Raw genomic sequence first — 54,659 nt, forward strand, 5'->3', positions numbered from 1 at the left:
ACCGGATCCTCGCCGAACTTAACGAGCGCGTCGAGCGCTACGAGACCGAGCGCCTGGAGAACGGCCGACTGATCCAGCGGCTCACGCGCGAACTCGCCGAGGCTCACGAGCGCTCCTCGCAGGTCAAGCCGAGCTTCGCCGAACTCGGCACCGCTTTCGAAGAGACGCTGCGCGTCGCTGAACGCCAGGCCGGGAAGATGCTGGCTGACGCAGCGGAGGAGGCTTCGGAGCGCCTGTCGAAGGCACGCGCCGAGAGCACCAGGCTGCGCACCCAGAGCACGCGCGAGAGCCAGACGATCCTCGCCGACGCGCACCAATCGGCCGAAGAGCTGCGGCTCGAGACCGAGCGTGAGGTCGCGCAGGCGCGACAGCAGGCGGCGGATGAGACGGCGAAGGCCCGCAACACCCGCACCCGCGCGGAGCGCAGCAGCGCCACCATGATCAGCCAGGCCGAGCGCCAGGTCGCGCAGATCCAGGCGGAGGCGAGCCACCAGGCGGAACTCATCAAGCGCGAGGCCGCCGAGCTGCTGCACGAAGCACAGCAGAAGCTCGTCACGACCGAGGCTCTCATTCGCGAGCAGCAGGACGAAGCCGAAACCGCTCGTGCCGCGATTCACGACGACGCCGAGCGCTACGCCCAGAAGGCGTACGCCCAGGCCGACGCGCACGTGACCGCGGCCGTGCAGCGTGCGGAAGATCTCAGCATCGAAGCCGAGTCGATCGTCGCGAATGCGTCACAACGCGCGGAGGAAGAGACCCAGAGCACGCACGCCTACTGCGAGCGGCTCGTCTCCGCCACAGTCACGCGCGCCACAGCGGTCACGCGAGACACCGACGAGTTGCTTGCCTCCATGATGATGGACGCCGAAACGCAGCTTTCCGACCTGCGCCGCCAGCAGAACGCCCTGCACCAGTACGTGCAGCGAATGCGCGCATTCTCGCTGAGCGATGAGACCGATCTGGCGCACCAGGGCCCCGAGTACACGCCGCCAGCACCGCGAGGGATCAGCGCCTAACGCCCGATCGACCTGGCGCTCAGTCGACGGGGTGACCCGCGATCGCGCCGCTGCGCTCGTACTCCGCGAGCTGGGCAATCCGCCGAACGTGGCGCTCCTCACCGGAGAACGGCGTGGCGATAAAGCAGTCGATGAACTCGATCGCCTCGGCCATGCTGTGCTGACGCGCGCCGATCGCGATGACGTTCGCGTCGTTGTGTTCCCTGGCGAGCTGCGCCGTGGCAATGCTCCAGACGAGCGCCGCGCGCGCGCCGAGCACCTTGTTGGCGGCGATCTGCTCGCCGTTGCCCGAGCCGCCGAAGACGATGCCGAGCGCCTCCGTGCCGCGCTCCTGGTCCGCGACCACGGCGCGAGCCGCCGCGATGCAGAACGAGGGGTAGTCGTCGAGCGGCTCGAAGCTCACCGGACCGTGATCGATGACCTCGTGCCCCGCATCCCTCAGGTGCTGCTGCAATTCGCGGCTGAACTCGAGACCGGCGTGATCGGTGGCGATGTGGATGCGCATGATCCCAGTCTAGAAGTGACCGAGGCACCCCTTCGCACGGCTCAGGGGCGCAGGAATCCGGTCTTCGCGAGCAGCTCGGTCTCGCGATCGGCGCCGGGCGGCGTCTCGAGTTCGGGACCGAACACGCCCATCGCGCGCCAGACATCCGCCTGTGGCACGATGTGCTCCCAGAGACCCTCGACGAGTTCGGCAGGCAGGGAGTATTCGAGCCCCAGAAGTTTCGCAATCGACCAGGCCTGGAAGGCTCGATAGGTCGCGGTGTGCTCGAAGAACTCCCCTACGGTGAAGTCGCCGTAGCTCAGGTGGGCGACACCCTGCGGGTCGTCATGCGCGAGCACAGCGCGGGTCGCCACATCGTTCAGTCGGTCATAGCTGGCAACGGCGTCGTCGCCGAGCAGGTCACCCGCGTAGCGATCACCGACCTCCTTGATCGTGCGACCGGCAAGAACGTCGGGCACCCACGCCTCATCGAAGGCGTGAGCGGCAAGGATGTCGCGGAGGGTGGGACTCTCGACCCTGCTCCAGTCCGCGGGCGCCGCGAGCGAGAGCTGGGCGGGCTGGATGCGATCGATGACGGAGCGCAACGCGGCATCCGCCTGAAGGAACAACTGTTTCTGCTTCATCGCCGCACGGTAGCACCGACAGGCGACAGCGGGTCAGGAATCGAAGCCGAGGCCGACCGCATCCAGTGTCTTGAGCAGCAGGTTGCGCCTGCCCTCGTTGTGATCGGCTCGATCGAGGGCCCAGCGCGAGGCCTGCACACCGGCGTAGGTGGCGGGCTCGGGTGGGAACGGAAGTGGCATCGAGCGCACCATCTCGAGGCTCGTGCGCTCGGTCTCCTCCCCCGCGAGATGGTCGAGCATGACACTGGCAGCGAACCGCGTCGCCGCGACGCCGAGCCCGGTGAACCCCGCGGCGTACGCGACCCGGCCCTGCCGCGCCCGGCCGAAGAAGGCGCAGAAGCGACTCGAGGTGTCGATGACGCCGGCCCAACGGTGCGTGAAACGGACGCCCTCGAGCTGCGGAAAGGTCGTGAAGAAGTGGCTCGCGAGCTTCTGGAACGTCTGTGGTCGGTCCTCATACCGGCGACGGATGCGACCGCCGTAGTGATAGATCGCATCGTAGCCGCCCCAGAGGATGCGATTGTCTGCGCTCAGCCGGTAGTAGTGGAACTGGTTACCGAGATCGGAGACGCCCTGCCGGTTCGTCCACCCGATGCTCGCGAGCTGTGCGTCGCTCAGCGGCTCCGTCATGAGCACGTAGTCGTAGACCGGAACGGTGTGCAGCCGGTAGCGCTTGAGCAGAGACGGGAAGGCATTCGTGGCGAGGGCCACTCGGTCTGCGGCCACGAAACCGGCCGCCGTGAGCACCGTGACCGGCCCGCCTCGAACCTCGCTATCGAGGGCGGTCACCGGCGAATGCTCAAGGATCTCGACGCCGGCATCGAGGCAGGCGCGAGCGAGTTCCATCGCGAGCTTTGCGGGGTGCACCATGGCCGTTGCCCGAGTACTCCAGAGCCCGCCGAGGTAGGTAGGCGAATCGACTTGCGTGCGCATCGCCTCGGCGTCGAAGAAGAGCTCGGTGGCGCCGTCGTGGGCCTCGCGCAGCTCCGCTATCTGGTAGTCCTCGGTGGCCACGGCGAGGGAGCCGGTGCGCTCGAAGTCGCAGTCGAGAGCGAGATCGCGCACCGTCGCCTCGATCTCGTCGAGGTTCTGCTGGCCCAGGCGATCGAGCTGTTCGAGTTCGCGCGGGAAGCGGCTTCGACCGTTCGGCTCGCCGTGCGTGAGCGTGGACTCGCAGAATCCGCCGTTGCGACCGGATGCCGCCCAGCCGATGGTCTTCGCCTCCAGGATGACGACCCGGGCATCCGGGTCACGCTGCTTCGCCTGCAGCGCCGTCCACAGTCCCGCATAGCCGCCGCCCACCACGACGAGCTCGGCACTCCTGCTGCCCGTGAGCCGCGGAAAGGACGACCGACTCGGCAGGTCATCGAGCCAGAACGGCGTGAGCCGAGCGCCACGCAACGAGGAACTGATGACGCGCGGGTCGGGACTCGAACGCTCGAAAACGGTGGTTGCCACGGCACCACACTAGCTAAATCAGTTGTGAAAAGCCCGCGTCAGCGCGGAATCCGTCGTCACTTGATCAGTCGAAGATCGGTTCCCTCGTGCGCGAACGCTTGAGTTCGAAGAAGCCGTCGTAGCCGGCGAGCGCGAGGGTGCCGTCCCACAGCGCAACGGCCTGCTCACCACGCGGCGTCGGGGACATGACCGGGCCGAAGAACGCCGCATCGCCGACCGCGATCACGGGAGTGCCGACATCCTGCCCCACCCTGCCGATGCCGTCGAAGTGCGAGGCTCGCATCTGCTCATCGAACTCCTCCGAGTCGGCGTAGCGGGCAAGCTCCTGCGGGAGACCGACTTCGGCGAGCGCCTCGTCGATGATGGCCTCGACATCCTTTCGGTGCCCCGGATGGATGCGCGTGCCCAGCGCATCGTAGAGCGGCTTCACATACTGCTGGCCGTGCAGCTCGCGAACGGCGGACACGAGACGCGTGTAGCGCAACGCCCTGGGGAAGAACGAGCGATACTCCTCGCTCACGTCGGTGTTCTCGTTGAGCACCGCGAGGCTCATCACGTGCCAGGTGACATCGAGCCGCCGGTGCTTCGCGACCTCGTCCACCCAGCGGCTCGTCATCCAGGCCCAGGGACAGGAGGGATCGAACCAGAAATCGACGGCGGTTGACGCGGGCTGAACGGATACATCACTCATATCCCCAGCAAACCACAGCGCTCTGACCGATATTCCGCTCTGGCCTAAGCCTGCAAGTCGGAGCAGACTGGAAGAAGAGACTCTCTGGAGGCCACAATGCCGAAAAGCGATTCAGCCGTTCTCATGCCGGTGCTCTCCGCGGGCAGACACCGAAGCCCGAGGCAGGGTGCCTGCTTCATGGAATTCGCCTCCTGGCTCGCTGGCGAGCGCTGGAGCGATCATCCCTCCTGCACGAACCCCGCCCTCGCGTCACTCGCGAGACTCGTGAATGACTGCACCTCCGATCGCGAGCGCGGACGGCTGGTCGAACTCATTCCCTCGGTGATCGGGCTCGTGGATGACGACCCGCTGACGACGGTGTTGGTCGCGGTTCGCGCCGCGAGCGCCGCCGTCGCGGTCGCCTGCGAGGACCGCCAGCGCGCGCTCGCGACCGGGCTCTTGTGCTTCGAGCGTTACCTCGGCACCAGTTCAGACCCCATCGCGAATCGTGCCCTTCGGCTCATCGAGACGGGACTCGCGAGCGCACCGGCCGCCGCCCTCTGGGCCCAGGAGTTCTCACGGGGCGAAGCCGTGCCGCGCACCCGCGACCTCCCGCGCATCTGCGAGGCGGCCCTCCGGGTCTCGGTCGTCGGCATCGCCGAGGCCTGCATCGAGGACGCGGACGGGACGCTGCGCGAGCTGCTCATCCGGGCGATCGCCGACCTCAGTACCTCTTCGCATCGCTCGCACCGCCCGATCGACCACGAGTTCGCACGCACCCTGTTGCAGCCCGCCTGAGCCGCCGCCCAACTTCGCGCTACTAGGCTGGATTCGGGACACAATCCAGTCAGCGAAGAAGGAGCAAAACCGTGCCAGGAGAGAACCTCACCAGGGTCGAAGCGCAGGAGCGTAAAGCACTCGTCTCGGTCTCAAGCTACGACGTGACGCTCGACCTCACCACGGGTGAGGAGACCTTCCTCAGCACGACGGTGGTGGCCTTCTCGGCCACGGCAGGCGCATCCACCTTCATCGACGCCTTCACCCGCACGGTTCGCTCCGTTAACCTCAACGGCGTCGAACTCGATGCCGCGTCCGTGAGCGACGGCGTGCGCATCCAGCTCGACGGACTGGCCGATGACAACGTGCTCACGGTGGTCGCGGATGTCGCATACACGAACACGGGCGAGGGCCTGCACCGCTTCGTCGACCCGGTCGACGGCGAGGTGTATCTCTACAGCCAGTTCGAGGTGCCGGATTCCCGCCGCGTCTTCGCCGTGTTCGAGCAGCCCGACCTCAAGGCGCGCTTCACCTTCACGGTGACCGCACCCAGCGAGTGGGCGGTCGTGAGCAACTCGCCAACCCCCCAGCCGGAGATAGTGGACGGGCGGCGCTCGACCTGGCGTTTCGCGCCCACTCCGGTGCTGTCGAGCTACGTGACCGCGCTCATCGCAGGACCGTACGCCGTCGTGCGCGACGAGCTGACGAGCCGCGACGGCCGCGTGATTCCACTCGCGATCTACGCGCGCAAGTCGCTCAGCCAGTACCTCGATGCCGACTACATCTTCGAGAAGACCCGTCAGGGCTTCGCCTACTACGAGGAGAAGTTCGACCACCCGTACCCCTTCGAGAAGTACGACCAGTTGTTCGTGCCCGAGTTCAACGCGGGCGCGATGGAGAACGCCGGCGCGGTCACCTTCACCGAAACCTACGTGTTCCGCTCCAAGGTGACCGACGCCATCAAGGAGCGCCGCGTCGTCACGATCCTGCACGAGCTCGCCCACATGTGGTTCGGCGACCTCGTCACCATGAAGTGGTGGAACGACCTGTGGCTGAACGAGTCGTTCGCCGAGTGGGCGTCCACGATCGCGACCGCAGAGGCCACGGAGTGGACCGAGGCCTGGACGACCTTCCAGGCGATGGAGAAGAGCTGGGCATACCGGCAGGACCAGCTCCCGTCGACGCATCCGGTGGTTGCCACCATCAACGACCTCGAGGATGTTCAGGTCAACTTCGACGGGATCACCTACGCCAAGGGTGGCTCGGTCCTCAAGCAGCTGGTGGCCTGGGTGGGGCGCGACGCCTTCTTCACCGGCGTCGCCGCGTACCTCAACAAGCACGCCTGGGGCAACGCCGAGCTCGCGGACCTGCTCGAGGAGCTGGAGAAGGCCAGCGGGCGCGACCTCACGAGCTGGGCCAAGCTCTGGCTCGAGACCGCGGGTGTAAACACGCTGCGACCGCACATCGAGACCGACGACTCCGGCGTCATCACCTCCTTCACCGTGTTGCAGAGCGCGCCGGAGGACTACCCGACCATCCGTCCGCATCGCCTCGCCATCGGCTTCTACGATCTGGATGGCGGCCGGCTCACGCGCAGTCACCGGATCGAGGTCGACATCGACGGTGAGTCGAGCGAGATTGCCGAGCTCGTCGGCCTGAAGAAGCCCTCGCTCGTGCTCATCAACGACGACGACCTCGCCTACGCGAAGATCCGGCTCGACGCGGATTCGCTCGCCGTGGCGATCGAGAACCTCGCGGGCATCGAGAACCCGCTGGCCCGCTCGCTCGTCTGGGGCGCGGCGTGGGACGCGACGCGCGACGCGGAGATGCCCGCGAGCGACTATGTGCGGCTCGTGCTGAGCAATATCGCCTCGGAGACCGAGAGCACCACGATCCGCACCACCCTTGCGCAGCTCGGCACAACGATCCGCTTCTACGTGACTCCGGCCTCGCGTGCGCAGGCGGTTGCGCAGGTCGGTGATGCGCTCTGGGCCCTGGCCCAGGATGCCGCCCCCGGCTCCGACGCACAGTTCCAGTTCGTGAAGTACTTCGCGAACCTCGCGTCCACTCCGGCACACGTGGACGCCCTGCGCGGCCTGCGCGATGGCTCGGCGGGCCTGCCGGGCCTCACGATCGACACCGACCTCGGCTGGGAACTGCTCGAGGGCCTCGTGCTGAACGGTGCGGCGGGCCAGGCCGAGATCGATGCGGCCCTTGCAGCCGACAACACGGCCAACGGGCAGCAGGCGGCAGCTCGCGCCGCGGCCACGATCCCGACCGAGGCGGGCAAGCTCGCCGCCTTCGATTCGGTGGTCGACCCCGGCGGCGACCGCGCTGGCGCCGAATTGTCGAACGCGATAGTGCGCGCCACGACGGTCGGATTCCAGCACACCAATGACCCGTCCGTCCTCGGCGCCGTGGTCGACCGCTATTTCTCGAGCCTCATCGGGATCTGGGAGAGCCGCAGCTACCACATCGCGGAAACCCTCGTGGTTGGGCTGTATCCGGCACCGCTGGCCTCCGAGGGACTGCGGGACGCCACCGAGGCGTGGCTCGACGCAAACCCCGGCATCCCCGCTCTGCGCCGGCTCGTCACCGAGAACCTCGCCGGCGTCATCCGTGCGTTGAAGGTGCAGGCCCGCGACGCCGAGTGAGTTTCGGGGCCAATCCGTCCGCACCGGGTCGCTGCGTCGGCCCAAGTGAGCCGGGTTGGCCCTTGTGCCCACCGAAGTACATCGACCGGATGATTTTTCGTGAGGGGCCGCCAACTAGGCTGAAGGCATGAGGATGACTTCGTGATCGAGGCGACCAACCTGACGAAGCGCTACGGCGGTAAGACGGCGGTGAACGATGTCTCGTTCACGGTGCAACCGGGCCTAGTCACCGGCTTTCTCGGCCCCAACGGCGCCGGCAAGTCGACCACCATGCGGCTCATCGTCGGTCTCGACCGGCCGAGCGCCGGCACGGTGACCGTGAACGGGGCCGATTATCGCACCCTGCGGGCACCGCTTCGCGAGGTGGGCGTGCTGCTCGATGCGAAGGCCGTGCACACCGGCAGGAGCGCTCGCGGGCACCTCCTGGCGATCGCGGCGACCCACGGCATCCGCAAGGCCCGCGTCGACGAGGTGATCGAGCTCACGGGCCTCGCCTCCGTCGCACGCAAGCGCGTCGGCGGCTTCTCCCTCGGCATGGGCCAGCGGCTCGGCATCGCCGCGGCGCTCCTCGGCGACCCGGCCACGCTCATCCTCGACGAACCGGTCAACGGGCTCGACCCCGAGGGCGTGATCTGGGTGCGCAATCTCGCCAGGCACCTCGCCAGGGAGGGCCGAACGGTCTTTCTGTCCTCGCACCTCATGAGCGAGATGGCCCAGACCGCAGACCACATCATCGTGCTCGGGCGCGGGCGCGTGATCGCCGACGCTCCCGTGGCGGACATTCTCGCGCTCGCCAGTGGTTCTGCTGTGAGAGTGCGAACGCCGGATGCCGACCGCTTCGCGACCCTGCTCGCGAGCGCCGGGCAGGTCACCAGGCCCGAACCGGACCTCCTCACGGTGAGCGGGCTGACCGCCGCGCGCATCGGGGAACTCGCGAGTCAGGAACGCGTGGTGCTGCACGAGCTCTCCCCCGTCACCGGGTCGCTCGAGGACGCCTACCTTGCCCTGACCCAGGACGAAGTCGAGTACCACGCCGGCGGAACGGACGCAGCATGACGAACACGGTCGACCAGCGCGCGCGGGCCGCCGCATCCGGACTCTCCTTTGGCGGCATCCTGCGCTCGGAATGGATCAAGCTGCGCACGCTTCGCTCCACAGTGTGGTGCTACGCGATCATCATCGTCGTGACCATCGGCTTCGGGCTCTTGGTCGCCGCGACGATGGCAGACAACGGTCAGACGACCCGGGCGAGCCAGCAGTCGGCCTGGTTGCAGGCGACAACGCTCGGCATCAGTTTCTCGCAGCTCGTCGTCGCGGTGCTCGGCGCGCTCGTCATCACGGGTGAATACGGCACCGGCATGATTCGCTCGACCCTCACCGCGGTTCCGCGGCGCGTGCCCGCGCTCGCTGCCAAGGCGATCGTTTTCGGCGTCGTGACCTTCGTGGTCTCGGCGCTCAGTCTCATCGTGACCGCACTGGTGACCGCTCCCCTGCTGTCGTCGAAGGGCATCGCGCCCGACCTCGGCGACGTCGACTTCTGGCTCGCGCTCCTCGGCGGTGCGGGATACCTCGCCCTGCTGGGTGTGCTGTCGCTCGCGATCGGCACGATCATCCGCAACAGTGCCGGAGGAATCGCCGCCTCGCTCGGCCTCATCCTCGTCGTGCCGCTGATCGTGCAGATCCTGGCCGCCATCACGCGAGCCGACTGGGCACAGAACATCGGAGCCTTCCTTCCGAGCGCCGCAGGCGGCCGGATGTATTCCTACGCTCCGAGCGCCGTGGGGGGCCCGGAGGGAGTCGTCTCGCTCGAGCCGTGGCAGGGCCTCATCGTTCTCGCCGTGTGGTTCCTCGTCATGTTCGTGATCGGCGCGGTGCTGCTCAAGCGTCGCGACGCCTAGGCGGCTGCCAGGGTGGCCGACGCGCTCGAGAATAGACTGGGGAGCGTGAACGAAAGCGAGCGCTAGATGAGCTGGACCGCGATCTGGGCCGCGATCGTCGGCTTCTTCTCCACCCCGCTGTGGACGAAGCTCTTCGCCGTCATCCTGATCGTCGTCATCACGCTGCTGCTGCGCTGGTTGCTGCACTTCGTGCTGCGCGCGATCGTCAACCGCATCGTGAGCGGTGTCAAGAAGAAGCAGGGCGCCGAAGACACCCAGGCGCTCCTGGTCTCGCCTCTCGCGGCCGTGCGCCTCGTGCAGCGCACCCGCACGCTCGGTTCCGTTCTCGGCAACATCGTCAACATCATCCTGTTCATCGTTGCCGTGCTGCTCATCGTCAACGCGATCGATACCACGATTCTCGGCTCGTTCGCACTGCTCACCGCCGCGCTCGGTGCTGGACTCGGCTTCGGGGCACAGAACATCGTCAAGGACGTGCTCAACGGCCTGTTCATGGTGGTCGAAGACCAGCTCGGCGTGGGAGACGTCGTCGACCTCGGCCCCGCCACGGGCATCGTCGAATCCGTCGGCATCCGCATCACCCAGGTGCGGGACGTGAACGGCACCCTGTGGTTCGTACGCAACGGCGAGATCCTGCGGGTCGGCAACATGTCGCAGGGCTGGGCCCGAGTGATCGTCGACCTCAGCGTTCCGTACGAGGTGGATGTCGACGCCGTGCAGGAGCGCATCCTCGCGACCGCACAGGAGCTCGCGCAGACGACGAAGTGGCGCAGCCGCATTGTCGAGAAGCCGGAGATCTGGGGGCTGGAGTCGATCTCGGCCGACGCCCTCGTTATCCGGCTGGCGATCAAGACCCGCTCGAGCTCGAAGGACGACGTGGCGAGGGAGCTGCGCATCCGCCTGAAGAAGAACCTCGACGCCATGGGCGTGCACCTGCCAGGGCTCAGCACCCCGGTGCTCGCCGGCTTCGAAGGCGCGGCGTCTGTGGCCGGCGCTCGGCCGCCGAAGACGAGGCCGCTGCCGGTCGCGAACGAGGCTCCGCACGCGCCGACCCAGAAGGGCAAGAAATGAGCGACGCCTTCCAGCCACGCACGGATGACGGGCAGGGCGCGTTCTACCTGCGCGTCGGTGGCCGTGCCGCATTCGAGAAACTTGTGCGGCTCTTCTACGACGGCGTGCGCGACGACGAGGTGCTCATGCCGATGTACCCGGAGCAGCCCGATCTCGAGGGGGCGATCCAGCGGCTCACCGGGTTCCTCGAGCAATACTGGGGCGGACCGACAACCTACAGCGAGACCCGCGGCCACCCGCGACTGCGGATGCGGCACCAGGCATTCAAGGTGAACCCGGATGCCCGGGACCGCTGGCTCGCGCACATGCGCGTCGCACTGGACCAGCTGGAGCTCTCACCGCTCGACGACGAGACCCTGTGGAACTACCTCGACCGGGCCGCGCACCTCATGGTGAACACCTTCGAGGAGTAGCGCGTTCCTGGGTTTCGATACGCTCGTGCCTCGCCACTGGGCCCACCTACCCCACACCGAGATAAGCCTCCTTGATCGCGGGGTTCGACATGAGCTCCCTGCCGGTGCCGCTGTGTGTGATCGTGCCGGTCTCCAGCACGAAGGCGCGGTGGGCGCGAGCGAGTGCCTGGTTGGCATTCTGCTCGACCAGGAGGATCGTTGTGCCCTGCTCGTTGATCTCCGAGATGATCTTGAAGATCTGTCTGATGAACTGAGGGGCGAGACCCATCGACGGCTCATCGAGCAGCAGGAGTCGCGGGTGCGACATGAGGGCGCGTCCGATGGCGAGCATCTGCTGCTCGCCGCCCGACATGGTGCCGCCCTGCTGCGTCTTGCGCTCGGCGAGCCGAGGGAACAGCGAGAACACGCGGTCGAAGTCGTCCGCCATGGAACTGCGGTCCTTGCGGCCGAAGGCTCCCATGTCGAGGTTCTCCATCACGGTCATGCCGGGGAAGATTCCGCGCCCTTCCGGCGCCTGCGAGATGCCTCGAACAACGCGGATGTGCGCCTTCACCTTCGTAATGTCTTCACCATCGAAGGTGATCGACCCACTCCTCGGGTTCAGCAGGCCGGAGATGGTCTTCATCGTCGTCGTCTTGCCCGCACCGTTCGCACCGATGAGCGAGACGATCTCGCCCTTCTCCACGGAGAAGGACATGTCGTGGATCGCTTCGATGCGCCCGTAGCTGACGCTGACATTCTTCAGTTCAAGCAACGTCATCTTCTGGCTCCCCGAGGTAGGCGGCAATGACCCGAGGGTCGTTACGAATGTCGGCTGGCAGGCCGTCGGCGAGCTTCTTGCCGAACTCCAACACCACGATGCGGTCGGTCACGCCCATGACGAGCTTCATGTCGTGTTCGATGAGAAGCACGGTGTAGCCGTCGTCCCTGATGGCCCGGATGAGCGTCATGAGCTCTTCCTTCTCGGCCGGGTTGAAACCAGCGGCGGGTTCGTCGAGGCAGAGCACCTTCGGGTCGGTCGCGAGTGCCCTGGCGATCTCGAGGCGCCGCTGGTGACCGTAGGAGAGGTTTCGCGAGAGCTTCGCCGCGTCATCCGCGATGCCGACGAACTCGAGCAGTGCCATGCCGCGCTCGATGGAGGACTTCTCCTCGCGCGTGTGCCGCGGCAGCCTCAGCAGGGCACCGACGACGCTCGTCCTGTGTCTGGCATCCAGACCGACAACGACGTTCTCGAGCGCCGTCATCTCGCCGAACAGGCGGATGTTCTGGAACGTCCTGGCGAGGCCGAGGCGAGTGATGTGGTGGCGCTTCCTGCCCCCGATGTCTGCGCCCTCGAGCAGCACCTTGCCGCTCGTGGGCTTGTAGACGCCGGTCATGGCGTTGAAGCACGTGGTCTTTCCCGCGCCGTTCGGGCCGATCAGGCCGAGGATCTCGCCACGCTTGATCGTGAATGTCACGTCGTCGAGCGCGACCAGGCCGCCGAACTTCACGGTGAGGTTCTGCACCTCGATGAGGTTCTCGCCGACTTCGACGGCGATGTCGCGCTCGGGGGCGGCGCCCTCGGCTACCTCCTCGTCGATGTGCAACGCGGCAACGACAGCGGCGGGATCGTCGTCGTACTCTGACTCGCGAGCGTCGTCACTCATTCCGCACCTCCCTTTTCATCGAGCTGACTCTGCCCGGGCGAGCCCGGACTGTCCGTCGCTCGACCGCCCAGTTTGTTGTACGCGAGCCTGCCGTAGGCGAGCAATCGCTGGCGCGCGGGAAGAAGTCCCTGGGGGCGGAAGATCATGAGCACCACGAGCGCGAGACCGAAGATGAGGTACTTGTACGGCGCGATCTCGATGAAGCGCAGCGGGATGTACACGACGAGCACCGCTCCGATGATCGCACCGACCTTGTTGCCCGAACCGCCGAGGATGACCGCGGCGAGGAACAGGATCGAGGTCACGACGTCGAACTTCTGGTTGTTCACGAAGCCCTGCGAACCCGCGTAGAGGGCGCCGGAGAGTCCGCCGACGCCCGCGCCGATCGCGAAGGCCCAGACCTTGTACTTGAAGACGGGAACGCCCATGATTTCGGCGGCGTCCTCATCCTCACGGATGGCGACCCAGGCACGACCGACTCGGCTGCGCTCCAGGTTTCCCGCGAGCAGCAGCACGATGATGATGATCGTCAGCGTGAGCCAGTACCAGGGCGTGCCGTTGGAGTTCGAGAACACGGGAACACCATTGGCGCCGGTTCCCGGCGGGTGGCCGATGTTCTGGAATCCGGGCTGCCCCTTCATCGCCGGGATGATGGTGGCGAGGATGCGCACGATCTCCCCGAATCCGAGGGTCACGATGGCGAGGTAGTCACCGCGCAGCCGCAGGGTAGGAGTACCGAGCAGCACGCCGAAGAACATTGTCACGGCCATCGCCACGGGGATGGTCCAGAGGTACGGGATGTGCAGGAACGGTGAGTCGGGACTCGTCAGCATCGCCGCGGTGTAAGCCCCGACCGCGTAGAAAGCGACGTAGCCGAGGTCGAGCAGTCCGGCGTAGCCGACCACGACGTTGAGGCCGACGGCGGCGAGGGCGAACACCGCCATTTGCAGACAGGCGATCGGCCAGTCGGTGCCGGGCTCGGTGGTGATGAAGGGTGGGTTCACCACCGGGAGCAGGTAGGCAAGCACGACGACGATCACGAGGTAGGCCCACTGCTGAACGCGCGGAAGCCTGTTCCACCAGTCACGCACGGGCTGCGGGCGGTTGCCGCGCTTCTTGCCCCTGTCGGTCTCGCGGTCGATCGCGTCCTTCGCGGATTCGGCGTCGGGCATCAGGGTAGGTCCGTCGACGGTGCTCATGCCCTGCTCCTCTCCAGTGAGGTTCCGAGTATGCCGGTGGGCTTCACGATGAGAACCACCACCAGCACGATGAAGGCGACGACATCCGTCCACTGCGAATTGCCGAGCAGGATCTGGCCGTAGTTGCCGATCAGGCCGAGCAGCAGGCCGCCGAGGAGTGCTCCTCGCACGTTGCCGATGCCGCCGAGCACCGCGGCCGCGAAGGCCTTGATACCGAGGATGAATCCGCCGGTGTAGAAGACGCCGGAGGGGATCTTCATGACGTAGAACAGCGCGGCCGCGCCGGCGAGGAGGCCACCGATCACGAAGGTGATCACGATGATGCGCTCCTTGTTGACGCCCATGAGCGTCGCGGTATCCGGGTCTTGCGCGACGGCGCGGATGCCGCGGCCGATGCGCGAGCGGCGGATGAACTGGTCTGCACCGACCATCATGATGACGGCCGCGACAACGATGATGATCTGCTGGCTGTCGACGATGGTGCCGAAGACGTCGAAGACGGGAACCGGCTGGAACATCGTCACGGCCGGCTCGGGATTCGCGCCGCGGACGACGAAGATCGTGTACTGGATGGCGAAGGATGCGCCGATGGCCGTGATCAGGAACGCGAGTCGCGGAGGATTGCGTTTGCGCAGCGGACGGTAGGCGAGCCGCTCCAGGCCGTATGCGGTCAACGCCGAACAGAGCATGCCGACGATGAGCGCCAGCAGCACGTCGCCGAGGATGGCCCAGCCGGAGATCGTGGGGTTCGAGGGACCGAAGCCCAGGGAGGTGAGGGTGAAGACCACACCGTAGCAACCGAGGATGAACACCTCTGAGTGTGCGAAGTTGATGAGGTTGAGCACGCCGTAGACGAGCGTGTAACCGAGCGCTACGAGCCCGTAGATCGCTCCGAAGGTGAGGCCGTCAAAGGTGGCGCTCCAGAAGTTCTGGATGAACGACGGTATGTCGAAGGTGATCCAGGTCGAGTCGTCGAGGGGCAGATGGGAAAGCAGCAGAGGGAGCATGGGCGTCCTGATCCGGGAAGCCGGGTTCGTCGCTGAACGAGGCTGGTGTCTATGAGGGGGTACACGCGCGAGTGTCGTGGGGCAGGATCTTGGTGACCTGCCCCACGACACTCACATGGTGATCAACTAACCGATCTGTCCGATGAAGACGATCTTTCCGCTGTCAACCTTGTAACCGTAGACCGCGGGCTTCGCGAGCTCGCCCTTGTCGTTCCACTTGTAGTGCTTGCTGAGGCCGTCGGCGTCGTAGGACTTGACGTAGCTCAGCAGGTCGGCGCGGGTGGTCTTGCCCTTGTCGATGCCCGAGAGCAGCACGGTTGCGGCGTCGTAACCCTCGATCGAGTACGTACCGGGGTCGGCGTTGAACGCTGCCTTGTACGCGGTCTCGAAGTCGGGGATCAACTCGCCCGGGATGCACGGGCAGGTGAAGTACGCGTTCTCAGACGCGTCACCGGCCTGCTTGATGAACTGGTCGTCCTTCACGCCATCCGGGCCGACGAAAGCACCCTTGAAGCCCTTGCTGACCAGCTGCTGGTCGAACGGAGCCGCTTCGGCGTAGTAGCCGGCGTAGTACACGGCGTCGGCCTTCGAGTTGATGATCTTGGAGATCACCGCTGAGAAGTCCTTCTGGCCGGTGATGACCTTGTCACTGCCGACCTGCGTCTTGCCGAGCGCCGCACTGGTCGCGTCGCCGAGGCCGATGCCGTACTCCGAGTCGTCCTGAACCAGGTAGACCTTGTCGGCCTTCAGCTTCGAGGTGACGAAGTCACCGGCGGCGGGACCTTGCTGGCTGTCGTTGCCGAGGCCGCGGAAGAAGGTCTTCCAGCCGTTCTCGGTCAGCGACGGGTTGGTCGCGGACGGCGTGATGTGAACGAGACCCTTCTGCTCGAAGATGTTGCCAGTCGCCTTCGACTCGCCCGAGAACGGAAGTCCAACCACACCAATGATGGCCGGCGTGTTGACCGCCTGCGTCACCGGACCGGTCGCCTTGTCGGGCGAACCCTCGGTGTCGAACTTGGTGAACTGCACCTGGCATCCGGCGTTCGCCTTGTTGTGCTGGTCGATGGCCAGCTGGATGCCGTTGTAGATGTTGATACCGAGCTGAGCGTTCGGTCCGGTTTCTGCGCCGATGTAGCCGAGCGTGGTGCCCGAGTCGCAGGTTGCCTTGCCGTCGCCCGCCGGGAGCACCGCGTTGGCGGGAACCGGAACCGAGGTGACGACCGGGAGGTCGACCTTCTTGGTCGTCGTGCCACCGTTGCCGGTCGATGAGGGCTGGTTTGCACAACCCGTCATCAACATTCCCAGGGTGGCGGCCACGGCCAGGCCAGCCATAATTCGTTTGTTCATGTAATTCGATCCTGCCTTCCATGCTGTAACGCGGCGAGTCCGCAAACCTGCAGACCGGCTCTTCGCGAATGGTGACCCGATACTACCCCGCGGCTTCACTGCCTGTCGTGCACTCGGCCGCGAGGTAATGTCTTCGAAATGATCACTGCGGTGTGACGTCCTCGCTCTCTCGTGGTGAATCGGGTGAGGAGACGGCTTCGAGCGAAGCATCGTCGGAAGAGATCACGGCCCGCACAAGCGGCACTCCGGGACGATAGGCCAGGTGTACGTAGCTCGGCGCATCGAGGATGGCCAGGTCGGCTCGTTTGCCCACCGCGAGGACGCCGATGTCGGTTCTGCGCAGCGCAGCGGCGCCGCCCGCCGTGGCCGCCCAGAGGGCCTCCGCGGGGCTCATCCGCATGTTCCGCACGGCGACCGCGATGCAGAACGGCATCGAGGTCGTGTAGCTGGAGCCGGGGTTGCAATCGGTGGCGATGGCCATGGTGACGCCCGCATCGAGGAGCCTGCGCGCATCCAGGTAGCGCTGCCTGGTGGAGAATTCGGCTCCTGGCAGCGCCGTGGCGACAGTGCAGCCCGAGGCGAGTGCGTCGACGTCACCATCGCTCAGGAAGGTGCAGTGGTCGACGCTGGCGGCTTGGAGCTCGACCGCGAGCTGTACGCCGCCGGAGACGGTCAGCTGGCCGGCGTGCAGACGCGCACCGAGGCCCTTCGCCACGCCCGCGACGAGGATGGCCCTGGCCTGGTCGACGTCGAAGGCACCACCCTCACAGAACGCGTCGATCCAGCGCGCGTGTGGTGCACACGCGGCGAGCATGGGCCCAGTGACGAGGTCGACATACCCGGCCGGGTCCCCCGCGAACTCGGGTGGCACGACGTGAGCGCCCAGAAAGGTGGTCTCGCTCGTGAGCTGCCGCGCGATTCGGAGCTGGCGCTCCTCCTCGGCGACGGTGAGCCCGTAGCCGCTCTTGATCTCCACGGTGGTGGTTCCCTGAGCGCGCATCTCGGCGAGGAGCCGGCGTCCACCGGCGAGCAGGGCCTCGTCGCTCGCGGCGCGGGTCGCCGCGACCGTGCTGCGGATGCCGCCGGCGCCGTAGGAGTGGCCGGCCATCCGCTGCTCGAACTCCTCCGACCGCTCGCCCGCGAAGACGGCATGGCTGTGGCTGTCGACGAAGCCGGGGATGACGCAGCGGCCACCGGCGTCGGTTCTGCTGTCGGCATCCGGGGCATCGCGCGCGTCGCCGAGCCAGGCGATGCGGCCGTTCTCGATGACGATCGCCGCATCGCGCCGCTCTGCCGTGAGGGGGCCGACGGCGGGGTTGTTCGTGACGAGCAGGCCGATGTTGTCGATGAGGGTCGTGGTCACCGGCGTTCCCTCACTGCAGCGGCGAGTTCGAGCACGCACAGCGCCACGAGCCTGACCGTGCGGCCATCAGCACAGTCTTTGGACGCGTCGACCTCGGTGAGGTCCACGGACTCGACTGCCGGATGCGCTCCTGCGACTCTCGCGGCGCTGCGAAGCTCATAGGCGGAGATGCCGCCGGGGACGGCCGCGGGGCAGGCGGGCACGACGGAGCGGTCGCAGACATCCACGTCGAGATCGACATGGATCGGGCCGCCGGCGGCACCCGCGATCTCGAGCGCCTCTGCCATCACGTCGGCCATCGGCCTGCGGCTGAGCTCGTCCCGGTGGATCACGGTGATGCCGTAGTCGGCGGCGCGGGCGGCATACTCGGCGGAGTTGGCGAAATCCGCGATGCCGATCTGGACGATGCGCCTTCCGTCGAGGCCCGCCTCCACGAGCCTGCGCACCGGTGAGCCATTGCTGATGCCGTCCCGGAGATCGTGATGGGCGTCGACGGTGACGAGGCCCGCCGTGGCGAGGCGCTCTCCCCAGGTGCCGAGCGCGGCCGGGACGGTGGCGGCGTTGTCTCCGCCGACGGCGACGAGGAGCCTAGCGGTCGCCGCGGCTGCGCGCACGGCCGCGATTGCACGCGCCTCACCCTCGGGACCATCGGGATCGGTGACGTCTCCCCAGTCCGCCGCCACGAGGGGGCTCTGCGGTGCGGATGACGTCGCGGACCGGTCGGGCGATCGAGACTCGTTGTAGTAGCGGAGCGCCTCGCGGACCGCGGCCGGAGTGGAGCCTGTTCCGCCCGGGGTCAGTGAAGTGCGCCAGGTGGGGATGCCGATGAGGGCCAGATCGCGGCGCCCTTCGACAGGCTCAGGGAACGTAGGCGGCCAGTCGCCCGCGCGGGGCCAGAGCGGATCGTGGGAGAGCGTCACCGCTCCCCCTCGCGCATCGGGATGCGCACGCCGAGGCGGTCTGCCACCTCGATCGCCTCGTCGTAGCCCGCATCCGCGTGCCTGATGACGCCCATTCCCGGGTCGTTGCTGAGCACCCGGGCGAGCTTCTCGGCGGCGAGCGGCGTACCATCCGCGATAGTCACCTGGCCCGCGTGAATGGAGCGCCCGATGCCCACCCCTCCCCCGTGATGGATGGAGACCCAGGTGGCGCCGGACGAGGCGTTGACGAGGGCGTTGAGCAGCGGCCAGTCTGCGATCGCATCCGAACCGTCCTTCATCGCCTCGGTCTCCCGGTAGGGCGAGGCGACGGAGCCGGAGTCGAGGTGGTCGCGGCCAATGACGATAGGTGCCTTCAGCTCGCCCGAGGCGACCATCTCGTTGAACTTCAGCCCGGCGCGGTCGCGCTCGCCGTAGCCGAGCCAGCAGATGCGCGCGGGCAGGCCCTGGAAGTGCACACGCTCGCGCGCCATCCTGATCCACTTGGCGAGCGACTGGTTCTCGGGGAACAGCTCGAGAATGGCGCGATCGGTCGCGTAGATGTCCTCGGGGTCGCCGCTGAGTGCGGCCCAGCGGAACGGTCCCTTACCCTCGGAGAAGAGGGGGCGGATGTACGCGGGAACGAAGCCGGGGAACGCGAAGGCCCGCTCGAAGCCCGCGGTCTTGGCCTCCGTGCGGATGTTGTTGCCGTAGTCGAAAACCTCGGCACCGGCATCCTGGAAGCCGACCATCGCCTCCACCTGCACCGCCATCGACGAGCGGGACCGCTCGGCAAATCCGGTCGGATCGGCCTCGCGCGCCGAGTGCCAGTCCTCGAAGGCGATGCCGAGTGGCAGGTAGGCGAGAGGGTCGTGGGCGCTCGTCTGGTCGGTGACGATGTCGATCTCCGCGCCGCTCGCGAGCATCCGCGGGAACACGTCCGCCGCGTTGCCGAGCAGGCCGATCGAGAGGGCCTCCTTGCGATCGCGAGCAGCGTAGGCGAGCTCTAGCACGTGCTCGAGGGACGTCGCCTCGACGTCGAGATAGCGGTGCTCAATGCGGCGGTCTATGCGACTCTGGTCGACATCCACGCAGATCGCGACGCCGTCGTTCATCGTGACGGCGAGCGGCTGCGCGCCGCCCATGCCGCCGAGGCCGCCGGTGAGGGTGATCGTGCCGGCGAGGCTACCGCCGAACCGCTTGGTGGCCACCGCGGAGAAGGTCTCGTAGGTGCCCTGCAGGATGCCCTGGGTGCCGATGTAGATCCAGGATCCCGCGGTCATCTGCCCGTACATGGTGAGGCCGAGCTGGTCGAGTCTGCGGAACTCGTCCCAGTTGGCCCAGTCGCCGACGAGGTTCGAGTTTGCGATGAGCACGCGCGGTGCCCACTCGTGGGTGCGCATGACGCCGACGGGCTTGCCCGACTGCACGAGCAGGGTCTCGTCGCCCTTGAGCGTGGTGAGCGAGCGCGTGATCGCGTCGAAGCTCTCCCAGTTGCGGGCGGCCTTGCCCGTGCCGCCGTAGACGACGAGGTCGTCCGGATGCTCGGCGACCTCGGGGTCGAGGTTGTTCTGCAGCATCCTGAGCGCGGCCTCCTGCGGCCAGCCGAGCGTGTGAAGCTCACTGCCACGGAAGGCACGCACCGGCCTCGGTTCACTCATCTCAGTTCTCCCCCTGCGTCTCTCACCGCGGATGCCGCAGCCGCCAGCAGCGATCCATCCAGCACCATGCGGTGTGCGGCAGCGATCTCGGGCGCCAGGTACCGGTCGGTCCCCGGGCCCTCGACCTCCTCGCGCAGCCGGTCTCGCACCGCGGCGGACACCGACGACGGCTGCACCGGAGCGCGCAGGTCCATCGCCCGCGCCGAGGTGAGCAGTTCGATCGCGATGACTCGGCCGAGACCATCGATGGCGCGGCGCAGCTTGCGGGCGGCGTTCCAGCCCATCGACACGTGGTCCTCCTGCATGGCGGAGGACGGGATCGAGTCGACGCTCGCCGGCGCCGCGAGCCGCTTGAGCTCGCTCACGATGCCGGCCTGCGTGTACTGGGCGATCATGTGGCCCGAGTCGACGCCGGGGTCGTCGGCGAGGAACGCGTTCAGTCCGTGGTTGCGGTTCGCGTCGAGGAAGCGGTCGGTGCGCCGCTCGCTCATGCTCGCGAGGTCGGCCACAACGATGGCGAGGAAGTCGAGAACGTAGGCGACCGGGGCGCCATGGAAGTTGCCATTGGACTCGACCCGGCCATCCGGCGTCACCACGGGGTTGTCGATCGCCGATGCCAGTTCGCGCGCGGCGACCGTGGCGGCGTGGTCAATCGTGTCGCGCACCGCACCGTGCACCTGGGGCGCGCAGCGCAGCGAGTACGCGTCCTGCACCCGGGTGAATCCCTGCGGGTGCGAGATCATCGGGGAACCCGCGAGCACGCCGCGCATGTTTGCCGCCGAGTCCGCCTGCCCCGGATGCGGACGCAGCGCCTGCAGGTCGGCCGCGAAGACGGCGTCGGTGCCGGTCAGTCCCTCGACGCTCATCGCCGCGGCGAGGTCGGCCGTGGTCACGAGCGCCCGCAGGTCGTCAATGGCGAGCACGAGCATGCCGAGCATGCCATCGGTCCCGTTGATGAGGGCGAGTCCCTCCTTCTCGCGCAGCTCCACCGGCGTGATGCCCGCTGCTGCGAGGGCGTCGGCGGCCGGTCGCAGCTCGCCGTCGGCATCCCGAACCTCGCCCTCGCCAATGAGCGCGAGTGCGCAGTGGGCCAGGGGCGCGAGATCACCCGAGCAGCCGAGGCTGCCGTACTCGTACACGACGGGGGTGATGCCGGCGTTCAGCATCGCGGCGTAGGTCTCGGCGACGAGCGGGCGCACGCCGGTGCGGCCGGTGGCGAGGGTCGACAGGCGCAAGAGAAGGAGGGCCCGGATGACCTCGCGTTCGACCTCGGGGCCGGAGCCCGCGGCGTGGCTTCGCACGAGCGAGCGCTGCAACTGGGCGCGAAGCTCGGTGGGGATCTGCTTCGTCGCGAGCGCGCCGAAGCCGGTGGACACCCCGTAGTGCGGAACGGTGTCGTCGGCAAGCGCCTCGATGACGCGGCGGCTCTCGACCATGGCGACGACGCTCTCTTGGCTCACGGCGACGGATGCACCGCGGCGAGCGACGGCGACGACCTCTTCGAAACGGAGGGCACCTGTGCCAAGGACGACGTTATCCACACCATCATTAGACCGGCACGCGCGGCCCGCACGGGCCCGTTTCGGCGATATGGTGTCTGGGATACGAGACACTATGGAAAGGGGGCCGCCGGTGAGTTCGGTGCCGGCGGCGCGCGAGGCGCTTCGCATCATCAAATACCTCGCGAGCCATAGCGGCCCCGTTCGTGCTGCAACCATCTGCCGCGACCTCGACCTGCCACGGTCGACCACCTACCACCTGCTCAAGGTGCTGCAGGAGGAGGGCTTCCTGCTGCACTCACCCGAGAATCAGGCCTACGTTCTCGGACCGCTGATCTCCGACATGGGTTCCTCGGTGCTGAGCTCGCAGGCGCTCGCACGGCTGGCCCAGCCGATGCTCGAGCGGCTCGTCGCAGAGACGCGGATGCCCGTCGTGGCGCATCTCGGAGTCCTCAACCACTCCGACGTCGTCTACGCCTCGAAGGTCTCCGCGCATCGGGCGCCCGCGGTCGTCACGGCGATAGGCGTGAGGCTGCCCTCCCATCTCACCGCGACCGGTAGGTCGATGTTGTCGGCGCTTCCGGAGGCGCAGTTGCGCGCGCTCTACCCGGCAGCCAGTGCCCTTGTGCTGCGGGCGGGGCCCGGGCCGACCACGCTGGGGCAACTGGATGCCATCCTCGCCGAGTCGCGCGAGCGCGGCTGGGCGGTGGAAGACGGCGAGATCACGATCGAGTACGCCTCGGTCGCGGCCGCGGTACTCGACCACAATCGCTACCCCGCCGCATCCATCGGTCTGACCTTTCGCGGGGCCGCGGTCGATGCGCAGCAGCTGCGACGCCTGGGCGCGGCCACGGTCAACGCGGCCGCGGCGCTCAGCCAGCGCATCCGTGGCCGCATCTGAGCCGGCTCAGCTTTCGCCTCTCTGCACGACCTTCTCGGCGTGACGCAGCACGGGACCGTCGACCATCTGCCCCCTGAAGCGGAACACTCCGCGCTGGCTCGCTGCGGCATCCAGTAGTTCGCGGGCGAGCGCGACCTGCGCGGGAGTGGGGCGATACGCCTCTCGGACGATCGCGACCTGGTCGGGATGGATGCACGCGGTCGCGGCAAAGCCGACCGCGGCGGCATCCGCGGCCTCCCCGGCGAGCCCGTCGAGGTCGGCGATGTCGAGGTGCACGGTGTCGATTGCGGCCTTGCTCGACGCCCCGGCGGCGATGAGGATGCTCGAGCGGGCGTGGTCTGCGATGTGGCGGTAGCGGCCATCGTCGAACCTGGTGGAGTTGCCGCCGAGGGATGCGACGAGATCCTCTGCGCCCCACATGAGTGCGACGACGTTCTTGGCCGCGGCGAGCGCGGGCGCCGCGAGCACGCCGCGCGCGGTCTCGCACAGGGCGATCACGCTGTAGCGGTCGAGCCCCGAGAGCTGCTCCGGCTCTTCGGCCTTCGCCACCATGATCGTGCGATAGCCCGTCTGCCCGAGGGCCATGAGATCGTCGGCGAAGTATCCGGACGTGAAGGCGTTCACGCGCACGATCGTGGTGTCGGGATCGAGCGGGTGGGCGATCATCGCGTCGCGGGCCGCGGCCTTGCGCGAGGCGCCCACGGCATCCTCAAGATCGAGGATCACCGCATCCGCTCGCTCCGCCGCCTTCTCATAGCGGTCGGGTCGGTCGGCGGGGCAGAACAGCAGGGCGGGGCCGAGTTCGAAGGTCATCGCTCCGCCTCCGCTTGCGGCGCGCACCACATGAGCGCGGACCGCACGGCGCGAGCGACAAGCTCGTCGTGCTGGTTGCGAGCGAGGTGTTCGAATGTGACGATGCCCTGGCCCGGCCTCGACTTCGACAGCCGCTTCTCGAGCACCGTCGACTCCGAGTACATGGTGTCGCCGTGAAATAGCGGATGCGGAAAGGAGATCTCACTGAAGCCCAGGTTCGCGACCGTCGTGCCCTGCGTCAGCTGGCCGACCGAACTGCCGACCATCGTCGCGAGGGTGAACATGGAGTTCATCAGCCGCTGGCCGAATGGCTGCGTCTCGGACCAGGCGGCGTCGAGATGCAGCGCCTGCCCGTTCATGGTGAGGGTAGAGAACAGCACATTGTCCGCCTCGGTCACGGTGCGGCCCGGGCGGTGCAGGTAGCGCACTCCGGGTTCCAGCTCCTCGAACCAGAGGCCGCGCTGCACGACCTCGCGCACCGCATCCGTCTTCTCGTTGTCGTTCTGCTTTTCGGGTTCGTTCTGCTTTTCGGGTTCGTTCTGCTTTTCGGGCTCGTTCATGTCACTTCGCCTTCGTCGCTCTGCTCGCGTGGGTCTCGCCGAGACCGAGCGATCGTGCGATGACCATGAGCTGTACCTCGTTGGTGCCCTCGCCGATCTCCAGGATCTTCGAGTCTCGGTAGTGGCGGCCGACGAGGCTCTCGTTCATGAAGCCGTAGCCGCCGAAGATCTGCGTCGCATCCCGCGCATTCTGCATCGCGGCGTCGCTCGCGACGAGCTTCGCCATCGCGGCCTCGGCCTTGAACGGCAGGCCCGCGTCGCAGCGCCGCGCCGCGTCATACCAGGCCAGGCGTGAGGTGTAGACCCGCGCGCGCATCTTCGCGATCGTGAAGGCGATGTACTGATGGGATGCGATGGGCACGCCGAAGACGACCCGCGACTTCGCGTAGGCGATGGCCTCGTTGAGGCAGCCCTCCGCGGCCCCGGTCGCGAGCGCGGCGATCGCGACGCGACCCTCGTCGAGCGCCTCGAGGAAGTTGGCGAAGCCGCGGCCGCGTTCCCCGAGAAGGTTTGCCGCGGGCACGCGCACCTCGTCGAAGGTCAGCGGATGCGTGTCCGAGGCCCGCCAGCCGACCTTGTCGTAGGCGGGTTCGACGGTGAAGCCGGGGGTGCCGTGCGGGACGATGATCGTCGAGATCTCCTTGGCGACGCTGCCATCGGCGCGCGTGCGTTCGCCGGTGACCGCCGCCACGGAGACAAAGCTCGAGATCGGCGTGCCGGAGTTCGTGATGAACTGCTTGCTGCCGTTGATCACCCACTCGTCGCCGTCGAGCCTCGCCGTGGTGCGCGTGCCGCCGGCATCCGACCCGGCCTCCGCCTCGGTGAGACCGAAGCCCGCAAGCGCGCGGCCTGCCACGAGGTCGGGAAGCCACCTGGCCTTCTGCTCGTCTGTTCCGTGCCGATAGAGAGGGAGGATGCCGAGACCGACCGCCGCCTCGAGCGTGATCGCGAGCGACTGGTCGACCCTGGCGATCGCCTCGATGGCGAGGCACAGGGTGAGGAAGCTTCCCCCCTGCCCTCCGTACTCCTCGGAGACGGGCAGCCCGAAGAGGCCCATCTCGCCCATCTGCGCGACGATGTTCATCGGCAGTCGATGGGTCTTGTCGGCCTCGTACGATGCCGGCGCGACGACCGTGTCGGCGAAGTCCTTCACCATGTCGGCCAAAGCCTGCTCGTCCTCGGTGAGGCCGGAACTGAGGCTCTGGGTGAGCTCGTGGCTCATGATTTCTCCTCTGTATCTGTGTCGCTGGTAACGGTGATGCTGGCGAGCAACTGGTCGAGTTTGACCAGGTCACCGGGGGTGGCTGTAATGCTGACGGTCCCGGCGACCGGCGCCGTGAGTTTGTGCTCCATCTTCATGGCCTCGACGGTGAGGATCGTGTCCCCCGCCTCGACGAGGTCGCCGTCGGCGACCGAGACGGTGACGACGGTTCCCGGCATCGGCGAGCGCACCTCCGGATGCCGCGGCTTCTCGGCCATGTCGATCTGCGCGAGCAGCTCGGCGGCCTGCGCCTCACGGCTCAGGATGCCGAGCGGCCAGCTGAAGCCGCGCTGTCCGAGCCACAGCGTGTCGCCCTCTCGAGCCACCGCCCAGGCGCTCGAGACGCCGTCGAGTTCGAGGCGCACGGTGCCGCCGTCACCATCGATCCGCGCCGAGTGCTCCGTGCCGTCGATCGTGACCGTCGCTCCCGCGACGAGCACGTCCGCGCGATCGGAGGCCGAGGTCGCGAAGCAGAACCTGCTCGCACGAGGCGTGCCGCCCATCCGCCACCCGCTGCGTGTGTGCCAGACCCCGGCCTGGTGCGGCTGCGCATCCTGATACAGTGCCGCGACGGCGAGCAGCGCGACATCCGGATGCCGAAAGGCGAGAGTGGGCAGCCTGCGTTCGATGAGGGTCGTGTCCAGGTCGCCGGAGCGCACATCCGGGTCGGCGAGAAGAGCGCGCAGGTACTCGACGTTCGTGCGTACGCCCAACACGGTCGTGGCGCCGAGAGCGCCGTCGAGCCGCGTGAGCGCCTCGTCGCGGTCTGGGCCCCAGGCGATGACCTTGGCCAGCATCGGGTCGTAGTGCGGAGAGACGGTGAGCCCGGCGACGAGGGAGCTGTCGACGCGGACGCCCTCGCCCCGCGCCTCGGCGAGCGCAATGACGGTTCCGGTGCTCGGCAGGAAGCCGCTCTCCGGGTCCTCGGCGTAGACGCGCGCCTCGATGGCGTGACCGGTGAGGGTCACGTCGTCCTGCGTGATGGTGAGGCGCTCCCCCGCGGCGACGCGGAGCTGCCACTCCACAAGGTCGACTCCGGTGACGAGTTCCGTGACCGGATGCTCCACCTGCAGCCGGGTGTTCATCTCCATGAAGAAGAACTCGTCCGGCGCATCCGCGGAGACCAGGAACTCGACCGTGCCCGCCCCGACGTAGTCGACGCTGCGGGCGACCGTGCAGGCCGCCTCGCCGATGCGTGCCCGCGTCTCGGCGCTCAGGAGCGGCGATGGCGCCTCTTCGATGACCTTCTGGTGGCGCCGCTGCAGGGAGCACTCCCGCTCGCCCAGGTGGATGACGTTGCCGTGGGTGTCCGCGAGCAGTTGCACCTCGATGTGCCTGGGCGCGGTGACGAGTCGTTCGAGCAGGAGCGTGTCGTCGCCGAAGGCCGCGGACGCGATGCGGCGAGCGGTCGCGAGCGCCTCGGTCAGCTCGGTCGCGGCGAGCACGGGCACCATCCCCTTGCCACCGCCCCCCGCCGACGGCTTCACCAGGATCGGAAAACCGAGCCCGATTGCCGCGGCCTCGAGCTCGGCGTTGCTGAGGCCGGGCGAGGAAACGTCCTCGATCACGGGAACGCCCGCCTTCGAGACGTGCTGCTTCGCGCGGATCTTGTCGCCCATGAGTCCGAGCGCCGTGACACCGGGCCCGATGAAGACGATGCCCGCCGCCGCGCACTTCTCCGCGAACTCCGCGTTCTCGGACAGGAACCCGTACCCGGGATGGATGGCCTGCGCTCCACTTGCCCGTGCCGCGGCGATGATCGCGTCGGCGTTAAGGTAGCTGTCGTGCGCGGGGGCCGGCCCGATCCGAACGGCCTCATCGGCCATCGCGACGTGTTTGGCTCCGCGATCCGCGTCGCTGTAGACGGCGATGCTGCGGATGCCGTTGTCACGCAGGGTGCGGATGACGCGGCAGGCGATCTCGCCGCGGTTGGCTATGAGGACTCTCTCGAACATCCGCGTCACATCCTGAACAGGCCGAAGGAGGTCTCGGGCAGCGGCGTCCTGGAGCACACGTCGAGGGCGAGGCCCAGCACGGTGCGCGTGTCAGCCGGGTCGATGATGCCGTCGTCCCAGAGCCTCGCCGTGGAGTAATAGGGGCTTCCCTGTCGCTCGAACTGCTCGGTGATCGGCGCGCGGAACGCCGCCTCGTCGTCGGCGGACCACTCCTCGCCGCGACCCTCGAGTTGCTCGCGCTTGACGGTGGACAGCACGGAGGAGGCCTGCGGACCGCCCATGACCGAGACGCGGCTCGCGGGCCACATCCAGAGGAAGCGCGGCGAATACGCGCGGCCGCACATCGAGTAGTTGCCCGCGCCGAACGAGCCGCCGATGACGACGGTGAGTTTCGGCACCCGGGTGGTGGCGACGGCGGTGACCATCTTCGCGCCGTGCTTGGCGATGCCGCCCGCCTCGGCATCCCGGCCCACCATGAAGCCCGAGATGTTCTGCAGGAAGATCAGCGGGATGCCGCGCTGGTCACACAGTTCGATGAAGTGCGCGCCCTTGAGCGCGGAGTCGCTGAACAGCACGCCGTTATTGGCCACGATGCCCACCGGATGCCCGTGCAGCCTCGCGAAACCGGTCACGAGGGTTGCGCCGTACTCCCGCTTGAACTCGTGGAATTCGGATGCGTCGACCAGTCGCGCGATCACCTCGCGCACGTCGTAGGCGGCCTGCAGGTCCGTGGGCACGACGCCGTACAGCTCGCCCTCGGGAGCGGCGGGTTCGCGGCTCTCGATCACGTCCCAGACGGGCCGTTCGGGCTCGGGCAGGGTCGCGACGATGTCGCGCAGGATCTGAAGTGCGTGCTGATCGTTTTCGGCGAGGTGGTCGACGACGCCGGAGGTGCGAGCGTGCAGTTCGCCGCCGCCCAGTTCCTCTGCCGTCACGACCTCGCCGATCGCGGCCTTCACCAGCGGCGGACCGCCGAGAAAGATGGTGCCCTGGCCGCGCACGATGACGGTCTCATCGCTCATCGCGGGCACGTAGGCCCCGCCCGCGGTGCACGAACCCATGACCGAGGCGAGCTGCGGGATCTTCGCCGCCGAGAGTCGCGCCTGGTTGTAGAAGATGCGTCCGAAGTGGTCGCGGTCGGCGAAGACCTCGTCTTGCATGGGCAGGAAAGCGCCACCGGAGTCGACGAGGTAGATGCAGGGAAGGCGATTCTCGAGGGCAATCTCCTGCGCACGCAGGTGCTTCTTGACCGTCATGGGAAAGTAGGTGCCACCCTTGACCGTGGCGTCGTTCGAGATGACGAGCACGTGCCTGCCGTGCACGAGACCGATGCCCGCGATCACCCCGGCCGCCGGAGACTCGTCGCCGTACATGCCGTTCGCGGCAAGCGGGGCGATCTCGAGGAACGGGCTGCCCGTATCGAGCAGCTGGTCGATGCGTTCGCGCGGGAGGAGCTTTCCGCGCGAGAGGTGACGCTCGCGTGAGCGCTCCGGGCCGCCGAGGGCCGCGGTCGCGAGTCGCTCTCTCAGCTCGGCGACGAGGCTGCGCTGGGACTCGTCGTTGCGGCGGAAGACGTCGCTCGACGCATCCGCTGGGCTGCTCAGGATCTCCATCAGCACTCTCGATCGGCACTCTCGCGACCGGTGTTCGACCGGTACGCTCTGGCGTTGGTGCTGTTCGCACCATTGCGTATTTCGGTTAGTTGTGACTAACTGACTTTTAGGTTAGTCATGATTAACTGGAATGTCTACCGCGTCGAGCGGCTATTCGGGAGAGGGGCAGCATGAACGAGGATGTCGTGACGACGCCCCGCGGTCGCGCCAAGGCCGATCGCCGCGAGGCCCTGCTGTCTGCCGCCGCTCGACTCTTTGCCGAGAACGGCTTCGCGAGGGTCTCGCTCGAAGACCTCGGCGCCGCCGTGGGCATCAGCGGTCCGGCGGTCTATCGGCACTTCGACAGCAAGCAGGCGGTGCTCGCGGCGCTCCTCGTCGGGGTGAGCGAGGACCTCGTGGCTGGCGGGCTGTCGGTCGTCGAGGACGCCGCGGACGACGGCGCTGCGCTGCGGGCGCTCATCCGATTTCATGTGCAGTTCGCTCTCGCCAACCCCGACGTCATTCGCGTGCAGGACCGCGACCTGGCGAGCCTCGCCGACGACGATCAGCACGCCGTGCGAACGCTGCAGCGCGAGTACGTCGAGCTGTGGGTGGCGGTGCTCGGTCGGGTGCATCCCGACACCGACACGGAGTCGCTGCGCATTCGCGCCCACGCCACCTTCGGCCTGATCAACTCGACGCCGCACAGCGCGCGCGCCCGCGATCTGGACGCGACCCGCGGCATCCTGGAGCAGATGGCGGCGGCCGGGCTCAGCTGAACTCAGTCGGCGGTGCAGATGCAGAGCTCGTTGCCCTCGACGTCGGCAAGCACCCACCACTCCGGCGCGTACTCGTCGGTCATGAGCGTGCCGCCCGCCGCGAGTACGGCATCGACCCGGGCCCGCGCATCCGTCGTCGGCACGTACACGTCAAGGTGGATGCGGTTGCGGTCGAGGCGCGGCGGCTCCATCTCCTGAAACCAGATCTTCGGTGCGATGCCGCGGGGATCCACGAGCTCGACCTCGTCCCCCGTCACGCTCTCGACGTAGCCCATGCCCACGCGCCAGAAGTCCCGGATGTGGTCGGCGTCGAGCGTGTCGATGGCGATCGTGTAGCGGGCGGTCGGCACGCTGTCCGCACGTGCGCCCAGCTCATCCGCTATGGACTGGATGCGCGTGGCGAGCTCGACGTCGCGCTCGGTCACTCCCCCGGCGTCGTGCGAGCTGAGCTCGAAGGCGACCGAACCATAACCGAGACGAACCTCAGGGTGGTGGTTCATGGCATCCGCCGCTTCGGCGACGCGGGCGACGAACGCGCTCGCCGTCGCGAAGTCGTCGGTCGAGTAGCTCGCGTGGAGCGCCGGTGAGAGATGCACGAACGCCGTTCCGCGCAGACGCTCGGCGGTGTCGGAGGAAGAGAGCGTTGACTGGACCATGATTCAACTGTGCCCTGCCAGCGGTAGCGGCTCAAGCACAGTCGGCACATTCAGAGCCAGTCACAGTCAAGCCAGTCACAATCAAAGGAGCAACGGATGAACGGCAACGAGATCCTGGTGGACGCGATCGGGCGGGTGCGCGGCATCGTGCACTCGGCAGTCAAGGGCCTCAGCACCGAGCAACTCGCCACCAAACCCTACGAGAACGGCAACACGGTGGCCTGGCTCGTCTGGCACCTCACGAGGGTGCAGGACGACCACATCGCGGACGCGGCGGGCTTCGAACAACTCTGGACCTCGGCCGGATGGGCCGAGCGCTTCGAGCTGCCGTTCGAGCCCGAGGCCACGGGCTACGCGCAGGGACCACAGGATGTCGCTGCCGTGCGCGCGGAGGCGAGTCTGCTGCTCGAGTACCACGACGCCGTGAGCGCGCGCACCGTCGACTGGATCGGCGGGCTCGGAGCCGACGAACTCGACCGCGTCGTCGACGAGTCCTGGGACCCTCCGGTGACCCTCGGCGTGCGACTGGTGAGCGTCATCTCCGATGACCTGCAGCACGCGGGGCAGGCGTCCTTCCTGCGCGGGCTGCTCCTCGCGCGCTAGCAATCCCGAATCCGGGTCAATCCGTCCGATCTGGGCCGACGCGCTGACCCAAACTGGACGAAGTGGCCCCGATTGCGGCAGCTACACCATCGTGAGGAGCATGCCCGGGTCGGAGAGGATGGCTCCCACGTCGGCGAGGAACCGCGAGCCCTGCTCGCCGTCCACCAGTCGGTGATCGAAGGAGACGCTGAGGGTGAGCACCTGCCTCAGCGCTATCTCCCCGCGGAACTCCCACGGCATCCGTCTGACCGCGCCCATCGCGAGGATCATCGCCTCGCCCGGGTTCAGGATGGGCGTGCCCGCGTCGATGCCGAAGACACCGATGTTCGTGATCGAGATCGTGCCGCCACCGAGGTCGGCCGGACTCGCCTTGCCGGCGCGCGCGGTCTCCACGAGGCCGGACAGCGCCTCGGCCAACTGTGCCAGGGACAGGCGGTCGGCATCCTTGATGTTCGGCACCACGAGTCCCCGCGGCGTCGCTGCGGCAATGCCGAGGTTGACGTAGCCGAACTCGACGATCTCCTGCGCGCTCTCGTCCCAGCGAGAGTTGACGGATGGCGTGCGCGAGACCGCGATGCACAGAGCCTTCGCGACGACCGTGAGCAGGTTGACGCGCAGGCCGCTGAACTCGCGGCTCTGCTGGAGCTTTGCGATGAGCTCCATCGTTGGCGTCACATCGATCGTCAGGAACTCGCTCACGTGCGGCGCCGTGAACGCGCTCGACACCATCGCCGCCGCCGTGTGCTTGCGCACGCCACGGATGGGGGTGCGAGTCTCGCGGGGGCGATCGGATGCCGCTGGCTGCGGTCCGGACGAACCGCAAGCCGCCGCGCGCTCGACGTCGTCCCGCGTGATCAGACCGCCATCGCCCGTGCCGACGAGGTCGGTCAGTTCGATGCCGAGATCGCGCGCGAGCTTGCGCACGGGAGGGGTGGAGCGCGGCTGGGTCGCCGCCTGCCCTGTGGGCCGGGGCGCGGCGTCGGGTGTGTCGTCGAGGAAGGTGCGCGGACGACGCTTCGGTCGCGCACCGCCCTCGACGGGTGGCCCGTAGCCGACGAGAACGGGCTCGCGTTCCACGCGCGCCGCTTCGGTCCCTAAGCCGGTCGGAGGGCCGCCCGCTTCGACAAGCTCAGCGACCGAGGTCGGCTCGGCGACCGGGGCGGACTCAGCAACGGCCGCCTCGTCGTCGACCTCGAAGGTCGCGATGCACGAGCCGACCTCGACGGTCGAGCCGGCGTCGACGTGCAGCCGGGTGATCGTGCCCGCGAAGGGCGAGGGCAGTTCAACGAGGGCCTTGGCGGTCTCAACCTCGGCGATGATCTGGTTGAGTTCGACGGCGTCTCCCGCCGTCACCCGCCAGGAGACGAGCTCCGATTCGGTGAGTCCCTCGCCCAGGTCGGGCAGCGCGAAGTCCAAGCTGGCCATCTACCTCACCCGTCCGCTGAGCGAGTTGCGGCGCCCCATGACCCGATCGACGGCATCGAGCAGTCGGTCGAGATTGGGGAGGAAGTGGTCTTCGAGTTTCGCGGCCGGGTACGGCACGTCGAAGCCGGTCACCCGCGCCGGAGCCGCCTGCAGGTACTCGAAGCAGCGCTCCGTGATGTTCGCCGCGATCTCCGCGCCGATCCCGGCGAACTGCGAGGCCTCGTGGGTGATCACGAGTCGGCCGGTCTTGCGCACGGAGGCCTCGACGGTCTCGAAGTCGATGGGCGAGAGCGATCGAAGGTCGATCACCTCGATGGAGACGCCGTCGTCGACAGCGGCGAGCGCCGCATCCACGGATGTCGCCACGAGCGGCCCATAGCTGACGAGCGTCACGTCCGTGCCGGGCATCACCACGCGCGCGCGGTCCATCGGCAGCGAGTCGAGCTCCGTGGACACCTCACCCTTGCTCCAGTAGCGGCGCTTCGGCTCGAAGAACATCACCGGGTCATCGGAGGCGATCGCCTGCCTGATCATGGAGTGCGCGTCCTGCGGGTTCGAACAGCTGATGACCTTGAGCCCGGCGGTGTGCGCAAAGTACGCCTCCGGCGACTCGGAGTGGTGCTCGACCGAGCCGATTCCGCCGCCGAACGGCACACGGATGGTGATCGGCATCTTCACCGCGCCGCGCGTGCGGTAGTGCAGCTTCGCGACCTGCGCGACGATCTGGTTGAAGCCCGGGTAGATGAAACCGTCGAACTGGACTTCGCAGACCGGCCGGTAGCCGCGGAAGGCCAGCCCGACCGCCATGCCGATGATGCCGGATTCGCCGAGCGGCGCATCCATCACCCGGCGTTCGCCGAAGTCGCGCTGCAGCCCGTCGGTGACGCGGAAGACGCCGCCGAGTTTGCCGATGTCCTCTCCGAGGAGCACCACTTTGTCATCGTCTTCGAGCGCGCGGCGCAGGCCAGAGTTGATCGCCTTCGAGAGGCTCATCGTCTCCGTGGTCGGGCGGCCGTCGACGGGGGCATCGGTGAGTGTGGTGCTCATGCCTGGCTCCCCTCCCTCTCGAAGCCGGCTAGGTAGGCGGCGTACTGACTCTTTTGGCGCTCGATCCAGGGGTCTGGCGCGGTGAACACGTTGTCGAAGACCGAGAGCGGTTCGGGGTCGCTGAGGCCGATACATCCGGCCCTCAACTCCTTCGCCACCGCGTCTGCCTTGGCGGCGACCTGGGCGCGGAAGTCCTCGGTCATCGCTCCCTCGCGTTCGAGGAGCGCCTCGAGCCGGGTGATCGGGTCCTTCGCGGCCCACTCGGCCTTCGCCTCCGGGTCCACGTAACGACTCGGGTCATCGGATGTCGTGTGAGGCCCCATGCGATACGTCACAGCCTCGATGAAGGTCGGTCCGCCGCCGCTGCGGGCGCGGTCGAGCGCGATGCGGGTCGCGGCCATCACGGCGAGCACGTCATTGCCATCGACGCGCATGCTCGGGATGCCGAAACCGGGAGCGCGCTCGGCGATCGGTCGCTGCGCCTGCAGCCCCACGGGCTCGGAGATCGCCCACTGGTTGTTCTGGCAGAAGAAGATCACGGGGGCGGCGAAGCTCGCCGCGAAGACCATGGCCTCGTTCACGTCGCCCTGGGTGGTGGCCCCGTCGCCGAAGTACGCGATCGCGGCCGAGTCCGCACCGTCGAGCGCACAGCCGAGTGCGTAGCCCGTGGCGTGCAGGGTCTGGGCGCCGATGATGATCGCGGGCGTCGCCATCCCGATGTCGTAGGGGTTCCAGCCGGACTGCGCGGTACCGCGCCAGACGCGCATGAGGTCGACCAGTTCGACGCCGCGACAGTAGGCCACGGCGTTCTCGCGATAGCTCGTGAAGACGAAGTCGTCTTCACGCAGCGCACGCGCCGAGCCGACCTGCGCGGCCTCCTGCCCGATGAGCGGCGGCCAGAGCCCCAGCTGGCCCTGACGTTGCAGGGCGGTGGCCTCCGTGTCGATGCGGCGCACGACGACGTGATCCTCGTAGAGCGACTTCATGCGCTCCACGTCGATGTCGGCGATCCAGGGGTCGAAGCGCGGATTGGCCACGCGCTCGCCGGACGGCGTCAGAAGTTGGACTACATCATCCTGAAGCTCGAGAAGCTCGGTTTCCAGGTGGTCTGCGGATGCGGTGGTACGCAACATGGTCTCCCTAGGTCGCCGCCGCCCCGGTGGGTACACCAGGCACAGCACGATCTGTCACGGCGCCGGTGGATTGCACCGACGGCCGGGCCCCAAGCCTCGTTGCCCGGAGTTAAGGCGACGTTACCCGCGCTCCCTGTGAATCACAAGCACCGCCGCCGCGCCGCAATCCTGCTCGTAACTCGGGCAATCCGCGCCGAACCGAGCGTGTCTACCCGCCACACGCGTGCATCCGCCGCTCTTTTCCTGAATTATGAACATGCGGATCCAAACAAGGGAGTTTCCGGATGCCAGAACACGCAGCAGCACCGCTCGCGCCCCAGCACAGCGACGCGATCATCGTCGGCGCGGGACTCGCCGGGCTCGTCGCGGCAGCGGAACTCGTCGACGCGGGCAAGCGCGTGACGATCGTTGAGCAGGAGCCCGAGGCGAGCTTCGGGGGCCAGGCCTGGTGGTCGTTCGGCGGCCTGTTCCTGATCGACTCGGCCGAGCAGCGCCTCATGGGTGTGAAGGATTCGCTCGAGCTTGCGCGCCAGGACTGGTTCGGCACCGCCGGTTTCGACCGGGACGAAGACGAGTGGGCGCGCCAGTGGGCCGAGGCCTACCTGCGCTTCGCCGCGACCGAGAAGCGGGACTGGCTGCGCGGCATGGGGGTGAAGTTCTTCCCCGTGGTCGGCTGGGCCGAGCGCGGCGGCTACACCGCCACCGGGCACGGCAACTCGGTGCCGCGCTTCCACATCGTCTGGGGAACCGGCCCCGGCGTGCTCGACCCCTTCATCGCGCGCGTGCGCAAGGGCGTCGACCGCGGACTCGTGACCCTCGCCTTCCGGCACCGGGTCGACGAGCTCATCCTGAGCGATGGTGCCGTCGTCGGCGTGCGCGGCGCTGTGCTCGCACCGGATGCCGCCGGCCGCGGCGAGGCGAGCAACCGCGACGAGACGGGCAGCTTCGAATCGCGCGCCGCGGCCGTCATCGTTGCGAGCGGCGGCATCGGCGGCAACCACGAGCTCGTGCGCAAGAACTGGCCGAAGCGCCTGGGCGCACCGCCGAAGGAGATGATCACGGGCGTCCCCGCCCACGTCGACGGCCGGATGCTCGCCATCACCGAGAGAGCCGGCGCGCTCCTCGTGAACGAGGACCGCATGTGGCACTACGTGGAGGGCATCCGGAACTATGCGCCCGTGTGGGCGAGCCACGGCATCCGCATTCTTCCCGGTCCATCGTCCCTCTGGCTCGACGCGACGGGCAAGCGCCTGCCCGTGCCGCTCTTCCCCGGCTTCGACACGCTCGGCACGCTTGAGCACATCGTCTCGACCGGCTACGACCACAGCTGGTTCATCCTCACCCAGAAGATCATCGAGAAGGAGTTCGCGCTCTCGGGCAGCGAGCAGAACCCCGATCTGACCGGCAAGGACGTCGGGCTGCTGCTGCAGCGGGTCAAGAAGGGAGCGCCGGGACCGGTCGAGGCGTTCAAGGCGAAGGGCGCGGACTTCATCGTCGCCGACACCCTCGCCGAGCTCGTCGAGGGGATGCAGAAGCTCTCCCCCGAGGTCGTCATCGATGCCGAGCGAGTGGAGACCGAGGTGCTCGCGCGCGACCGCGAGCTCGACAACGACTTCACCAAGGATGCCCAGATCAACGCGATCAGGCAGGCCAGGCACTACCGCGGTGACAAGCTCATCCGCGTCGCGAGTCCGCACAAACTGCTGGACCCGAAGGCCGGGCCGCTCATCGCGGTGAAGCTGCACATCCTCACCCGCAAGAGCCTCGGTGGCATCCAGACCAACCTCGACGCGCAGGCACTGGATGCCGAGGGTCGTCCGATCACCGGTCTCTACGCCGCAGGCGAGGCGAGCGGCTTCGGCGGTGGTGGCCTGCACGGCTACCGTGCGCTCGAGGGCACCTTCCTCGGCGGCTGCCTGTTCAGCGGCAGAGTCGCAGGTCGAGCCGCGGCAGCGCTCTGATGATGCGCCGCCGGGGAATAGTGCCGACCAGACGGGAGTTCTGAACGTCATGAGCAACTGGAACGACTCCATCATCGCCGAGTTTCACGACAACGATGGAAAGGTCGGTGGCCCCTTCGCCGGTGCCCACCTCCTGCTGCTGACGACGACGGGCGCGAAGTCCGGCCAGCCCCGCGTCGCGCCGATGATGTACTTCACCGAGGGCGATGCGGTGTACGTGATCGCATCGAAGGCCGGTGCGCCGACCAACCCGGACTGGTACCACAACCTCATCGCGAACCCGGCGGTGCACGTGGAGCAGGCGACGGATGCCGGCATCGTCAGCTACGACGCGACCGCAGAGGTTCTTGAGCGTTCCGAGCGCGACCGCTTGTTCGGCACCTTCAGTGCCGCGAATCCCGGATTCGGCCAGTACCAGGAGAAGACCGCGCGCGTCATTCCGGTGGTCGCGCTCCACCGCGCGGCCTGAGCGCTCAGCGCTGCAGGCTCCAGGCGCGCCGCTTGATCAGCACGTGGCCGCGACGGGTGGTGAGCCGGGTCCACGGGCCGGTCTCGTAGAGCCGCACCGCGTCATCCGCACCGAGGAAGCCGAGCGCGTGGGCAGCGAAGGCGCCACCGGCCGGCACGTGCTCAAGGCCGTCGATCGGCCTGCCCCAGACCTCCGTGCGCACCCGGCGCACGAGCTGCTCGCCGGTGCCCTCTGGTATCGCCGCGGCGACCTCGTCGATGCCGGCCTTCGCGACGGATTCGAAACGCGCGTGATCGGCGTCGCCGACCATCCGCCAACCGCCTCGCGGCGGGGAGATCGCCGACCAGGTCATCGTGTTGACCTCGATCGGAAGGGTGATGTGCACCGGCGCGGTCGGATCGGTGACCTCCGACTGCAGTCGGCTGAGCCGCTGCTGAAGCGAGCCGAGCGGCACGACGACGTCGAACTCGTCCCTCGTGGTGAGGGCGAAGGTACGAAGCCCGAGCACTGTCGGCGTCTCGTCGAGCAGGCCAGCGGGATACAGCACGGCGACGTACACGGCGAGCACACCGGAGCCGGAGATCAGGCGCACCGAGCCGTCCTCCACGCGCGCGGCGCGGCTGAGGAAGACGTGCAAATCACCGAGGGAGAGGGAGTCTGCGAGAGAAAGTGTGCGGCTCATGTGCACTCTAAACTACCTACAACGGCGGGCTTCCACCTACCTGTGAAGCCCAATCGCGATTCGCACCGGGAGAATTCATGACCGACCCTCTCGCCAGCCTGCTGACGGCACTCGACCTCACCGACACGCAGGCGCGCACCGAGGAGGACATCTTCATCGGGCCGAGCCAGTGGATGCCGCTCGGTCGCGTCTTCGGTGGTCAGGTGCTCGCCCAGTCGCTCGTCGCGGCCCAGCGCACCCTCCCCGAGGGTCGCAACGTGCACTCGATGCACGGCTACTTTCTGCGTCCGGGGAACGTCGAGCTGCCGATCACCTTTTCCGTCGCTCGCATTCACGACGGTCGCTCCTTCTCGACCAGACGCACCCAGGCGTACCAGGATGGGCTGCCCATCCTGTCGATGATCGCCTCGTTTCAGGACGAGGAACTCGGCTTCGAGCACCAGATCGACATGCCCGCCGACCTGCCGCAGCCCGAGTCGCTACCCTCCGCAGCGGAGGCGCTCGGTGAACTCGACCATCCCGTCGCGAAGTACTGGGCCACGCAGCGACCGTTCGACATGCGGCACGTCGACAAACCGGTCTTCCTCTCCCCCGACGGCCCTCGCGTGGCGCACCAGGCGGTGTGGCTCAAGGCCGTGGGCACGCTGCCCGACGACGAGAACCTGCACCGCGCGGCACTCGCCTACCTGAGCGACTACTCAATTCTCGAACCCGTCTTCCGCCGCCACGGGCTCGCCTGGTCGACACCCGGACTCAAGGTCGCGAGCCTTGATCATGCCATGTGGTTCCACCGCTTCGGCCGGGTCGACGAGTGGCTGCTCTACCTGCAGGAGTCTCCTACGGCGACGGGGGGTCGAGGGCTCTCGGAGGGGCGTATCTACACGCGCGAAGGAGTGCTCCTCGCGAGCGTCGCCCAGGAGGGCATGGTGCGAGCGCCTCGCGAGTAGCTGGGCTCTAGGGCCGCCCGCTCAACAGCACCTCGCCCGTGTCGGCCGAACGCACGTCGACCTCCGCGATCTGCGGCACGCTGAGGCTCGTCGTCCCCGCCGGCTCGGCATCGTGGCCGGGCCCCGCCGACCAGGTGGCGATCTGCGTGGCGTGGCCGGCGACATCCGTCACCCACATCGCGTAGTAACCGGTCGTCGCCGCCGAACCGTACCCGGTCGCGTCGGCCGCGCCGTAGCGGCAGTCCATCTCGATGCGCGTGCCCCAGGCCTGCGGAACCAAGCGGATGCTCGCCTTGAGCGGTCCTGGCGACATTTGGTCGAGCGCAACGGTGCTCGTCGCGGGTTCCGCGGATGGCGCCTGCGGCGTCGCCGCGGGAAGGAGCTGCGGCACGATGAGTACCGCGGTGAGCGCCGCGGCGGCGGCGAGCCCCACGAGCGTGATGACTCGCACACGACGCCGTCGGACCGAGCGCACGAGTCTCGGTAGCAGCGTTTGCGGCACCTCGGGCGACTCGCCCCGCAGGAGCACGCTCGCCTCGCTCACCGGAACCTTCGCGAGCAGCGCCGGCATCCCCGCGAGCTCGGCCACCGCGGCTGCGCAGGACGGGCAGTCGTCAAGGTGCCGTTCGTATTCGCGGCGCTCGGCCGCCGCCAGGGAGCCAAGGAGGTAGGCGGCATCCCACTCGCCGTACGGATCGGTCGCGCTCACTGGGTCACCCCGCGTTCCTGCAGGGCCAGTCGCAATGCTCGCAAGGCGTAGTGCAGTCGCGACTTGACGGTGCCATCGGGGATGCCGAGCTCCCGCCCGATCTCCGCCGTAGACTGCCCCAGGTAATACGAGTGCACGACGACGAGGCGATGCTCGTGCGAGAGCGCCGTGAGTGCATCGGAGACGAGCCAGGCGTCGAGGAGAGCGTCGGTCTGGTCGGCGATCGCACGCTCGGGTGGCGCATCCGTGGTGATCTCGTTGCGCGTCCTCGCGCTGCGAGCGTGGTCGACGACGAGGTTGCGGGCCACGGTAAAGAGCCAGGCGCGGGCGGATGTCTCGGACTGATCGAGCACGCGGGGCCTGCGCCAGGCGCGCAGCAGCGACTCCTGCACGATGTCTTCGGCGAGTTCGCGGTCGCCGGTCAACCACACGACGTAGCGCCACAGTGCCGGGGCGTGCTCGTCGTGCAGCACCCGCAGCAACTCGGCCTGCTCATCCGGCACGGCACACCTCCCACAGAGACCACGTCATGACGCCGTATTCGGTTCACTTACCGGGCGGCGTGAACCAATCGCACATCCGGTTCGTGGTTATGGTGAACGGTGCCCGCATCGCGTCGAGCACTACTGTGCCACCTAACCCAGGGATCAACATGAACTCCTCCTCGCCTCTTTCCCGCCGCGCCGCACTCTCCGTGGGAGGTGCGACCGTGCTGGGCGGCAGCGCCGTTCTGCTCGCCGGTTGCAGCGCAGACGGCGCCGGTGATGCGGGTGGCGGCGGTAATGCGGGTGGCGGCGGTAACGGCCCCGAGTTGACCAAGGGTGCGACGGTGCTGAAGCTCGCAGACATTCCCGTCGGCGGCACGGCATCCGCCAAGGTGGACGGCAAGCCGCTGCTGCTCGCCCAGCCCACCGAGGGCAAGGTGGTGTGCTTCAGCGCCATCTGCACCCACCGGGGCTGCCCCGTGGAGGCCGCGGCCAAGGACTTCGAGTGCCCGTGCCACGGCTCCACCTACGCGGCGGCCACCGGTGCGGTCACGCACGGCCCTGCGGAGAAGGCGCTCGCCAAGGTCGCCGTCAAGGTATCCGGCGACTCGGTCGTCATCGCCTGATGATCGACTACGAGATCGCGGGGCTGCCGCTGCACGTGCTGCTCGTGCATCTCACGGTGATCGTGGTGCCGGTTGCCGCGCTTGCGACCGTGCTCACAGCCGTGTGGCCGACCGCCAGGCGACGACTCGGAGTCGTCACGCCGATCATCGCCCTCGTCGCGCTTATCGCCGTGCCCATCACCGTCGAGGCCGGCGAGTGGCTCGAGGAACGGGTGGGTGAGACCGCGCTCGTGGAGGCGCACGCCGCGCTCGGCAAGACGCTGCTGCCCTGGGCCGTCGCGGTGTTCGCCGTCGCGCTCGTTCAGTGGGCCTGGTTTCGCTTCGGCGCACCGCGGATGCCCGCACGGTCCTCGCGACTCGTCGTCACGATCGTGCTCGCCGTGGCCGTCGCGGTGACCGCGGTGGGATCGGTGCTCACCGTCGTGCAGATCGGCGAGTCTGGAGCGCGGGCCGTGTGGACCGGATCGTTCCAGCAAAACCCGCGGTAGGCATCCGGGCGCCTGCGAAAGAGCGTCAGCCGCGCTTGGTGAAGGCCACCGGCTCCTCGACGTAGGGCGACCAGGCCTCGCGCAGCTCATCCGTGATGCGCTGCGGTTTGCCCGTGGACGCCTTCACCATGACGAGCGTCGTCGCCGCCTTCGTGAACAGTGTGCGCGGCGTGACGCCGAGGGGCGAGTAGATCTCGTAGCAGATCTCGAGGCTCGCGCCACCGATGCGTCCGATCCACATCTCGATGTCGATCGGCGCGCGCATGTACGGAATCGGCGCCAGGTATTCGATCTCCTGCCGGGCGATGAGAGTGATGAACTCGGCGCCGGGCCGGGAGTCGAGCACCGCCGTTGCCGCCGCCGCGGTGCTTCCCTCGTCCGGCCGCCAGAACGCCTGGATGCGTGCCTCTTCGAGCAGGCGCAGCATCTCGGCGTTGTTGACGTGGGCATACGCGTCGAAATCGGACCAGCGCAGCGGGATCGCGAGGTTGAGACGCGTCACGGATTAGTCCCTCGTGAGCTTGCGGTAGGTGGAGCGGTGCGGCTTGGCCGCATCCGGCCCGAGCCGCTCGAGCTTGTTCTCCTCGTATGCCTCGAAGTTACCCTCGAACCAGTACCAGTTGGCCGGGTTCTCCTCGGTGCCCTCGTAGGCGAGGATGTGCGTGGCGATGCGGTCGAGGAACCACCGGTCGTGAGTGATGACCACCGCGCAGCCGGGGAACTCGAGCAGGGCGTTCTCGAGACTGCCGAGGGTCTCCACGTCGAGGTCGTTGGTCGGCTCGTCGAGCAGCAGCAGGTTACCGCCCTGTTTGAGCGTGAGCGCGAGGTTCAGTCGGTTGCGCTCACCACCGGAGAGCACGCCGGCCTTCTTCTGCTGGTCCGGACCCTTGAATCCGAACTGCGAGACGTAGCCGCGGGAGGGAATCTCGGTCTTGCCGACCTGGATGAAGTCCTGGCCATCCGAGACGACTTCCCACAGTGTCTTATTGGGGTCGATGCCGCCGCGGCTCTGGTCGACGTAAGAGATGTCGACCGTCTCGCCGATCTTGAGTTCGCCGCCATCGAGCGGCTCGAAGCCGACGATGGTCTTGAACAGCGTGGTCTTTCCGACGCCGTTCGGGCCGATCACGCCCACGATGCCGTTGCGCGGGAGGGTGAAGCTCAGCCCGTCGATGAGGATGCGCCCGTCGAAGCCCTTCTCGAGCTTCTTCGCGTCGATGACCTGCGCGCCGAGGCGAGGACCGACCGGGATCACGAGTTCTTCGAAGTCGAGCTTTCTCGTCTTCTCCGCCTCGTTCACCATCTCTTCGTAGCGGGCGAGCCTGGCCTTCGACTTGACCTGGCGGCCCTTGGCGTTGCTGCGCACCCATTCGAGCTCGGAGGCGAGGCGCTTGGCGAGCTTCGCATCCTTCTTGCCCTGCACCTCGAGGCGAGCGCCCTTCTTCTCCAGGTAGGTGGAGTAGTTGCCCTCGTAGGGGTAGAGGTGACCGCGGTCGACCTCGGCGATCCACTCGGCCACGTGGTCGAGGAAGTACCGGTCGTGAGTGACGGCAAGCACGGCGCCGTGGTACTGCGCGAGGTGCTGCTCGAGCCAGAGCACGCTTTCGGCGTCGAGGTGGTTGGTCGGTTCGTCGAGCAGCAGCAGGTCGGGCTTCTGCAGCAGGAGCTTGGTGAGCGCCACTCGGCGCTTCTCACCACCGGAGAGGTTCGAGACGGTGGCGTCTCCGGGCGGGGTGCGCAGTGCATCCATCGCCTGTTCGAGCTGCGAGTCGAGATCCCAGGCGTCGGCGGCGTCGATCTCCTCCTGCAGGCTGCCCATCTCGGCCATCAGCGCGTCGAAGTCGGCGTCGGGCTCGCCCATGGCGAGCGAGACCTCGTTGAAGCGGTCGACCTTGGCCTTGATCGGGCCGACGCCCTCCTGCACGTTCTCGAGCACGGTCTTCGACTCGTCGAGTTCCGGCTCCTGCATGAGGATGCCGACGCTGTAGCCGGGCGTGAGCCTCGCCTCACCGTTGCTGGGGGTGTCGAGTCCGGCCATGATCTTCAGGATGGTGGACTTACCGGCACCATTCGGGCCGACCACACCGATCTTGGCGCCCGGGAGGAACGACATCGTGACGTCGTCGAGAATGAGCTTGTCGCCGACCGCCTTGCGGGCGCGCACCATCGAGTAAATGTATTCGGCCATGGCTCTAGTCTACGAAAGACGGGGACGCCGCCCGACCGACTGAGAGCCGGTTCGCTGCCGGCACAGCGCGGCGGACAGTGTGCGGCCAGCGCGCTACCAGTCGATCGGACGCGTCTGGCCCACCAGGCAGGCGCCGCTCGTGAGCGCAGCCTGGATCGAACTCGTGTATTCGGAGCCGCTGAACTGCCCGAGCAGGCAGTCAGTACCGATGCGCACCGAGAACAGCACGGAGTCGGCGGCGCGGTTGATCGTCGTCTTGTCCGGCGTCAGCTGCATGTTCGCCCGGTCAAAGCCGGCCGCAACGAGCGCATCGATGACATCCCTGCCACCGGCGGACGGGTTGGCGGCACGCACGCCGCGACTGACCGAGTCGAAGACGGGTTTGTTGCCCTTCGCCGTGCCGTCGGGGTAGTACTTCGGCGCCGGCGTGGGCGTGCTGCTGGGCCGGGCGGATGCCGAAGCTTCACCCTGGCTCGGCTTCGGAGAAACGGGAGCACCAGTGCAGCCGACGAGCGCGAGGATGAGCAGGCTCGCACCGACGAGAGCGACCGAGAACCGCGGGCTGCGCATCGTCGCTTCCTCTCGGCAACGGCTGGCGATCAGCCGGTGATATCTCCGCCGCGCCGGACTGGCGGAGCGGTCGCAAAGAGTCTACGGGCACGACTCGCATCATCGTGCCCGTCGCCTCGCGGCCGTCTCAGAATGGCGCGGCAACGCTGTCTGCGTCGGCCGCCTGCTGTGAGTCTTCCGCCTCAAGCGCCTCCCTCGTCGGGAAGTCGCCCTCCGTCGACCCGGTCGCCGCACCGGCATCTGCCTCGGCCGCCTTCGTGCTGCCGTCGCGCACCGGTGCGCTCACGATGGTGCGGGAGAACGCGGTCGTGCCCCAGCTGAGGTCGTGGCCTACGGCATCCGCCTCGACTTCGATCGTCGTGCCTGAGCGGTCCCCGACCTCCCAGCCGCGGATGCGAAGGCGGCCGGAGACGATGACCCTGTCCCCCTTGTTGACGGAACCCGCGGCGTTGACGGCGAGCTGACGGAAGGTCGTGATGGTGAACCAGTTGGTTTCGCCATCCGCCCACCTGCCCTGCGCGCGATCGAAGCGACGATGGGTGGAGGCCAGCCTGAAGCTGGTGATGGGCAGGCCTTCGCCCGTGACGGTGTGCCTCGGTGGCGTGGCCACGAAGCCGATGAGGGTGATGTTGTCTGTCATGCCGACAGTGTTGTCGAACGATGACGCTCACGATTGGGCCCGCCGCCGAACTGGGGACGAGTGGGCAGAGCGGGCCGCGGTTGAGGACCGGTGGCTAGTGCTCGCGGAACTCCGGCCACTCCGAGCCGGGTTCGAGGCTCGCGTGCAGGGCGCTCTTGACCACCTCGAGCGAGGGGTAGGTGCCGCGATAGTCGTCATCGCTCAGCAGCTTGAAGGTGTAGCCCTCGTCGGTCTGATGAATAGAACCGACTGCTCCGGCCGGCCCAGAGGCCACCCAGGTCTTGACGATATTCGTCTCTGTCGCCATCCCGGACTCTCCTTTCACGACCCGCCACGTTCGGCGGTTACCGCAAGAACTCCTGACCCTTCGAGCCTACGTGGTTCCGCCCGGGGAAGCCATGATGCACGGCGCTGTCGGCGGGCCAGCCTAGGCTGGGAACATGGGATCCCCTTATAACGCCGCAACCGATCGCTACGACTCCATCGAGTACAAGAGGGTGGGGCGCAGCGGGCTCAAGCTCCCGGCGGTCTCGCTCGGACTGTGGAACAACTTCGGCACCGATCGGTCGCTCGACACCCAGCGCGCGATCCTTCGCCGTGCCTTCGATCTGGGCGTGACCCACTTCGACCTCGCGAACAATTACGGCCCGCCCGCGGGCGCCGCCGAGAGCAACTTCGGCCGGATCTTCGCCGAGGACTTCCGCCCGTACCGCGACGAGCTGATCATCTCCAGCAAGGCCGGCTACGACATGTGGAGCGGCCCATACGGCGACTTCGGCTCGCGCAAGTACCTGCTGTCGTCACTCGACCAGAGCCTCGATCGGCTCGGTCTCGACTACGTCGACATCTTCTACTCGCACAGGCCCGATCCGGAAACCCCGATCGAAGAGACGATGGGGGCGCTCGCGACCGCCGTAACCTCCGGCAAAGCGCTCTACGTCGGCATCTCCAACTACGATCCGGAGCAGACGCTCGCGGCGCACAGGGCGCTCGCCGAACACAAGATTCCGCTCCTCATCCACCAACCGCGCTACAACATGTTCGACCGCCACATCGAGGACGGCCTGTTCCCGGTGCTGGACGAACTCGGCATGGGCAGCATCGTCTTCTCGCCGCTCGCGCAGGGCCTGCTGACCGATCGCTACCTCGCCGGAATCCCGGCGGACTCGCGCGCGGCAGAGGGACGATGGATGACCGAGAAGAACATCGACGCCACCTACCTCGAGCGCGCCAGGGCCCTCAACGAGATCGCCCAGGGACGCGGCCAGAGCCTCGCCCAACTCGCGCTGAGCTGGGTGCTTCGACAGCCGCAGGTCACCTCGGCCCTCATCGGTGCGAGCAGCGTCGCGCAGCTGGAGAACAACCTCGGCGTGCTCTCCTCGCCGGCGCTCAACAGCGACGAGATCGCCGCGATCGAACCCTTCGCCGTGCACGACACCGGCTCCAACTAGCCGCCCGGGGAGGCCCGCTCGACTCCGACTACCGTCGGTCCTTCAGCTGATCGCCGAGCCAGGAGTCGAGTTCGCCGTCGAGTTGCCAGCCGTTCGCGGCCAGGCGCAGCCGCAGCACGGCGCCGTTCGGCCATCGGAGGGTGCGCACCGCGCTCGCCCGCAGGCCGAACGCCCGGGCCGCAACCGCCTTGAGCAGGTAGCCGTGTGCCACGACGACCGTGGTGCCCGATTCGGCCGAGCGTTCTTCGAGGAAGCGGTCGACCCTGGCTGCCACCGAGTCCCATGCCTCACCGGACGGGGCGGCGGGCGACGCGTCGCCCGCAAACCACCGCTCGAACTCTCGTGCGCGCGGACCGCTGCCGAGTTCCTGCTTCGTCGCGCCCTCGAATACTCCGAAGCCCACCTCCCGCAGCGCCTCGCAAACCGCGGCGGGTGCTCGCCCGAACGCGCCGAACTCGCGGAGGATTCGCTCGGTCTCGCGCGCGCGGCGCAGGGGGCTGACCAGCACCCGGTCGATCGTCATGCCGCGGAGCGTGGCCGCCGTCTGCTCCAGCACGGCGCGCGCGTCGTCGTGCAGGGCGACATCCGTGAAGCTCGTGAACCTGCCCTCGCGGTTCCACTGGGTCTCGCCGTGCCGCAGCAGGACAAGCTCGACTCCTCGGGTGGCATTCGGCGCCATCTGTCACATCCTCGCGTCTTCTTTACCTCAGCTTCTCCCTCTTGGCAATGGGTGGGAAGAAGTGCTTCTCGGTGTTTGTGTACTAGAGGGGGTCAGGGAGTAGAGCACGTCTTTTCCGAACACTTGGAAGGGGTGAATGATGGCCGCGACACCATCCACAGAACACCAGCGGCAGGTTCGCGAAACAATCCTGCAACACCTGGACCTCGCAAACGCGATCGCCCACCGCTACACCGGCAGAACCCAGGATGCCGAAGACATCAGGCAGGTCGCCTACCTCGGGCTCGTGAAGGCCTCGCAGCGCTTCACGACCGACAAGGGCGAGGACTTCGCATCGTTCGCGGTGCCCACGATCTCGGGGGAGATCAAGCGACACCTTCGCGACAATGCGTGGTTCATCCGGCCACCGCGACCGGTGCAGGAGCTGCGCGCCCGGCTCAACAGCTCGGCCGCGAGCCTCGCGCAGGAGTTGGGCAGAACGCCCACCAACGACGAACTGGCGCGAGCACTGGGCGAAGACGTCTGCAGAGTCGAGGAGGCGGAGAAGGCGCAGCTCGGCTTTCGCCCCACCTCGCTCGATGTGCCGACGAATCTCGAGGGCAACGTGCCGCTCGCGGACACGATCGGCGGCCCCGATGACAGTCTGGAACGGGTGGAACTGGCCGCCATGCTCGCGCCGGCGATCGAGCGGCTCTCCTCGCGCGACAAGAGCATCGTGTACCTGCGTTTCGTCGAAGAGAAAAGCCAGCAGGAAATCGCGAGCCAACTTGGCGTGACCCAGATGCAGGTCTCCCGACAGCTGGCGAAGATCCTCGCAGCACTTCGTGCATCGCTCGCCTACGGAACGCGGCGGCACGACCTGCGCGCATCCGCCTGAGCCTCATCTCCCGGTAAGCACCGCGTGAACGGCGGCGAGGACGTCCTCGGCCGAGACGGCGAGCAGGGCGGGATCCGGCTCGTCAGCGAAGGTTTCACCGAGCCGGCGCGCCGGGTCGGTAAGCACGATGTGCGGGCCGTCCGACGGCGGGCCCCATTCCTCCGGCGGTGCAGGACCGAACAGGATCGCGGACGGTATCCGATAGGCCGACGCGAGATGCGCCGCGCCGGTATCGGCCGAGACAACGACGCGCGCGGCGGCGACGACGGCCGCGAATTCGGCGAGATCGAGCCGACCTGCGAGCACCCCCTCCTCGCCGAGACCGGCGCCGCGGGCGACCTCCAGCGCGCGGTCGCGCTCCTGACCGCTGCCGGTGAAGACGACCCGGTGCCCGGCGGCGGCGAGCGCCGCGGCAACGGTCGAGAAGCGCTCCACCGGCCAGCGACGAGAGCCGTAGAAGGCGCCGACGTGGATCACTGTCGCTCCGGCGATAGCGGGCGCGGCGTCTGGCACCCGAATGGCGACATCCTTGGGGTCGGCGGCCACGCCGAACGCTTCGACGAGGCGCACCCAGCGTCGGCGTTCGAGGATGCCGTCGACCCACTCGGGGCCGGCGCCGCCGTGCGCCATCGTCACCCTCGCCCCCAGCGCATCGATCAGGCCCCGACTCTCGGGTCCATTGCCGTGCATGTTCACCGCGATATCGATCCGTCCGGGCGCCAGCGGCAAGGGATCGTCAAGGCCGGGAGTGGGTAGCAGCGCATCGACGCCGCCCACGAGTTCGACGACGGGTGACAACCAGCCGGGCACCGCAAGAACGAGCCGATGCCCGGGAAAAGTGCGCCGCAATCCGTGGATCGCCGGCACGGCGACGAGCAGGTCGCCGAGCTTCAGCGCGCGCAGCACGAGCAGTTCCGGGCGGTCGGAGCTGTCGTCGCCTGTCACCCATTCCATGCCTCCACTCTCACAGACCGACAGCCAGCGGGGAAGAAGCTGAACGCGAGGAGAAGAAGTGTTTGGAGAAGAAGAAGCAGGGGAATAGCAGAAGTCATGAATCCTTCCCCCACCCCGGTCGGAGCGCGTCGACCGCCCCTCGCGGTGCTGTTCGACCGTGACGGCACCCTCGTCGTCGACGTGCCATACAACGGCGATCCGGCGCGAGTGGTTCCGATGCCCACCAGCCAGGGCTCGCTCGCCCTGCTGCGCTCTGCGGGCATCGCGCTCGGGGTCGTGACGAACCAGTCCGGCATCGCCCGCGGCATCCTGGATCGAGGCTCGGTGGATGCCGTGAACGAGCGCATCGAGCGGCTGCTCGGCCACTTCGACGTCTGGTGTGTATGCCCGCACGGTCCGGAGGAACTCTGCTCGTGCAGGAAGCCGCTGCCCGGGATGATTCTGGATGCGGCACGCGAGCTCGGCTTCGCGGCGAGCGACATCGCGGTGATCGGCGACATCGGCAGCGACATGGATGCGGCGAAGGCGGCAGGCGCTCGTGGAGTGCTGGTGCCCACACCGCGCACGCTGCAGGCGGAGGTCGACCGGGCCGCGGAGGTGGCTCCGACGATTGCGGCCGCCGTCGAGCTGTTGTTGAGCGGGGCGGAGCCGAACTGGTCGGGCGGTGAAGCCGCGGCACGTTCCGAGGCGCGGCCGTGACGCGCGTACTGGTCGCGCGCCTCGACAGCGTCGGAGACGTTCTGCTGTGCGGCCCGGCCGTGCGGGCGATTGCCGAGACCGATGGTGTCACCGAGGTGTGCATGCTGTGCAGCCCGCAGGGTGCTCCCGCCGCTGAACTGCTACCCGGGGTCTCGAGGGTGCTCACCTGGTCGTGCCCCTGGATCAGCGACCCCGCGCCGGAGGTCGGCGTCGAGAACACCGACGAACTCCTCCGCGTGCTCGATGGCTCAAGGCCGGACGAGGCGATCATCCTCACCTCCTTCCACCAGTCACCCCTGCCGCTCGCCCTGATCTTCCGGCTGCTGGGCATCCCGAAGGTCACCGGGGCATCCGTCGACCACGCGGGCTCCCTGCTCGACGTGAGGCTCTGCCCCGGCGAAGACTTCCCCGAGGACCAACCGGAGGCCCACCGCGCGATGGCGATCGCCAGAGCCGCCGGATATCCGGGCGAGGACGACCGCCTTGCGGTGCTCCCAGCGCCGGATATGAGGCGACTGACGGGAGACGAACCGTACTTCGTGGTTCATCCCGGGGCGGCGGTGCCGTCGAGGCGCTGGCCCGCGGAACACCATGCCGTCACGGTTGAGCGTCTCCTCGACCGCGGCGTCAACGTCGTCGTCACGGGCACCCCGGCAGACCGTGACCTCACGGCCCGGGTCGCTGGAGCCGGCGCACATGACCTCGCCGGACTCACCTCTCTCTCGGAGCTGTCAGGAGTGCTCGCGGGAGCGTCGGTTCTCATCACGGGCAATACGGGGCCCGCGCACCTGGCCGCGGCGGTGGGCACCCCCGTCGTCAGCCTGTTCTCCCCCGTCGTGCCCGCCGTGCGCTGGGCTCCATGGGGCGTTCCGTTCGCCCTGCTCGGAGACCAGGACGCGCCGTGCAGGAACACACGATCCAGACAGTGTCCGATCCCCGGACATCCGTGCCTCTCGAACGTGACCCCCGACGAGGTGATCGAGGCGAGCTTCGAACTGCTCGCACGCGCCGCACAGCCCGACGCCCGAGGGGCGGCGCTGCGATGAGAATCATGCTCTGGCACGTTCACGGCGGCTGGACCGATGCCTTCGTGCGAGGAGAGCACGACTACCTGATGCCGACCCTACCCGAGCGCGGCGCGTGGGGGCTCGGTCGAGGCGGCAGGGACTGGCCGGCCAGCGTCCGGGAGCTCGCCCCCCACGAGTTCCGTGACGCCGACGTCGACGTGGTGGTGCTGCAGCGTCCCGACGAGCTTCCCGCGGCCGAACGGATGCTGGGGCGGCGCCTCGGATCACGGGTGCCTGCCGTCTACCTCGAGCACAATACGCCGCGGGTCGACGTGCCGAACAGCGTGCATCCGCTCTCAGAGCGAGCCGACATCACGGTCGTTCACGTCACGCACTTCAACCGGCTGATGTGGGACTGCGGGCGTGCTCCCACCACGGTGATCGAGCACGGCGTGCGTGACCTCGGTGCGCTCTACACGGGAGGGCTGCCGCGATTGGGCGTCGTCGTCAACGAGCCGGTGCGCCGCTGGCGGGTCACCGGCACAGACCTCCTTCCCGCCCTCACCCGCGCGGCACCGCTCGACGTCTACGGGATGGGAACCGAGCTGCTCTCCCGGGAGTTCGACCTGCCTGAGGCGTCGCTCGTGGCGCACGGCGACGTGCCCCCGGCCCAGCTGGCGCCGCAGCTCGCCCTGCGGCGTGCCTACCTGCATCCGCTGCGCTGGACGTCGCTTGGCCTCGCGCTGCTGGAGGCGATGCACCTTGGCATGCCCGTCATCGCACTCGCCACAACCGAGGCCTACCGCGCCGTGCCGCCCGAGGCCGGCTTCATCTCGACCGACATCGACGAACTCGTTGGAGGCGCTCGTCGTCTCATCGACAACGCCGAAGAGGCGCGAGTCCGGGGCCGCGCGGCCCGGGAGTTCGCGCTTCAACACTACGGGCTAGGCACTTTTCTCGAGCGCTGGTCGAACGTGCTCGAGGACGCGGTGGCGGCCGTGCCGAAACGCAGCACCCGAATTGCCACAAGCACAGAAGGGAACCAACGATGAGAATCTCCATGGTGTCAGAACACGCCAGCCCGCTCGCGACCCTGGGCGGCGTCGACGCAGGAGGGCAGAACGTGCATGTCGCGGCCCTCTCGCAGGCCCTCGCCAAGCGCGGCGACATCGTCACCGTCTATACGCGGCGGGACAGCGCCGACCTTCCCGAGCGGGTCGAGCTCTCCCCCGGTGTCGAGGTGGTGAATGTCACGGCCGGACCCCCCGAGGCAGTGCCGAAGGATGAGCTGCTGCCCTACATGGGAGAGCTCGCCGAAGGAATGCGTCAGGACTGGGAACGCACCAACCCGCAGATCGTGCACAGCCACTTCTGGATGTCGGGCCTCGCCGCGCTCGATGCCGCACGGCGGCCCGGCCTTGCGCCGATACCGGTGGTGCACACCTTCCACGCGCTCGGGGTGGTCAAGCGCCGGCACCAGGGTGCGGAAGACACCAGCCCGCCCGAGCGCGAATGGCTGGAGCCATGGGTGGGCCGCAACAGTGATGGCATCATTGCCACCTGCTCCGACGAGGCGTTTGAGCTGAAGGCGCTCGGGGTCTCTCCGGGCAGAATCTCCGTCGCCCCGTGCGGCGTCGACATCCGGATGTTCACCCCGACCGGTCCGGTCGAGCCACGAGGCCACAGACATCGCCTCATGTCCGTCGGGCGCCTCGTTCCGCGTAAGGGGGTCGACCTCGTCATCGATGCCCTCGCACGCCTGCGCAACGATGGCGCGGACGCCGAACTCGTGATCGTCGGCGGCGTCGGCGATGCGGATGCCACGGCCCGGGATCCGGAGACGATACGTCTCATGGAGATCGCCGAGTCGCTCGGCGTGGCGGACCGGGTGCGCATTCGTGGCCAGGTCACGCGCGAGGAGATGCCGGCGGTGCTGCGCTCGGCGGATCTCGTCGTCTGCACGCCATGGTACGAACCGTTCGGGATCGTGCCGCTCGAGGCGATGGCCTGCGGCATCCCCGTCGTCGCTGCCTCCGTGGGTGGTCTCATCGACAGCATCGTCGACGGTGTGACGGGCGTGCATGTGCCGCCGCGAGACCCAGAGGCCATCGCGTCCGTCATCGGCGGGCTGCTCACGAACCCCGCTCGGCGCGAGCAATTGGGCGCGGCCGGCCGCCGCAGGGTGGAGTCCCGCTACTCCTGGGACAAGGTCGCGTCCGAGACCTCCAGGGTCTACCGCGCCACGATCGCCCGCGCCAGCCAGAGCGCACCGCTGCAGGAAATGAAGGGAGCGAGCCTGTCATGAGCATCCGCGAGCTGTCGACGCCGACGACGCGTCAGACACCCACTGGTCAGGCATCCGTCTGCCTCAGTCACATCGAGTCCCTCGCACCGGTGCTCGCCGCCCTGGGCGACGCGACACCGATCATCGATCGCTGGGGGCGGGAGCTGGCGCACCGCCTCATGGCCGGTCAGCGACTGCTCGCCGCGGGGAACGGCGGTTCTGCCGCTGAAGCGCAGCACCTGACCGCGGAACTGGTCGGACGCTTCGACGGCGAGCGCCGCGCCTTCTCCGCGATCGCGTTGCACGCAGACACCTCGAGCCTCACCGCCATCGGCAATGACTACGGCTTCGACCAGGTGTTCGCTCGCCAAGTGGCCGGTCATGGCAGGCCCGGCGACGTGCTGATGCTGTTGTCGACGAGTGGCTCGAGCAGGAATCTGCTGCTCGCGGTCGAGGAAGCCCGCAGGCTCGCGGTGACGACCTGGGCCATCACGGGTGCATCGCCGAATCCGCTCACGAGCCTCGTGGATGAATACATCGCCCTGCCCGGGCCCTCCGCGAACGTGCAGGAGGCCCAGCTCGTGGCCGTGCACGCCATGTGCCGGTCGTACGACCAGGCCGTGGCCGAGGCTGATGCGGGGGCGCGATGAGGATCGTCGTGGTCGGAGACACGCTGCTCGACATCGACGTGCGCGGCGCGGCTGAGCGACTGAGCCCCGAGGCGCCCGTCCCCGTCGTCGACGCCTCCGAGATCGCGTACCGCCCCGGCGGCGCGGGACTCGCGGCGATACTGCTCGCCCGCGATGGCTGCGACGTCACGCTCGTGACCGCGCTCGCGGCGGATGAGCGAGCGGAGCGGCTGCGCTCGGAACTGGAGGGCGTGACGGTCGTCAGCGGCGCTTCCCGTGCCCCGACCCCCACCAAGATGCGGATCAGCGCCCATGATCACCCGATCGTGCGCGTCGACGAGGACTGCTCGCCGGCCCCCGAACCGCAGGTCAGCGACGCGATGATCGACTCGATCGCCTCCGCCGATGCGGTTCTCGTGGCGGACTACGGGCGCGGGCTCACTGCGGTTCCGCGAGTGCGCGACGCGCTTCTGGGGCGGGCACGTTCCGCGCCGCTCGTGTGGGACCCGCATCCGCGCGGCAGCGACCCTGTGTCGTCCACCACCGTGGTCACCCCTAACGTTGCGGAGGCCTGCGCGTCGGCGGGGCTGAGGGGAACCGGCCTCGACGAGGCCGCCTCGGCGGCGACGATACTGCGTGATCGCTGGAGCGAGACCGCCGTCGCGGTCACCCTGGGCCCGCAGGGCGTGCTCCTGGATGCGGCGGCGTCCCTGCCTCTTCTGATCCCGGCACCGCGGGTGGACCCGATCGATACCTGCGGTGCTGGCGACCGCCTGGCCACGGCGCTGACCTCCGCGCTGGCTCGGGGCCTCGCACTCCCGCAGGCCCTGCAGTCGGCGGTCAACGAGACCGCAGTATTCCTCGCGGCCGGAGGCGTCGGCGGATTGAAGCGACCGGCGAACGCGGTCGGCATGGCGGGCATCGACGCCATCCGCATCGCGAGGGAAACCCGGGCCAGGGGCGGCACGGTCGTCGCGACCGGCGGATGCTTCGATCTGCTCCACGCCGGTCACGCGCGCACACTCTCCGCCGCGAGGGCGCTCGGCGACTGCCTCATCGTCTGCCTGAACTCCGACGCGTCGGTGCGCAGGCTCAAGGGTCGCGAGAGACCGATCATGAATCAGGCCGACCGCGGCGACCTGCTCACCTCGCTCGAATGCGTCGACGCCGTGCTCGTCTTCGACGAGGACACGCCGGAGGAGGCGCTCCGGCGGCTCGAGCCCCACGTCTGGGTCAAGGGCGGAGACTACAGCGAACACGAGCTACCGGAATCCGGCCTCATCGAGACCTGGGGCGGCCGCACGGTCACCGTTCCCTATTACCCGGGGAGATCGACCACCGGTCTCGCCTCCGCGCTCGCCCGAGTGGGCTGAGCGCGCACGTTCTCGCCTCCTGTCAGTTCAACGAAGGGATCATCATGCCTGTAACAGCAACGCCCATCGGCCGCGTCCTCGTCACGGGGGGCGGCTCCGGCCTAGGTGCCGCCGTCGCGGAGGCCGTCGCTGAAGCCGGAGGAACGCCGATCGTGCTCGACAGGGACACGAGCGGCGTGCGCGACTATGCCGCGTTCGAGGTCGACGTGTCGGATGCGAGGGCCGCGGAGCGCGCGGTCGCCGAGATCGCCGAGAGCTCGGGTGGTCTGGACGCGGTGGTCACCGCCGCGGGTATCGACCGCTGTGGCCGCCTCGACGAGGTCCCCACCGAGGAGTGGGACCGGGTCATCGCCGTCAACCTCCTCGGCACGGTCGCGGTCGTGCGAGCCGCGCTCCCCTTTCTCAGCGAGAACCACGGCCGAGTGGTGACCGTGGCATCATCCCTTGCGCTGCGCGCGGTCTCGGATGCGACGGCATACTGTGCCTCTAAGT

At 68.0% G+C, this 54,659-nt stretch carries 56 protein-coding genes (2 of these 56 running past the window's edge); 24 read left to right on the top strand and 32 right to left on the bottom strand.

Going from position 1 to position 54,659, the window contains the following annotated elements; all coding sequences use genetic code 11:
* On the top strand, nucleotides 1–1,016 hold the 3' portion of the coding sequence (locus tag ABUA37_RS00540; RefSeq protein WP_349897150.1) for a DivIVA domain-containing protein. 70 nt of this gene lie to the left of the window's left edge; the window shows 1,016 of its 1,086 coding nt (coding positions 71–1,086); its start codon lies off the left edge, out of view; it ends in the stop codon at nucleotides 1,014–1,016.
* A 19-nt stretch (nucleotides 1,017–1,035) separates the two neighbouring features.
* On the opposite strand, the gene ABUA37_RS00545 is transcribed toward ABUA37_RS00540, so the two are convergent.
* The 4 genes from ABUA37_RS00545 to ABUA37_RS00560 all read right to left on the bottom strand — a co-directional run bounded on the left by ABUA37_RS00545 (nucleotide 1,036) and on the right by ABUA37_RS00560 (nucleotide 4,293).
* Nucleotides 1,036–1,521 (bottom strand): ribose-5-phosphate isomerase, encoded by a 486-nt coding sequence (locus tag ABUA37_RS00545; RefSeq protein ID WP_349897151.1) that lies wholly within the window; start codon nucleotides 1,519–1,521, stop codon nucleotides 1,036–1,038.
* 41 nt (nucleotides 1,522–1,562) lie between these two features.
* Nucleotides 1,563–2,144 (bottom strand): hypothetical protein, encoded by a 582-nt coding sequence (locus ABUA37_RS00550; RefSeq protein ID WP_349897152.1) that lies wholly within the window; start codon nucleotides 2,142–2,144, stop codon nucleotides 1,563–1,565.
* A 33-nt stretch (nucleotides 2,145–2,177) separates the two neighbouring features.
* Nucleotides 2,178–3,602, bottom strand: a complete 1,425-nt coding sequence (locus ABUA37_RS00555) for an NAD(P)/FAD-dependent oxidoreductase (protein ID WP_349897153.1) — start codon at nucleotides 3,600–3,602, stop codon at nucleotides 2,178–2,180.
* A 64-nt stretch (nucleotides 3,603–3,666) separates the two neighbouring features.
* A complete protein-coding gene (locus ABUA37_RS00560) occupies nucleotides 3,667–4,293 on the bottom strand; it encodes a mycothiol-dependent nitroreductase Rv2466c family protein (RefSeq protein ID WP_349897154.1) in 627 nt (208 codons plus the stop codon).
* Nucleotides 4,294–4,470: 177 nt separating this feature from the next.
* On the opposite strand from ABUA37_RS00560, the gene ABUA37_RS00565 reads away from it, so the two are divergent.
* The 6 genes from ABUA37_RS00565 (at nucleotide 4,471) to ABUA37_RS00590 (ending at nucleotide 11,085) form a co-directional block, all read left to right on the top strand.
* The gene (locus ABUA37_RS00565; RefSeq protein ID WP_349897155.1) at nucleotides 4,471–5,070 is read left to right on the top strand and encodes a hypothetical protein; all 600 of its coding nucleotides are present in this window, start codon (nucleotides 4,471–4,473) and stop codon (nucleotides 5,068–5,070) included.
* Nucleotides 5,071–5,141: 71 nt separating this feature from the next.
* Nucleotides 5,142–7,703, top strand: coding sequence for an aminopeptidase N (pepN, locus tag ABUA37_RS00570; protein WP_349897156.1), 2,562 nt, complete (start codon nucleotides 5,142–5,144; stop codon nucleotides 7,701–7,703).
* A gap of 141 nt (nucleotides 7,704–7,844) precedes the next feature.
* Nucleotides 7,845–8,759 (top strand): ABC transporter ATP-binding protein, encoded by a 915-nt coding sequence (locus ABUA37_RS00575; RefSeq protein ID WP_349897157.1) that lies wholly within the window; start codon nucleotides 7,845–7,847, stop codon nucleotides 8,757–8,759.
* Nucleotides 8,756–9,601: an ABC transporter permease subunit gene (locus ABUA37_RS00580; RefSeq protein ID WP_349897158.1), complete on the top strand. Its 846-nt coding sequence runs from the start codon at nucleotides 8,756–8,758 to the stop codon at nucleotides 9,599–9,601. The genes ABUA37_RS00575 and ABUA37_RS00580 overlap by 4 nt, the downstream gene beginning before the upstream one ends.
* A gap of 66 nt (nucleotides 9,602–9,667) precedes the next feature.
* Complete coding sequence (locus tag ABUA37_RS00585; RefSeq protein ID WP_349897159.1) at nucleotides 9,668–10,672, top strand: mechanosensitive ion channel family protein; 1,005 nt, start codon at nucleotides 9,668–9,670, stop codon at nucleotides 10,670–10,672.
* A complete protein-coding gene (locus ABUA37_RS00590; RefSeq protein WP_349897160.1) occupies nucleotides 10,669–11,085 on the top strand; it encodes a globin in 417 nt (138 codons plus the stop codon). Before ABUA37_RS00585 ends, ABUA37_RS00590 begins: the two co-directional genes overlap by 4 nt.
* Nucleotides 11,086–11,131: 46 nt before the next feature.
* Here the strand turns inward: ABUA37_RS00590 and ABUA37_RS00595 are convergent, their stop codons facing one another.
* The 9 genes from ABUA37_RS00595 to hutH form a co-directional block, all read right to left on the bottom strand.
* A complete protein-coding gene (locus tag ABUA37_RS00595; protein ID WP_349897161.1) occupies nucleotides 11,132–11,845 on the bottom strand; it encodes an ABC transporter ATP-binding protein in 714 nt (237 codons plus the stop codon).
* A complete protein-coding gene (locus ABUA37_RS00600) occupies nucleotides 11,832–12,731 on the bottom strand; it encodes an ABC transporter ATP-binding protein (protein WP_349897162.1) in 900 nt (299 codons plus the stop codon). The genes ABUA37_RS00595 and ABUA37_RS00600 overlap by 14 nt, the downstream gene beginning before the upstream one ends.
* Entirely contained in the window at nucleotides 12,728–13,930 is a 1,203-nt protein-coding gene (locus ABUA37_RS00605) for a branched-chain amino acid ABC transporter permease (protein ID WP_349897163.1), read from the bottom strand. The genes ABUA37_RS00600 and ABUA37_RS00605 overlap by 4 nt, the downstream gene beginning before the upstream one ends.
* The gene (locus ABUA37_RS00610) at nucleotides 13,927–14,937 is read right to left on the bottom strand and encodes a branched-chain amino acid ABC transporter permease (RefSeq protein WP_349897164.1); all 1,011 of its coding nucleotides are present in this window, start codon (nucleotides 14,935–14,937) and stop codon (nucleotides 13,927–13,929) included. Before ABUA37_RS00610 ends, ABUA37_RS00605 begins: the two co-directional genes overlap by 4 nt.
* 126 nt (nucleotides 14,938–15,063) lie before the next feature.
* Nucleotides 15,064–16,284: a branched-chain amino acid ABC transporter substrate-binding protein gene (locus ABUA37_RS00615; RefSeq protein WP_349897165.1), complete on the bottom strand. Its 1,221-nt coding sequence runs from the start codon at nucleotides 16,282–16,284 to the stop codon at nucleotides 15,064–15,066.
* A 142-nt stretch (nucleotides 16,285–16,426) separates the two neighbouring features.
* Complete coding sequence (gene hutI, locus ABUA37_RS00620; RefSeq protein ID WP_349897166.1) at nucleotides 16,427–17,647, bottom strand: imidazolonepropionase; 1,221 nt, start codon at nucleotides 17,645–17,647, stop codon at nucleotides 16,427–16,429.
* A complete protein-coding gene (locus tag ABUA37_RS00625; RefSeq protein ID WP_349897167.1) occupies nucleotides 17,644–18,567 on the bottom strand; it encodes an arginase family protein in 924 nt (307 codons plus the stop codon). The genes hutI and ABUA37_RS00625 overlap by 4 nt, the downstream gene beginning before the upstream one ends.
* Nucleotides 18,564–20,225: a urocanate hydratase gene (gene hutU, locus ABUA37_RS00630; RefSeq protein ID WP_349897168.1), complete on the bottom strand. Its 1,662-nt coding sequence runs from the start codon at nucleotides 20,223–20,225 to the stop codon at nucleotides 18,564–18,566. Before hutU ends, ABUA37_RS00625 begins: the two co-directional genes overlap by 4 nt.
* Entirely contained in the window at nucleotides 20,222–21,895 is a 1,674-nt protein-coding gene (gene hutH, locus ABUA37_RS00635) for a histidine ammonia-lyase (RefSeq protein WP_407075338.1), read from the bottom strand. The genes hutU and hutH overlap by 4 nt, the downstream gene beginning before the upstream one ends.
* Here hutH and ABUA37_RS00640 point away from each other — a divergent pair.
* The gene (locus ABUA37_RS00640; protein WP_349897170.1) at nucleotides 21,858–22,625 is read left to right on the top strand and encodes an IclR family transcriptional regulator; all 768 of its coding nucleotides are present in this window, start codon (nucleotides 21,858–21,860) and stop codon (nucleotides 22,623–22,625) included. The two genes, hutH and ABUA37_RS00640, sit on opposite strands and share 38 nt — an antisense overlap.
* Nucleotides 22,626–22,631: 6 nt before the next feature.
* Here ABUA37_RS00640 and ABUA37_RS00645 read toward each other — a convergent pair whose 3' ends face one another.
* From ABUA37_RS00645 to ABUA37_RS00665, 5 genes are all read right to left on the bottom strand, one after another.
* Complete coding sequence (locus tag ABUA37_RS00645; protein ID WP_349897171.1) at nucleotides 22,632–23,438, bottom strand: HpcH/HpaI aldolase/citrate lyase family protein; 807 nt, start codon at nucleotides 23,436–23,438, stop codon at nucleotides 22,632–22,634.
* Nucleotides 23,435–23,917, bottom strand: a complete 483-nt coding sequence (locus ABUA37_RS00650) for a MaoC family dehydratase (protein WP_349897867.1) — start codon at nucleotides 23,915–23,917, stop codon at nucleotides 23,435–23,437. The genes ABUA37_RS00645 and ABUA37_RS00650 overlap by 4 nt, the downstream gene beginning before the upstream one ends.
* An 82-nt stretch (nucleotides 23,918–23,999) precedes the next feature.
* On the bottom strand, nucleotides 24,000–25,220 hold the full coding sequence (locus ABUA37_RS00655) for an acyl-CoA dehydrogenase family protein (protein ID WP_349897172.1): 1,221 nt from the start codon (nucleotides 25,218–25,220) through the stop codon (nucleotides 24,000–24,002).
* Nucleotides 25,217–27,214: an acetyl/propionyl/methylcrotonyl-CoA carboxylase subunit alpha gene (locus tag ABUA37_RS00660; RefSeq protein WP_349897173.1), complete on the bottom strand. Its 1,998-nt coding sequence runs from the start codon at nucleotides 27,212–27,214 to the stop codon at nucleotides 25,217–25,219. The genes ABUA37_RS00655 and ABUA37_RS00660 overlap by 4 nt, the downstream gene beginning before the upstream one ends.
* A gap of 5 nt (nucleotides 27,215–27,219) precedes the next feature.
* On the bottom strand, nucleotides 27,220–28,827 hold the full coding sequence (locus ABUA37_RS00665; RefSeq protein ID WP_349897174.1) for a carboxyl transferase domain-containing protein: 1,608 nt from the start codon (nucleotides 28,825–28,827) through the stop codon (nucleotides 27,220–27,222).
* A gap of 170 nt (nucleotides 28,828–28,997) precedes the next feature.
* On the opposite strand from ABUA37_RS00665, the gene ABUA37_RS00670 reads away from it, so the two are divergent.
* Nucleotides 28,998–29,585, top strand: coding sequence for an SACE_7040 family transcriptional regulator (locus tag ABUA37_RS00670; protein WP_349897175.1), 588 nt, complete (start codon nucleotides 28,998–29,000; stop codon nucleotides 29,583–29,585).
* A 2-nt stretch (nucleotides 29,586–29,587) separates the two neighbouring features.
* Here the strand turns inward: ABUA37_RS00670 and ABUA37_RS00675 are convergent, their stop codons facing one another.
* The gene (locus ABUA37_RS00675) at nucleotides 29,588–30,241 is read right to left on the bottom strand and encodes a 4a-hydroxytetrahydrobiopterin dehydratase (RefSeq protein ID WP_349897176.1); all 654 of its coding nucleotides are present in this window, start codon (nucleotides 30,239–30,241) and stop codon (nucleotides 29,588–29,590) included.
* 96 nt (nucleotides 30,242–30,337) lie between these two features.
* On the opposite strand from ABUA37_RS00675, the gene ABUA37_RS00680 reads away from it, so the two are divergent.
* Nucleotides 30,338–30,844, top strand: a complete 507-nt coding sequence (locus ABUA37_RS00680; protein WP_349897177.1) for a mycothiol transferase — start codon at nucleotides 30,338–30,340, stop codon at nucleotides 30,842–30,844.
* Nucleotides 30,845–30,925: 81 nt separating this feature from the next.
* On the opposite strand, the gene ABUA37_RS00685 is transcribed toward ABUA37_RS00680, so the two are convergent.
* The 3 genes from ABUA37_RS00685 to pdhA are packed head-to-tail and all read right to left on the bottom strand — an operon-like array spanning nucleotide 30,926 to nucleotide 34,449.
* The gene (locus ABUA37_RS00685; RefSeq protein ID WP_349897178.1) at nucleotides 30,926–32,269 is read right to left on the bottom strand and encodes a dihydrolipoamide acetyltransferase family protein; all 1,344 of its coding nucleotides are present in this window, start codon (nucleotides 32,267–32,269) and stop codon (nucleotides 30,926–30,928) included.
* Nucleotides 32,270–33,262, bottom strand: coding sequence for an alpha-ketoacid dehydrogenase subunit beta (locus ABUA37_RS00690; protein ID WP_349897868.1), 993 nt, complete (start codon nucleotides 33,260–33,262; stop codon nucleotides 32,270–32,272).
* A 50-nt stretch (nucleotides 33,263–33,312) separates the two neighbouring features.
* Nucleotides 33,313–34,449 carry a pyruvate dehydrogenase (acetyl-transferring) E1 component subunit alpha gene (pdhA, locus tag ABUA37_RS00695; RefSeq protein WP_349897179.1) on the bottom strand — a complete coding sequence of 379 codons (1,137 nt, stop codon included), beginning with the start codon at nucleotides 34,447–34,449 and terminating at the stop codon, nucleotides 33,313–33,315.
* A 284-nt stretch (nucleotides 34,450–34,733) separates the two neighbouring features.
* Here pdhA and ABUA37_RS00700 point away from each other — a divergent pair, with 284 nt between their 5' ends.
* Both ABUA37_RS00700 and ABUA37_RS00705 read left to right on the top strand, forming a co-directional pair.
* Nucleotides 34,734–36,410: an FAD-binding dehydrogenase gene (locus ABUA37_RS00700; RefSeq protein WP_349897180.1), complete on the top strand. Its 1,677-nt coding sequence runs from the start codon at nucleotides 34,734–34,736 to the stop codon at nucleotides 36,408–36,410.
* 49 nt (nucleotides 36,411–36,459) lie between these two features.
* Nucleotides 36,460–36,879: a nitroreductase family deazaflavin-dependent oxidoreductase gene (locus ABUA37_RS00705; protein ID WP_349897181.1), complete on the top strand. Its 420-nt coding sequence runs from the start codon at nucleotides 36,460–36,462 to the stop codon at nucleotides 36,877–36,879.
* A 4-nt stretch (nucleotides 36,880–36,883) separates the two neighbouring features.
* On the opposite strand, the gene ABUA37_RS00710 is transcribed toward ABUA37_RS00705, so the two are convergent.
* Nucleotides 36,884–37,561, bottom strand: coding sequence for a hypothetical protein (locus ABUA37_RS00710; protein WP_349897182.1), 678 nt, complete (start codon nucleotides 37,559–37,561; stop codon nucleotides 36,884–36,886).
* Nucleotides 37,562–37,638: 77 nt separating this feature from the next.
* Here ABUA37_RS00710 and ABUA37_RS00715 point away from each other — a divergent pair, with 77 nt between their 5' ends.
* Nucleotides 37,639–38,508, top strand: coding sequence for an acyl-CoA thioesterase (locus ABUA37_RS00715; protein WP_349897183.1), 870 nt, complete (start codon nucleotides 37,639–37,641; stop codon nucleotides 38,506–38,508).
* A gap of 7 nt (nucleotides 38,509–38,515) precedes the next feature.
* Here ABUA37_RS00715 and ABUA37_RS00720 read toward each other — a convergent pair whose 3' ends face one another.
* Both ABUA37_RS00720 and ABUA37_RS00725 read right to left on the bottom strand, forming a co-directional pair.
* Nucleotides 38,516–39,217, bottom strand: coding sequence for an anti-sigma factor family protein (locus tag ABUA37_RS00720; RefSeq protein ID WP_349897184.1), 702 nt, complete (start codon nucleotides 39,215–39,217; stop codon nucleotides 38,516–38,518).
* Nucleotides 39,214–39,720: a sigma-70 family RNA polymerase sigma factor gene (locus ABUA37_RS00725; protein ID WP_349897185.1), complete on the bottom strand. Its 507-nt coding sequence runs from the start codon at nucleotides 39,718–39,720 to the stop codon at nucleotides 39,214–39,216. The genes ABUA37_RS00720 and ABUA37_RS00725 overlap by 4 nt, the downstream gene beginning before the upstream one ends.
* Nucleotides 39,721–39,869: 149 nt before the next feature.
* Between ABUA37_RS00725 and ABUA37_RS00730 the strand changes: the two genes are divergently transcribed.
* Nucleotides 39,870–40,328: a Rieske (2Fe-2S) protein gene (locus ABUA37_RS00730; protein WP_349897186.1), complete on the top strand. Its 459-nt coding sequence runs from the start codon at nucleotides 39,870–39,872 to the stop codon at nucleotides 40,326–40,328.
* Nucleotides 40,328–40,816, top strand: coding sequence for a hypothetical protein (locus tag ABUA37_RS00735; RefSeq protein ID WP_349897187.1), 489 nt, complete (start codon nucleotides 40,328–40,330; stop codon nucleotides 40,814–40,816). The genes ABUA37_RS00730 and ABUA37_RS00735 overlap by 1 nt, the downstream gene beginning before the upstream one ends.
* A gap of 25 nt (nucleotides 40,817–40,841) precedes the next feature.
* Here ABUA37_RS00735 and ABUA37_RS00740 read toward each other — a convergent pair whose 3' ends face one another.
* The 5 genes from ABUA37_RS00740 to ABUA37_RS00760 all read right to left on the bottom strand — a co-directional run bounded on the left by ABUA37_RS00740 (nucleotide 40,842) and on the right by ABUA37_RS00760 (nucleotide 44,521).
* Entirely contained in the window at nucleotides 40,842–41,318 is a 477-nt protein-coding gene (locus ABUA37_RS00740; RefSeq protein WP_349897188.1) for an acyl-CoA thioesterase, read from the bottom strand.
* Nucleotides 41,319–41,321: 3 nt separating this feature from the next.
* Nucleotides 41,322–43,004: an energy-dependent translational throttle protein EttA gene (gene ettA, locus ABUA37_RS00745; protein ID WP_349897189.1), complete on the bottom strand. Its 1,683-nt coding sequence runs from the start codon at nucleotides 43,002–43,004 to the stop codon at nucleotides 41,322–41,324.
* Between the two features lie 93 nt (nucleotides 43,005–43,097).
* Nucleotides 43,098–43,574 carry a DUF6993 domain-containing protein gene (locus ABUA37_RS00750; RefSeq protein WP_349897190.1) on the bottom strand — a complete coding sequence of 159 codons (477 nt, stop codon included), beginning with the start codon at nucleotides 43,572–43,574 and terminating at the stop codon, nucleotides 43,098–43,100.
* 127 nt (nucleotides 43,575–43,701) lie between these two features.
* Complete coding sequence (locus ABUA37_RS00755; RefSeq protein ID WP_349897191.1) at nucleotides 43,702–44,214, bottom strand: single-stranded DNA-binding protein; 513 nt, start codon at nucleotides 44,212–44,214, stop codon at nucleotides 43,702–43,704.
* A gap of 94 nt (nucleotides 44,215–44,308) precedes the next feature.
* Nucleotides 44,309–44,521 (bottom strand): methyltransferase, encoded by a 213-nt coding sequence (locus tag ABUA37_RS00760; RefSeq protein ID WP_349897192.1) that lies wholly within the window; start codon nucleotides 44,519–44,521, stop codon nucleotides 44,309–44,311.
* 133 nt (nucleotides 44,522–44,654) lie between these two features.
* Here ABUA37_RS00760 and mgrA point away from each other — a divergent pair, with 133 nt between their 5' ends.
* Nucleotides 44,655–45,665 (top strand): L-glyceraldehyde 3-phosphate reductase, encoded by a 1,011-nt coding sequence (mgrA, locus tag ABUA37_RS00765; protein ID WP_349897193.1) that lies wholly within the window; start codon nucleotides 44,655–44,657, stop codon nucleotides 45,663–45,665.
* A gap of 28 nt (nucleotides 45,666–45,693) precedes the next feature.
* Here the strand turns inward: mgrA and ABUA37_RS00770 are convergent, their stop codons facing one another.
* A complete protein-coding gene (locus ABUA37_RS00770) occupies nucleotides 45,694–46,344 on the bottom strand; it encodes a histidine phosphatase family protein (protein WP_349897194.1) in 651 nt (216 codons plus the stop codon).
* A gap of 139 nt (nucleotides 46,345–46,483) precedes the next feature.
* Here ABUA37_RS00770 and ABUA37_RS00775 point away from each other — a divergent pair, with 139 nt between their 5' ends.
* On the top strand, nucleotides 46,484–47,221 hold the full coding sequence (locus ABUA37_RS00775) for a sigma-70 family RNA polymerase sigma factor (RefSeq protein WP_349897195.1): 738 nt from the start codon (nucleotides 46,484–46,486) through the stop codon (nucleotides 47,219–47,221).
* Nucleotides 47,222–47,224: 3 nt separating this feature from the next.
* On the opposite strand, the gene ABUA37_RS00780 is transcribed toward ABUA37_RS00775, so the two are convergent.
* On the bottom strand, nucleotides 47,225–48,175 hold the full coding sequence (locus tag ABUA37_RS00780; protein WP_349897196.1) for a glycosyltransferase family 9 protein: 951 nt from the start codon (nucleotides 48,173–48,175) through the stop codon (nucleotides 47,225–47,227).
* 96 nt (nucleotides 48,176–48,271) lie between these two features.
* On the opposite strand from ABUA37_RS00780, the gene ABUA37_RS00785 reads away from it, so the two are divergent.
* The 7 genes in view from ABUA37_RS00785 to ABUA37_RS00815 are tightly spaced (at most 44 nt apart) and all read left to right on the top strand, a layout consistent with a single transcriptional unit that may run on beyond the window.
* A complete protein-coding gene (locus tag ABUA37_RS00785) occupies nucleotides 48,272–48,874 on the top strand; it encodes a D-glycero-alpha-D-manno-heptose-1,7-bisphosphate 7-phosphatase (protein ID WP_349897197.1) in 603 nt (200 codons plus the stop codon).
* Complete coding sequence (locus tag ABUA37_RS00790) at nucleotides 48,871–49,920, top strand: glycosyltransferase family 9 protein (protein ID WP_349897198.1); 1,050 nt, start codon at nucleotides 48,871–48,873, stop codon at nucleotides 49,918–49,920. The genes ABUA37_RS00785 and ABUA37_RS00790 overlap by 4 nt, the downstream gene beginning before the upstream one ends.
* Entirely contained in the window at nucleotides 49,917–50,933 is a 1,017-nt protein-coding gene (locus tag ABUA37_RS00795) for a glycosyltransferase (RefSeq protein ID WP_349897199.1), read from the top strand. Before ABUA37_RS00790 ends, ABUA37_RS00795 begins: the two co-directional genes overlap by 4 nt.
* Entirely contained in the window at nucleotides 50,930–52,186 is a 1,257-nt protein-coding gene (locus ABUA37_RS00800) for a glycosyltransferase (RefSeq protein ID WP_349897200.1), read from the top strand. The genes ABUA37_RS00795 and ABUA37_RS00800 overlap by 4 nt, the downstream gene beginning before the upstream one ends.
* Nucleotides 52,183–52,815 carry a D-sedoheptulose-7-phosphate isomerase gene (locus ABUA37_RS00805; RefSeq protein ID WP_349897201.1) on the top strand — a complete coding sequence of 211 codons (633 nt, stop codon included), beginning with the start codon at nucleotides 52,183–52,185 and terminating at the stop codon, nucleotides 52,813–52,815. Before ABUA37_RS00800 ends, ABUA37_RS00805 begins: the two co-directional genes overlap by 4 nt.
* Nucleotides 52,812–54,167: a PfkB family carbohydrate kinase gene (locus ABUA37_RS00810; protein ID WP_349897202.1), complete on the top strand. Its 1,356-nt coding sequence runs from the start codon at nucleotides 52,812–52,814 to the stop codon at nucleotides 54,165–54,167. The genes ABUA37_RS00805 and ABUA37_RS00810 overlap by 4 nt, the downstream gene beginning before the upstream one ends.
* A gap of 44 nt (nucleotides 54,168–54,211) precedes the next feature.
* Nucleotides 54,212–54,659: the 5' portion of an SDR family oxidoreductase gene (locus ABUA37_RS00815; RefSeq protein WP_349897203.1), read on the top strand. The gene runs 254 nt beyond the window's last position; only the first 448 of its 702 coding nucleotides appear in the window; it begins with the start codon at nucleotides 54,212–54,214; its stop codon lies beyond the right edge, outside the window.

Origin of the sequence: Parafrigoribacterium soli (assembly GCF_040227235.1) — a bacterium.
Lineage (GTDB): Bacteria > Actinomycetota > Actinomycetes > Actinomycetales > Microbacteriaceae > Parafrigoribacterium_A > Parafrigoribacterium_A soli.

Coding starts and splice junctions, on each gene's coding strand:
- ABUA37_RS00550 (WP_349897152.1), bottom strand. CDS start 2,144: ATGAAGCAGAAACAGTTGTTCCTTCAGGCGGATGCCGCGTTGCGCTCC.
- ABUA37_RS00545 (WP_349897151.1), bottom strand. CDS start 1,521: ATGCGCATCCACATCGCCACCGATCACGCCGGTCTCGAGTTCAGCCGC.
- ABUA37_RS00615 (WP_349897165.1), bottom strand. CDS start 16,284: ATGAACAAACGAATTATGGCTGGCCTGGCCGTGGCCGCCACCCTGGGA.
- ABUA37_RS00590 (WP_349897160.1), top strand. CDS start 10,669: ATGAGCGACGCCTTCCAGCCACGCACGGATGACGGGCAGGGCGCGTTC.
- ABUA37_RS00730 (WP_349897186.1), top strand. CDS start 39,870: ATGAACTCCTCCTCGCCTCTTTCCCGCCGCGCCGCACTCTCCGTGGGA.
- ABUA37_RS00705 (WP_349897181.1), top strand. CDS start 36,460: ATGAGCAACTGGAACGACTCCATCATCGCCGAGTTTCACGACAACGAT.
- ABUA37_RS00710 (WP_349897182.1), bottom strand. CDS start 37,561: ATGAGCCGCACACTTTCTCTCGCAGACTCCCTCTCCCTCGGTGATTTG.
- ABUA37_RS00610 (WP_349897164.1), bottom strand. CDS start 14,937: ATGCTCCCTCTGCTGCTTTCCCATCTGCCCCTCGACGACTCGACCTGG.
- ABUA37_RS00690 (WP_349897868.1), bottom strand. CDS start 33,262: ATGAGCCTCTCGAAGGCGATCAACTCTGGCCTGCGCCGCGCGCTCGAA.
- ABUA37_RS00670 (WP_349897175.1), top strand. CDS start 28,998: ATGAACGAGGATGTCGTGACGACGCCCCGCGGTCGCGCCAAGGCCGAT.
- ABUA37_RS00780 (WP_349897196.1), bottom strand. CDS start 48,175: ATGGAATGGGTGACAGGCGACGACAGCTCCGACCGCCCGGAACTGCTC.
- ABUA37_RS00680 (WP_349897177.1), top strand. CDS start 30,338: ATGAACGGCAACGAGATCCTGGTGGACGCGATCGGGCGGGTGCGCGGC.
- ABUA37_RS00675 (WP_349897176.1), bottom strand. CDS start 30,241: ATGGTCCAGTCAACGCTCTCTTCCTCCGACACCGCCGAGCGTCTGCGC.
- ABUA37_RS00565 (WP_349897155.1), top strand. CDS start 4,471: ATGGAATTCGCCTCCTGGCTCGCTGGCGAGCGCTGGAGCGATCATCCC.
- ABUA37_RS00795 (WP_349897199.1), top strand. CDS start 49,917: ATGAGAATCATGCTCTGGCACGTTCACGGCGGCTGGACCGATGCCTTC.
- ettA (WP_349897189.1), bottom strand. CDS start 43,004: ATGGCCGAATACATTTACTCGATGGTGCGCGCCCGCAAGGCGGTCGGC.
- ABUA37_RS00810 (WP_349897202.1), top strand. CDS start 52,812: ATGAGGATCGTCGTGGTCGGAGACACGCTGCTCGACATCGACGTGCGC.
- hutU (WP_349897168.1), bottom strand. CDS start 20,225: ATGAGTGAACCGAGGCCGGTGCGTGCCTTCCGTGGCAGTGAGCTTCAC.
- ABUA37_RS00805 (WP_349897201.1), top strand. CDS start 52,183: ATGAGCATCCGCGAGCTGTCGACGCCGACGACGCGTCAGACACCCACT.
- ABUA37_RS00715 (WP_349897183.1), top strand. CDS start 37,639: ATGACCGACCCTCTCGCCAGCCTGCTGACGGCACTCGACCTCACCGAC.
- ABUA37_RS00775 (WP_349897195.1), top strand. CDS start 46,484: ATGGCCGCGACACCATCCACAGAACACCAGCGGCAGGTTCGCGAAACA.
- ABUA37_RS00660 (WP_349897173.1), bottom strand. CDS start 27,214: ATGTTCGAGAGAGTCCTCATAGCCAACCGCGGCGAGATCGCCTGCCGC.
- ABUA37_RS00800 (WP_349897200.1), top strand. CDS start 50,930: ATGAGAATCTCCATGGTGTCAGAACACGCCAGCCCGCTCGCGACCCTG.
- pdhA (WP_349897179.1), bottom strand. CDS start 34,449: ATGTTGCGTACCACCGCATCCGCAGACCACCTGGAAACCGAGCTTCTC.
- ABUA37_RS00785 (WP_349897197.1), top strand. CDS start 48,272: ATGAATCCTTCCCCCACCCCGGTCGGAGCGCGTCGACCGCCCCTCGCG.
- ABUA37_RS00655 (WP_349897172.1), bottom strand. CDS start 25,220: ATGAGCCACGAGCTCACCCAGAGCCTCAGTTCCGGCCTCACCGAGGAC.
- ABUA37_RS00645 (WP_349897171.1), bottom strand. CDS start 23,438: ATGACCTTCGAACTCGGCCCCGCCCTGCTGTTCTGCCCCGCCGACCGA.
- ABUA37_RS00755 (WP_349897191.1), bottom strand. CDS start 44,214: ATGACAGACAACATCACCCTCATCGGCTTCGTGGCCACGCCACCGAGG.
- ABUA37_RS00605 (WP_349897163.1), bottom strand. CDS start 13,930: ATGAGCACCGTCGACGGACCTACCCTGATGCCCGACGCCGAATCCGCG.
- mgrA (WP_349897193.1), top strand. CDS start 44,655: ATGGGATCCCCTTATAACGCCGCAACCGATCGCTACGACTCCATCGAG.
- ABUA37_RS00750 (WP_349897190.1), bottom strand. CDS start 43,574: ATGCGCAGCCCGCGGTTCTCGGTCGCTCTCGTCGGTGCGAGCCTGCTC.
- ABUA37_RS00760 (WP_349897192.1), bottom strand. CDS start 44,521: ATGGCGACAGAGACGAATATCGTCAAGACCTGGGTGGCCTCTGGGCCG.
- ABUA37_RS00685 (WP_349897178.1), bottom strand. CDS start 32,269: ATGGCCAGCTTGGACTTCGCGCTGCCCGACCTGGGCGAGGGACTCACC.
- hutH (WP_407075338.1), bottom strand. CDS start 21,895: ATGCGAAGCGCCTCGCGCGCCGCCGGCACCGAACTCACCGGCGGCCCC.
- ABUA37_RS00600 (WP_349897162.1), bottom strand. CDS start 12,731: ATGAGTGACGACGCTCGCGAGTCAGAGTACGACGACGATCCCGCCGCT.
- ABUA37_RS00665 (WP_349897174.1), bottom strand. CDS start 28,827: ATGGAGATCCTGAGCAGCCCAGCGGATGCGTCGAGCGACGTCTTCCGC.
- ABUA37_RS00585 (WP_349897159.1), top strand. CDS start 9,668: ATGAGCTGGACCGCGATCTGGGCCGCGATCGTCGGCTTCTTCTCCACC.
- ABUA37_RS00580 (WP_349897158.1), top strand. CDS start 8,756: ATGACGAACACGGTCGACCAGCGCGCGCGGGCCGCCGCATCCGGACTC.
- ABUA37_RS00700 (WP_349897180.1), top strand. CDS start 34,734: ATGCCAGAACACGCAGCAGCACCGCTCGCGCCCCAGCACAGCGACGCG.
- ABUA37_RS00770 (WP_349897194.1), bottom strand. CDS start 46,344: ATGGCGCCGAATGCCACCCGAGGAGTCGAGCTTGTCCTGCTGCGGCAC.
- ABUA37_RS00560 (WP_349897154.1), bottom strand. CDS start 4,293: ATGAGTGATGTATCCGTTCAGCCCGCGTCAACCGCCGTCGATTTCTGG.
- ABUA37_RS00735 (WP_349897187.1), top strand. CDS start 40,328: ATGATCGACTACGAGATCGCGGGGCTGCCGCTGCACGTGCTGCTCGTG.
- ABUA37_RS00595 (WP_349897161.1), bottom strand. CDS start 11,845: ATGACGTTGCTTGAACTGAAGAATGTCAGCGTCAGCTACGGGCGCATC.